Raw genomic sequence first — 44,301 nt, forward strand, 5'->3', positions numbered from 1 at the left:
AAAATTAGCGATGATGAGGTCGTGACTGTGAGTAAATTTGCTGCCAAAGCTATTTCTACCCTGTTTGCTGTAGCACTGGGTTTTCTGGCCACTTCAACGATGGCCAACACTGATAATGATGCAATCATAGAACGTATCCAGAAAGTGGGGTCGGTCTGTGTCGAAGGTGATGACTGTGGTGGCGCTGCCGCCCCTGTTGCCGCAGCCGGAGCACGTTCCGGTACTGATGTCTACAATGCAAGCTGTGCTGCCTGCCACGCTTCCGGGGTTCTACAAGCACCTAAGTTTGGCACCAGTGACTGGACTGACCGTGCGACCAAAGGTCTTGAGACTCTGGTTAGCAACGCCATTAACGGTATCAATGCAATGCCTCCCCGCGGCACGTGTGCAAGCTGTTCTGATGAAGAGATCCATGCGGCTGTTCAATACATGGTTGATAGCGCTAAATAATCTCAGCTAAATTAAAAAAGGCCGCATCAGCGGCCTTTTTTATAACTTACCTTTCTCACAGATCATCCAATAAGCCTCGCAGCCCACTCAGGGTCGCGTTGCCCCGCGCTTTATTAGCGACTTCACACACTTCACCACGCCCCTCATATACCAGATCATCCTCCGGCAGCTCATCGAGGAAACGACTTGGCTGACAATCGATCAACTCACCAAATTGTTTTCGCTTGCGTGCCAGGGTCATAGTAAGTGTCTGCTTTGCCCGGGTAATACCCACATAGGCCAGCCGCCGCTCCTCTTCAATATCACCGTTTTCGATGCTATTTCGGTGGGGCAGAATCTCCTCTTCCATCCCCATCAGGTAGACATGGTTGAACTCCAGCCCTTTGGATGCATGCAGGGTCATCAATTGCACCCGGTCAGAATCATCCTCCTCTTCCTGCCGTTCCATAATATCCATCAGCACCAGCCGGGCAATAGCTTCCCGAATACCCGCTTCAGGATCATCCTCCTGCAAACGTACTAACGTATTACGCAGTGAATCGACCAGAATCCAGACGTTTTGCATCCGCCGTTCGGCAATCGTATCACTGGAACTGTTCTGGGCAATCCAGCCAGCAAAATCGATATCCTCTATCATTTTGCGCACCGCATCGATAGGGTCTCCCCGCTCGCACTGCTGATAGATCCCTTCCAGCCAGTTTTTAAAACGCTGCAACCGTTCAACCTGCGCGGGCTTCAACACCTGTTCCAGCCCTAATTCGCTACAGGCATTGAAGAGACTGGTCTGGCGTTCAGAGGCATACTCACCAAGCCCCTGCAAGGTCGTGTGGCCAATCTCCCGGCGCGGCAGGTTGATAATTCTCAGGAAGGCGTTGTCGTCATCCGGATTTACCAGCACTTTCATATAAGACATGATGTCTTTAATCTCTGCACGGCCAAAAAAGGAGGTACCGCCACTCAGCTTATAGGGCACCTGATAGCTTTGCAGCTTGAGCTCCAGCAGTCGGGCCTGGTGGTTACCCCGGTAGAGAATGGCAAAATCCTTAAACGGATAGCGCTTACGCAGGTGCAGGTCCAGTATTTCGGTGGCGATCCGCTCACACTCAGCATCTTCGTTTCGGGTAAAGACTACCCGAATCGGATCACCAAACCCCATATCACTCCAGAGCGTTTTGTCGAATACGTGGGGGTTATTGGAGATCACCGTGTTGGCCGCTTTAAGAATACGCCCTGTCGAACGATAGTTCTGTTCCAGCTTGACCACTTTCAGCGAGGGGAAATCATGCTGTAACTGCACCAGGTTTTCCGGACGGGCACCGCGCCAGGAGTAGATCGACTGATCATCATCGCCCACCACCGTGAGCATTCCCCGGGTACCCACCAGCATCTTAACCAGCAGGTACTGGGTGATATTGGTATCCTGATACTCATCCACCAACAGATAACGAATTTTATGCTGCCAGCGTTCAAGAATATCCCCATGATTGATGAACAGCTGTACCGGCAGCAAAATCAGATCATCAAAATCCACGGCATTGTAGGCTTTCAGGCTTTTCTGATAGGCCTCATAGGCTCTGGCAGCAAGCACATCCGCCGGGCCCTGGGCTTTTGCCAAAGCCTGATCAGGCCCGAGCATATCGTTCTTCCAGTTTGAGATCGTACTCTGGATAAAATCAAGCTGGTCGGTCTCTTCGTTGTGATGCAACAACAGACTTTTTAACAGCGCCTTACTGTCCTGATCATCAAACAGCGAAAAGCCCGCTTTAAACCCCAGCGTCTTATGCTCTTTACGAATGATGTTTAGCCCGAGGTTGTGAAAGGTAGAGACAGTGAGCCCGCGGGTAGCATTGCCTTTGACCAACGAATTAACACGTTCCTTCATCTCACGGGACGCTTTATTGGTAAATGTCACCGCCGCAATGTTATGCGCTTTAATACCGCAGGTCTCAATCAGATAAGCGATCTTGCGGGTGATTACACTGGTTTTACCAGAGCCAGCGCCGGCCAGAACCAACAGCGGCCCGCTGATATAGTCGACAGCTTCTCGCTGTTTAGGATTAAGTCTCGACATGATAAATACTAACTCTGACGGCTAAAGTTTTGTTTGCATCCGGCCGATAGCGTACGGTTGGCAACCGCACAAAAAATAAAAAAAACGACCTAATCACTTGTTTTAGAAGAAAAAATGATCAAACAAGTGTTTGACTGCTGAGTGCAGCGTGATACTCTTAAAATGCATACAGGACGACAATTATCGCATGGAATGAATTGTCTTATCAGTAGATCAGTGGGAATAAACAGGATCGTTTACTCTCAGGTAGTAGATTCGATATGTTATCTGTAGCTCCTAACAGTCCAACATCTGTTGAGTGCCTGATCATTGATAGCTGCGGCTTTGATACCTCAGGGGTCGTCAAGCACCTGCAACAGCATCAATGCAGCACTCAACAATGCAGTTTTGATCTGGCTACTGACCGTTTAGAACACACCGATTTCAAACTGATTTTCCTGCATACCTGCTTTACAGACACCAATGCGCTCTCTGAGCTGCACTATCTACGCCAGCAGCACCCCCATATTCCAGTCATTCTATTTGATGAAAATCTTGATTATGAGCGCATTGATGAATCTATGCTCTGGCGGGCTAACGACTTTATCTGCCCATCAAAGGTAACCGATGAAACCGTTGAGAGAGTGCTTCGCTACAATCTTAAAATTCATCAGTACCATACTGAAATTGAGCGCCTGAATCAGCTCGACCCCTTAACCGGCATGATTAACCGACAGCAGTTCCACAAAGAGTTATCAGAACAGCTGAAACAGCTTAGAAAAAATGAATCGGCCAGTCACTTCGCCTTAATCAGTATTGATCTGGATGGTTTCCGCCGATTTAATAATATTAACGGCTACTCAGCCGGTGACATGGTCGTCAGGGAGATGAGTAAGCGCTTAGCTGAACTGGCTCCCGGACTGATCTGCCGACAGGGGAATGATGAGTTTATTATGTTGCTGGAAGTTACTGCCAGTGCCAATCTTCTACAACATGTCACGCTAATCTGCAATCAGATTCTCCACAGTCTGACTGAACCCTACAACCATCATGAACTGGAAGTCATCCTGCCCTGCAGTATCGGGGTAGCCCTGGCGCCAGAACACAGTTGTGAGACTGACAACCTTATCAATCAGGCGACCCAGGCCAGAATAAAAGCAAAAGAAAACAGCAGCTGCAGCTATATCGTTTTCGATCAGAAATATCATTTGTCGAATGAGCCCCATGTCGCTATCGAACCTGAGTTGATCAGCGCTATCCGCCGTAACGAGTTTGAGCTGTTCTACCAGCCCCGGGTAGATATTCTGTCGGGCAAGATTATTGGCGCAGAGGGACTGATTCGCTGGCGTCATCCGCAAAAAGGGTTGATCTATCCCGACGTGTTTATCCCCACCGCTGAACGGACAGGTCTGATTGTACCGATCGGCTACTGGGTCATCCAACAGGCTGGGGAAGATATCCAGCGACTATTAGCCAGCAATCTGGAGATTAAACGCCTGAGCATTAACCTCTCTTTCAGGCAATTTCAGGACAGCTATCTGTGCCGCACGATTCAGCGACTGATCGAGAAGTATTCTATCGACACCTCTATTCTGGAGTTTGAATTAACCGAGTCGGCCCTGTTTAATAATGAACTGCATGTCCGGGAGGGCATTGAAGAGCTTCATAAGCTGGGTATCAACTTCTCACTGGACGACTTCGGTACCGGCTACTCCTCATTTTCTCTGTTGCAAAAACTGCCCATCAGCAGCCTGAAAATTGACCGTTCATTTGTCTCCGGCGTGAATAACAGCCCTGATGACCGGGAGATCGTCAAAGCTCTCATCCGCCTCGCTCACAGCCTCAACAAAGAGGTTATCGCGGAAGGCGTCGAGACCCTGCAGCAACTCAATTTCCTCGCCAGTTACGGTTGCCATCAGGCACAGGGCTATCTCTACAGCAAACCGGTCCCCTATGAAGAGTTCAAACACCTGCTGGAAAATGGCTATGAGATCACAGGGGTGAGCGCCGCAAACCTATAGCCTCCAGGAGCGCGGCATTGTTTATGTCCAGCTCGCCTTTCAGATCCGCAATGGTTCTGGAGACCTTCAGCACCCGGTGTGCTGCCCGGGCAGATAAACCCATTTTACTCATCGCCTGCATCAACAGCTGTTCCTGTTCCTGTCCGAGTTTACAATACTGTTCCAGACCTTTTACGTTCAACTGATCGTTGATGCAGCCCTGACGCTGTTGCTGGATTGTCCGGGCACTGACCACCCGCTCTCTGATCTGCAGGCTACTTTCGCTGGTTTCGGCGGGCCCCATGAGTTGTTCAGGTGTCAGCCCCGGCACCCAGCTTTGCAGGTCGATGCGATCCAGCAATGGCCCTGAAATTTTCGCCTGATAACGCTGCACCTGATCCGGGGTACAGCGACACCGGCCACTCTGATCTCCCCGATAACCGCAGGGGCAGGGATTCATCGCGGCAATCAGCTGAAACCGGGCTGGAAAACTGGTTTGCAGCGCCGCACGGGAGATGTTGATCACCCCCGATTCCAGCGGTTCGCGCATCACCTCCAGTACCTGTCGGCTGTATTCAGGCAGCTCATCGAGGAACAACACCCCCTGATGAGCCAGAGATATCTCCCCGGGACGGGGATTACTCCCACCACCCACCAGTGCCACCGCTGATGCGGTGTGATGGGGTGTACGAAAAGGACGAATGCCTGCGAAAAGACTTTTTTCTTTCACCCCGGCAATAGAGTAGATTGCCGCAATATCCAGCAACTCATCGGACTCAAGCGGCGGTAAAATACCCGGCAGGCGGCTGGCAAGCATACTTTTTCCACTTCCCGGCGGGCCACAGAGCAATAGATTGTGTCCGCCTCCGGCAGCAATTTCTAAGGCTCTTTTGGCCTGAAACTGCCCGCGTACATCCGCCATATCTGCATCGGTAAAATTATCTACCCGCCACTCAGATGGGGTTGCCGGTTCCTGCAGGCTGGCACCGGCAAGATGATTACTTACCTCCAACAGCGACCTTGCACCAAAAAAACGCAGTCCGGTGACCAGCCCCGCTTCCCGAACATTGTCAGAGGCAACCCAGAGACTACGGCCGGCGTTGCGGCAACTCAGTGCAACAGGCAACACGCCGGAAACCGGTCGCAGATCCCCTGACAGCGCCAGCTCAGCTAAAAACTCATAATGATCAGCGCTGTTTTGTGGCAACTGTCCACTAGCGATGAGAATGCCAACCGCAATTGCCAGATCATAACGCCCACCCTCTTTAGGCAGATCAGCAGGCGCGAGATTGACGGTGATACGCCGGGCTGGAAACTCAAAACCGCAATTCAGCAGCGAGCTGCGAACCCGTTCACGACTCTCCTTTACACCGGTTTCCGGCATCCCCACGATTGAAAAACTGGGCAGACCGCCCGAAAGATGAACCTCCACCGCGACGGGTGGGGATTGAATACCGAGCTGTGCCCGGGTGTGTACTATTGCCAGTGCCATACGCATCCATCCCTGGATTATAGTTTCAGACTGTTAACACCTCAGTCTGTTCTGTTATTCAATGCTCCAGATCTAATCGCTCAATCAGCTGTTCCAGCGTCAGATCCCGGCCGACATACTTACCACTCATGCGCAAACACCCTTGCTGTGTCAGCCGGGTCATCTGTCCAGTGGTACGTACGCCCTCTGCCATGACGTCAAGATCATTGTCCCGCGCCATCGTGATGAAGTCTTCGACATCACGGACATAGTAATCATCGCGCATTTGTTGCTCAACCAGATGCGCGTTCAGCAGCAACATATCGGGATACAACTGAGTCGGTAGCCGCTCAATTGGATGCTGCTGCGGGTCCAGTAAAATCAGCACACCCTGCGCTTTAAGCTCTTCAATCTCGTCCGGAAACAGCTGCAGCTGGACATAATTTAAAATAATCATCAGCCGCTGCGGCGGTATGCCCGCTTTAACCATCTGCCGAATCAGATGTTCGATAACATCGGCGGCAAACAACTCTTCATCCTGTAGGCGGATACAGAGATTATGAAACTGATCAAAACCACTCCAGAGTTTGATCATCGGTGCCAACTGACGTTCCAGTTGCTGATGGTAATCCTGTAACAGACCATAACGGGACAGCTGAGCGATAAACTGCCCCGGTGATAAAACACCCTGCTGCGGATGATTCAGCGACAAGGACACTTCAGCGGCCGCCAGATGATGCTCAGCGAGTGAGTAAACCGGATTGAACCTTAGCTGCAACCAGCCCTCAGAGACGGCCTGACTGAGGGTATCACGACTTAAAACCGTGCCACTTCCCAATGACGCATCATAAAGACGAAAGCCGTTATGACTATCCGGCGTGCGCAACACCAGCCGCGCCCGGTCGAGCATCAGTTCAGCACTGATTCCGCCGTTTTCGACCAGCACACCACCCATCGCATGAGCGAATGATATCGCCTCGCCCTCGACGTCAACAGGCTCCAGCAGCCCGACCGAAATTCGCTCAGCAAACTGCTCCAGCGTCATCTCATCAGGACAATCTTCCAGCACAAAGACAAAGTTATGTTCCTGATCCACCGCCAGCAGGTCGGTCTCACGCACCTGTGCGCTGAGTCGCGCAGCAAGCGCTGCAGCAATCTGACCGGTCTCCTGACCATCAGTGTCGAGCTGAAGCAATATCAACCCTCGCCCCCGATGCCCCAGGCTATCTTTCAACAGTTGCTGATTTAGCTGATCCAGCAGCATAAATTCATCAGGCAAACCCGTCAGCGCATCATAACTGGCATGGTTATAACGATGCTGATCGCGATAAGAACTGCTGATATCGGAGAACTGGGCGACAAAACCATCGATCTCGCCACTCTCGTCTCGCTGTGCCATCAGGGTGTACCAGGCAGGATAACTATGGCCATCTTTATGCCGGTTCCACAACTCACCTTCCCAGAACCCCCGAAACATCAGTTGTTGCCAAAGATGATCAAACAGTTCAGTGGCGATCTCCCGGTTAGTGACAATGCCGGGCCCCTGACCCACAACATCCTCAAAAGAGAAACCACTGACATCAGAAAAGCCCGGATTCACCCGATAGATGCGATTTTCCTCATCCAGCAACATAACCGCCTGAGGGGTATAGTCAAACAGGCCTTCCTCAGGATGCTGAGCAAACACTCTACCCGCTGCCTGCCCGCTGCGCATCGCATTGACAATATACAGCCCGGCCACCGGATTCCAGAAGATCTCTAACTGCAGCCAGAGGTTATGATCTTCGACAAAAGGTTGCCAGGATAACGTTGCGGTCCCCTTTGAACGCGCCAGCATCATGCCATGTCGCAATTCAAACAGCGCTTCTTCAGAGTGCACCCGGGCCAGCGGAATCCCGGTCACCTCTCCCTGCCAGCCAAGCATGCCGAGATATTCCTGAGTCGCAAACTGATAACTCAGGTCAGGCAGAATGCAGGCGTACATCGGCAGATGCATAGGGTCTCCTTAGTGTGTAATTCAGGCGTTATTGTCAGATTGGCTGAGCATCAGTTCCAAACGCGCTATCTCGGACTGCAACTGCTCCAGTTTAGCCCGACTGCGGGCTAAAACCGCACTCTGCGCATCAAACTCGTCGCGGGTGACCAGATCCATCCGCCGGAACGCGCCCTGCAACAGTGCATTGACCTGCTGCTGCATCTCGGGCTCGGCTGTATTCTGCCGGGCCTGTTCAAACAGTTGTCCGATCTGTTCGCTGATCCCGGCCAGTATTGTGTGATTAATCATATCTCATATTTCCAAATAATATCCGCAGTCTATCTCAGCTAAGACTATACCAATAACCGCACAATAACCCGAATCGCTTTTAGCAAGAATTACACGCGCCACGACCTGCGCACCAAAAAAGTGCCTGCACAACAATTGTGCACCAGCGACTGATCAAGAAACCTCTTCGAATCTATTGAATACCATTAAAAATTCGATCACAAACAAAACAAACCATTGTTTTAATTGAAAAATAATCTTTATGGCATGTGCAATGCTTAGTATGGATCAACCGTTTATCGTTGCGCTGATAACCAGCGTAGCTCTTTAAAACAGTTTTACTTAGTGGAGATCAGATCCCATGAAACTCATCTCAGCAATTATTAAACCATTTAAACTGGATGATGTGCGTGAAGCACTTTCCGAAATCGGCGTACAGGGTATCACTGTCACCGAGGTGAAAGGCTTCGGTCGTCAGAAGGGCCATACAGAACTCTACCGGGGCGCAGAATACGTTGTCGATTTTCTGCCCAAGGTAAAGGTCGACGCTGCTGTGGAGGACGGCATCGTTGATCAGGTAGTCGAAGCGATCAGCAAAACGGCTCAAACCGGCAAGATCGGTGACGGTAAGATTTTCGTGATGCCGCTTGAAGAGGTCATCCGGATTCGTACCGGTGAAACCGGCAATACCGCGCTGTAACACGTACTTACAACCTAAAAAACAACTCTAAGCGTTTGCTTCAGGGGGAAGTGATGGAAAATCAAATTTTTGAATTACAATATGCAATGGACACCTTTTATTTTCTGGTGTGCGGTGCATTAGTTATGTGGATGGCGGCTGGGTTCGCCATGCTGGAAGCAGGTCTGGTACGTTCTAAGAACACCACAGAGATCCTGACGAAAAACGTTGCACTGTTCTCAATTGCCTGTGTCATGTACATGGTGTGCGGTTATCACCTAATGTACGGCGGCGACCTGTTCCTGAGCAGCATCGGTGATCTCGATGTTGACCAGGTGCTGGCTGACTCTAAAGAAGAGGGCTTCGGTGGCGGGTCTGTATACTCAGGTGCCTCTGACTTCTTCTTCCAGGTCGTATTCGTTGCAACCGCAATGTCTATCGTTTCCGGTGCTGTCGCTGAACGCATGAAGCTGTGGGCTTTCCTGGCCTTCGCTGTTGTCATGACCGGTGTTATCTACCCAATGGAAGGTTCATGGACCTGGAACGGCGCTGACGTTTTCGGCATGTACAACCTGGGTGACCTTGGTTTCTCTGACTTCGCCGGTTCTGGTATCGTTCACATGGCAGGTGCTGCTGCAGCGCTGGCGGGTGTTCTGCTGCTGGGTGCCCGTAAAGGCAAATATACGGCTAACGGTGTTAACGCTATCCCGGGTGCTAACCTGCCCCTGGCAACGCTGGGTACGTTCATCCTGTGGATGGGCTGGTTCGGTTTCAACGGTGGTTCCGTACTGAAGCTGGGCGATGTTGCCAGCGCTCACTCTGTCGCAATGGTTTTCCTCAACACTAACGCTGCTGCAGCGGGTGGTTCTATCGCTGCGCTGATCACTGCACGCTTACTGTTCGGTAAAGCCGACCTGACCATGCTGCTGAACGGTGCACTAGCGGGTCTGGTTGCGATCACTGCTGAACCATCAACTCCAACGGCCCTGCAGGCAACTCTGTTTGGTGCGATCGGTGGTGTACTGGTAGTGTTCGCCATTATCACTCTGGACAAACTACGTATCGATGATCCTGTAGGTGCGATCTCTGTACACGGTGTCTGTGGTCTGCTGGGTCTGCTGCTGGTACCGGTTACCAACGGTGATGTTAGCTTCAGCGGCCAGCTGATCGGTGCTGCCACTATCTTCATCTGGGTATTCGGAACCAGTCTGATAGTCTGGGCGCTCATCAAAGCAGTTATGGGCATCCGCGTCAGCGAAGAAGAAGAGTACGAAGGTGTTGATATCGCAGAATGCGGTATGGAAGCTTACCCAGAATTTACTAACGGTAAGTAAGCCTTTCAGTTAAAAACGACAATAACTTACAAAAGGGGGGCTTCGGCTCCCCTTCTGACGTTTTATTAAGTTATTGATTCTGGGTATACTAGACCGAAGTTCGATCTCCAACCGTCTGAGGCCTGCAGGAATCTCCTGTAAGAACAACAGATCCAAGCGAGGATAATAATGATGAAACTGGTAAGCGCGGTAATTAAACCGTTCAAACTGGATGATGTACGTGAAGCTCTGTCAGAAATTGGCATTCAGGGCGTCACTGTTACCGAAGTAAAGGGTTTTGGTCGTCAAAAAGGCCATACCGAACTTTATCGCGGTGCAGAGTACGTTGTAGACTTTCTGCCTAAAGTAAAAATTGAAGCGGCTATTGCTGATGATCTGGTTGATCAGGTGATAGAAGCGATCGCATCAACTGCGAATACCGGCAAAATTGGCGACGGCAAAATATTTGTTACGCCACTGGAGCAGGCTATCCGTATCCGTACCGGCGAAACGGGTACCGACGCGCTATAAGCCACGGAATAAACGAATTTTTAAAGGCACCCGATGGGTGCTTTTTTTTACCCAAAACGGGATAAAAATTACTGTTCTATCCAATCAAGGGTCTAAACTTAGATGAGTTTTCCCAGAATGAAGGATTATGGACAGTATGATCAACCGTACAATGTTTGATGAGGTAATGGTTCCCAACTATGCCCCAAGCCAGATGATACCGGTTCGGGGAGCAGGCTCACGGGTCTGGGATCAGGCAGGTAAAGAGTATATCGACTTCGCGGGCGGCATTGCGGTTAATGCACTGGGACACTGCCACCCGGAGCTGGTAAAAACACTGCAGGAGCAAGGGCAAAAACTTTGGCATCTGAGTAATGTCTGGACTAATGAACCGGCCCTGAAACTGGCAGGTCAGCTCTGTGCTGCCACCTTTGCCGAACGGGTGTTATTTGCCAATTCAGGTGCCGAAGCAAATGAAGCAGCACTGAAACTCGCTCGCACTCACGCAAAAAAGCATTTTAGTAAAGATAAAACTGAGATCATCGCCTTCGAAAACAGTTTTCACGGCCGCACCCTGTTTACCGTTAGTACCGGTGGACAACCAAAATACACTGAAGGGTTTGAACCACTCCCCGGCGATATCACCCATCTGCCTTTTAATGACCTGGCCGCCGTAGAATACCAGATCTCCGATAAAACCTGTGCCGTGATCGTCGAACCGATTCTGGGAGAGGGAGGCATTATCGCCGCTGAACCCGTTTTCCTTGAAGGCCTGCGTGCCCTGTGCAGCAAACATAACGCCCTGCTGATTTTCGATGAGATTCAAACCGGCATGGGTCGTACCGGCAACCTGTTCGCCTATCAGGGCTATAACGTCACCCCTGACATTCTCACCACCGCCAAAGCGCTGGGGTGTGGATTCCCCATCGGGGCCATGCTCACCAGCCACGATATCGCAACAAGTTTCTCAGTAGGTTCTCATGGCAGTACTTACGCAGGCAACCCTCTCGCCTGTGCCGTTGCCTCCAGGGCTTTTGAGTTGATCAATGACCCAACGCTGCTTGCCGGAGTTGCCCAGCGGCAGCAGATGTTTCTCAGCGGCCTGAAACAGCTGAATCAAAAGATCGGCCTGTTTCGTGATATCCGCGTGGAGGGTCTGCTGATCGGGTGTGAACTGAAAGAGATATGGCAGGGTAAAGCCCGGGAGTTACTGACCCATGCTCAGGATCAGGGTGTTCTGGTGCTCACCGCGGGCCCCAATGTGCTGCGGCTGGCACCTTCACTGATCATCCCCTATCCGGAGATGAAAAAAGGGCTGCAGCAACTGGCTCAAGCGATGCTGGCTGTAAAAATGGGTTTTTAAGGCGATGAATTATGAACTCCCTGCTGAATTCGATCAACGAACGTCAGATACCACTAACCGAAACCCTGGTTAAACTGGCAGAGATAAACTCCGGCACACTTAACAGAGCCGGCGTTAATCAGATCGGTGGGCTGTTGAGCGAAATGTTTTGCGCTCGACTCAATTGCCATCATCAGCAACTCAGCTTGCCAGCCTACACGCTTATCCGCACCGATGGCACTGCCGTAGAGCACCCCCTGGGAGATCTGCATATCCTGAGCAAACGTCCAGACGCCCCGTTGCAGGTATTACTCACCGGACACCTCGATACGGTGTTCCCGGAAGACTCCGTATTTCAACAGTGCCAGTGGCTGGATGAACAGACGCTGCAGGGGCCTGGCGTAAGCGACATGAAAGGCGGGCTGCTGGTTATGCTGGAAGCGCTGGCCGCATTTGAACAATCGCCACTGGCACAGCGAATAGGCTGGACCGTTATTCTAAATCCGGACGAGGAGATCGGCTCTCCCAGTTCCGCATCCATCCTGGCGCAGCAAGCGGAGCTGCATGACCTGGGGATGATCTACGAACCGGCGCTGCCTAATGGCCAACTGGCCGGTGAGCGCAAGGGCAGCGGTAATTTCACCGCTATCATCGCCGGAGTGGCCGCTCATGCGGGTCGTGAACACCACCGGGGACGTAATGCAATCTGCGCCATGGCTGAATTCATAACAGCAGTCGATCAACTGAATGGTCTGCGAGACGGTGTCACTATCAATGTCGGTATAGTCGATGGCGGCGTGACCACAAATCAGGTGCCGGATCAGGCCCGTTGCCGCTTCAACATCCGCACCCGGATCAGTGAAGATGAGCGCTGGTGCCAACAGCAACTGCATAGAATCGAAGAGCAAATTAACCGTAAAGAGGGAATATCACTGACTCTCCACGGCGGATTTGGCCGCAGCCCAAAACAGTTAAACCCGGCTCATCTGGCACTTTTTCAACTGGTGGCTAACTGCTCAGCGCAGCTTGGCGTACCGCTCTCATGGGAACCTACCGGCGGCTGCTGTGATGGCAACAACCTGTCGGCGGCAGGGTTACCTAATGTTGATACGCTGGGTGTATTGGGCGGCAATATCCACAGCCACCAGGAATTTATTAAGATATCCAGCCTGGTCGAACGCGCCCGACTAACTACACTGATACTACTGACGTTGGCAGAACAACCTGAAACCTGGAGCAGAGCACGGACGTAATCACGTTTAAACCACCCGGTGGATAAACATCTTATCAGAATAAAACAGAGGAGTTGAGGGATGAACGAGATCAGTTTAATTCGCCCAATCAGATTATCCGATCTGGATCGCCTCTGTGAACTGGCGCAGGATAGCGGCCCGGGTTTCACCTCACTGCCGAGCAATCGCGAACTGCTTGAGACCAAAATTCTCGCCTCAGAAGCCGCTTTTCAGCAGGTGAAAGCGGACCCAAAGGGTGCCAGTTACCTGTTTGTAATGGAATTCCCTCAGGACAATAGAGTGGTCGGGGTCTGCGGTATAGAAGCCGCCGTGGGTCGGCGAGAGCCGTTTTATCACTATCGTCTGGGCACCGTTGTCCATGCCTCCCGCGAGCTGGGGGTGCACAACAGCTTTCAGACCCTCTATCTGTGCAATGATTACACCGGCTGCACCGAGGTCTGTACCCTCTACCTGGACCCGGAATACCGCAAAGACAACAATGGCGGGTTACTGTCCCGCTGCCGCTTTCTGTTTCTGGCACAGTTCAAAGAGCGCTTCCCGGGCAAAGTCATCGCCGAGATGCGCGGCGTCAGCGATGCTCAGGGCCGGTCAGCCTTCTGGGATGGCTTGGGACAGCACTTTTTCAGCATGGAGTTTTCAGAGGCAGACTACCTCACCGGCATCGGTAACAAGGTATTTATTGCCGAACTAATGCCGAAACACTCGATCTATATCCACCTGTTGCCGGAAGCTGCGCGCCAGGTCATAGGCGAGGTTCATGAACAAACAATACCCGCACGCAAACTACTTGAAAGCGAGGGGTTCCGCTATGAGGAGTATATCGATATTTTTGATGCCGGTCCGACCCTCGCCTGCGAACTGAAGGATATCCGCGCTGTCAGAAAAAGCGGTTATGTCAAAGTCCATATCGGCCCCTATCAGCACCACTCTACCTCCTTTCTGATCAGCAATACCTCATTGCAGAATTTCCGCTGTACGGCCGCACAGATAGCCCCGTCAGAGGGCAGAATAACCCTGACCGCAGAGCTCGCCCACCAGTTGATGGTCAATGAGGGCGACAAGGTACGGGTTGTTCCTCTAAAGAGCAGAACCAGGAGTTGAGCCATGAAAGCACATGCATCACTGTTTATAAATGGTCGCTGGGTGCAGGGGAAGGGCACAACCTTCAACTCGGTTAATCCCGCATCGGAGCAACAGATCTGGGAAGGGCACTGTGCCAGTGAGTCACAGGTTGCTCAGGCGGTTGACGCTGCCCGCAATGCTGCCGTTCGCTGGCGCGAAATGACGTTGGAGCAGCGTCAGAGTTACCTCCTGCGCTTTACCCAACTGCTGCATGAATATGCAGAACTACTCGCGGATACGATCGGCCAGGAAACCGGCAAACCACTCTGGGAAAGCCGTACCGAAATCACCGCAATGATTGGTAAAACCGACATATCCATCCGCGCCCACAAAGAGCGCTGTCCCACCCGAATAGAACACAGCCCCCAGGGAGAGCAAGTTCTGCGTCATAAACCCCATGGGGTGGTGGCCATATTCGGCCCTTACAATTTTCCCATGCATCTGCCCAATGGCCATATTCTTCCCGCACTGCTGGCAGGTAATACGGTGGTGTTCAAACCCAGTGAGCTGACGCCCCGCTGTGCGGAACTGATGCTGCACCTGTGGCAGAAAGCAGAACTGCCCGATGGCGTGCTGAATCTGCTGCAGGGTGACAGTGCAACAGGCAAAGCACTGGCATCCAACAGCGGCATTGATGGTTTGTTCTTCACCGGCAGCGCAGTGACCGGACAGTTGTTACATCGTCAGTTTGGCGGCCACCCGGAAAAAATTCTGGCGCTGGAGATGGGTGGCAATAACCCGTTATTGATCACGCCAGTCGAAAACCTCAAAGCAGCCGTTCACGATACGATTATCTCGGCCTTTATCAGCGCAGGACAACGCTGCACCTGCGCCCGTCGTCTTCTGGTGCCCGCCACCAGTTGGGGAGATCATTATATTGATCAACTGGTTCTGGCTTGCCGTAAAATACGCACGGGCAATTATAACGACGACCCGCAACCCTTTATGGGCACCCTGATCAGTAAGCCCGCCGCAGATGCCATTCTGTCGACGCAGCAGCAACTCATTCAGGCCGGCGCCGCGGTACTGCTCGAAGCGCAGGTAAACAACAGCGCCGGCACCCTGCTATCCCCGGCGATCATTGATACCACGGCCGCCGCGGACCTGCCGGATCAGGAATATTTCGGGCCGTTACTTCAGGTTATCCGTTACCGTAATTTTGAATCCGCCATTGCTACGGCTAATGACACAAGATTCGGCCTGTCCGCCGGACTGTTTAGCAATGATCGCGAGCAATATGACCATTTCCAGCGTCATATTCGTACCGGTATCATCAACTGGAACCGCCCACTGACAGGTGCCAGCAGCAGCATGCCGTTTGGCGGCTGCGGCATCAGTGGCAACCACCGGGCGTCAGCTTACTACGCCGCGGATTACTGTGCCTACCCGGTGGCATCCATTGAAAGCAGTTCGCCTGTGTTGCCAGCCAATCTCAGTCCGGGACTCGACTTATAAGCGTACCGATCAGGAAATTAAGGAGGTTATATGCTTTATCAGGAAGTGAACTTTGATGGACTGATCGGCCCCAGCCATAACTATGCAGGCCTGTCGCCGGGAAATATCGCCTCGGATAAACACAAAGGCGAGATCGCTTCGCCCCGGCAGGCAGCCCTGCAGGGGCTGGAAAAGATGTGGCGGTTGGTGCAGTTGGGACAGATTCAAGGGGTGCTGCCTCCAGCGCCCCGGCCTGATATTGCGACACTCCGCAGACTGGGGTTTGGCGGCTCCGTCAGCGATATTATCAGCCAGGCCCATCGCACAGCACCACATCTGCTGGCGGCCTGTTACTCAGCATCAACGATGTGGGCGGCCAATGCAGCAACGGTAACCGCCAGCCGGGACTGCCCGGATGGAAGAATCCATTTCACCCCGGCTAATCTGATCACCACGTTACACCGCTCTATTGAAACGGACTATAGTGCCACACTGTTAACGCGGATCTTCAATGATCCGGCCCATTTTTGCCACCACTCACCACTCCCCGGTCAGGCCAGTTTTGCCGACGAGGGCGCTGCTAACCATACGCGACTTTGCTCCTCTCATAGCCAGCAAGGCATAAGCCTGCTGGTCTACGGGCGTGGCAGCGGCAGGCTTTCGCCGAAGGTTTACCCCGCCCGACAAACCCTGGCCGCCTGCGAAGCTCTGGTGCGGCAGCATCAACTGCCATCGGCAAATGTCGTGCTGGCACAGCAGAATCCCAATGTTATCGATCAGGGGGTGTTTCATCATGATGTTATCGGTGTCGGCCACCGAAATTTTTTAATGTTGCATGAAGATTCATTGGTTAACCAGCAACACATCCTGGACCAGTTGCAGCGGCAGTGGCCGCAATCCGGACGCGCCCCTTGCAACCCATTAGTGATTGCCGAATTCAGCAGCAAACTCCTTAGTGTTAAAGCTGCGGTTACAAGCTATCTATTCAATAGCCAGCTGATCAGTTTGTCAGACCCGGCCTTATCAGGTGATAGACCCGACGCTACAGAAATGCTGTTACTGGCGCCGACAAACTGCCTGGCTTCCGACGAGGCGATGAATGCTATTGACTGGTTAATTACGGCTGATAATCCGGTATCGGCCGTTGAATATATCGACCTGAGCCAAAGCATGAATAACGGTGGAGGCCCGGCCTGCCTACGCCTCAGAGTGCCGATGAGTCAGGCAGAGCTCAATGCGGTACATCCCGGCATTCTGCTGGACGTCACCCTCTATAATCGTTTGAAAAGCTGGATTAACACGCACTACCGGGAGCAACTTAGCGCAGCAGATCTTGCGGACCCAAGCCTGCCGACTGAGATTCAGGTCGCTCTGAACGAACTGGCTGAAATATTGGTTTTGCCAAACCTCTACCCGTTTCAGGTATAAGAGAGCAAACGAGGATTGCAAATAGACCTATAATCCATTTATGACTTTTAAAATGACGGGCAAGGTTTACATCGCTATCCTGGTATATATTGCCTGGGTCGTACTTTATCTTGTGTGGGATTACTCGCAGGAGCAGAGTCGCATCTATCAGCAGATTGACAACGAGCTCACCACCAGCGCTTTGACAGCCCCCCTGATACTACCGGACCACTTTCATCATCAGGGTATGCAACCGGGAGATATCAAACCCGAAGCTGATCTGAACAATACGATCAAGTTATCCGAATATACCCGCAACACCCGTACTATCTATATTTACACGATGGTGCTACGGGATAAGGCGGTCTATTTTACCAGCGCCAGCATCACTGATGAGGATATGAAAGCCGGTAAAGATCTGTACAACTATTTTCTACCCTATACAGATGCTGACCCGAGACTTCATCAGCTAGCTAACAGTGAGGATCAACTGTTTCTTGAAATCAACGATCACTGGGGGCACTTCCGTAGCACCTTTATCCCCCAGACATCTTCCGATGGCACCCGTTTTATTACCGCCGCAGATATGGAAATAAGCCAGATTGAGTCCCCATTGCACCAGCGACTCATTCAGCAAATAGGGTTGGCCATTATATTTTTACTGTTTCTGTTGCCGGTCATGCTCACCTTCTCTGCCGCACAACGCCGCTGGGCCAGAAGTCTTGAAGTCAGCGTCCGTGAGCGCACCCAACAACTGCATGCCAGTGAAAAACGCCTCGCCTCAATTATTGAGCATTCGCCCGTCGGTATTTTTCACTATGACCAGAATGCGGTCATCACTATGATCAACCACCGTTTTGAGAAGATTGTTGGCTCCTCAGATAAAGTGCTGGTTGGCTTCAACATGTTGGAAAAGCTAACAGACGAAAAGCTTCTGACTGCCCTGCGAGATGCATTGCAGGGTCAAGTCGGGCGGTTTGAAGGTCCTTATGTGTCGGTCACAGGCCACCGAAAAATGTATCTGATCGCTGAGTTTGTTCCCCTACGGGATGCTCAGGGTCTGGTCAATGGGGGTGTCGGGGTTTTCAACGATGCAACAGAACAGCAAAACACCACCAACACCCTGAAAAAACTGTCGATGGCAGTAGAACAGAGCCCGAACGTTGTTGTAATAACCGATGTAAGTGGTCAAATAGAATACGTTAACCCCCGTTTCACCGATATTACCGGCTATTACCCTGAAGAAGTCATAGGTAGCAACCCCCGCCTTTTAAACTCCGGGGAAACGGCAACAGAGATCTATAGTGATCTGTGGAAAACCCTGCTGTCCGGCCAGGAATGGCGTGGCGTATTTCATAATAAAAAGAAGAACGGCGATCTTTACTGGGCCGAAGAGGTGATATCGCCCATCACCAATAATTTTGGTGAGATAACTCATTTTATTGCCCTGCAGGAAGATATTACCGAAGTTCGCAGAATCTCCGATGAGATAGACTTTCAAACCACCCACGACTCACTAACCGGTTTGTTAAATCGCCGTCAGTTTGAAAACGAGCTAACCCGAATTGTCTCGCATGCGCATAAGCATCACTCCCACCATGTCCTCTGCTTTATTGATATTGACCAGTTCAAGATTGTTAATGACACCTGTGGCCATCTGGCCGGGGATGATCTATTGCGGCAGATCAGCAACCTTATCAGAGATAAGCTTCGCAACCGCGATACCCTCGCACGTCCCGGAGGGGATGAGTTTCTGATACTGTTAGAAAACGCCAGTCTGGCCCAAGGTGAACGGGTCGTACAGATGATCATGAATGATCTGAAACAGTTTCGTTTCCAGTGGGAAGATCATAACTTCCCGGTTGAGATCAGTGCCGGACTCGCGGTGATAGACCGACACACCAGTAGCGCAATTGGCGCCATGCAGGATGTCGACACCGCTTGCTATACAGCGAAAGACGCTGGCCGCAACCGGATCCACATCTACAATGATAACGATGAACAACAACTGATTCGCAAAGGCTATATTCAGTGGGCCAGCGAGATCCACCGCGCTCTGGATGACAATAGTTTCCTGCTCTATGTTCAGCCCATTGTTCCTCTGCAGAAACAGCAAAACACCGGCTATGAAGTGCTGATCAGGCTGCGCGCTGAATCCGGCGATCTGGTCGCCCCTGGTGCCTTTCTCCCAGCTGCGGAGCGATACAATATTGCGCCGCAGATCGATCGCTGGGTGATCCAGAATACTCTGCAGTGGATGACACAAAATATTGATCAGCTGGGGCATATCGACAGCCTGGCAATTAATTTGTCAGGTCAGTCTCTCGGAGATGACGCACTGCTGGGATATATCATCCGCACAATAGAGCATGGTGTCGTGCCCGCGCGCATGATCAAATTTGAGATCACCGAAACGGCGGCGATCGCCAACCTCAAAGACGCGCAGATATTTATCCGCTCACTGAAAAACCTGGGTTGCCGCTTTGCCCTGGATGACTTTGGCAGCGGCCTCTCCTCCTTTGCTTACCTGAAAAACCTACCCGTTGATCTGCTGAAGATCGACGGCATGTTTGTGCGCAATATCATCGCCGACCCGGTTGACGAAGCGATGGTCCGTTCGATCAATGAGGTCGGGCATATTATGGGCATGGAAACGATCGCAGAGTTCGTTGAAACCGACGAGATTATGGAACGCCTCCGGCAGCTGGGTGTGGATTATGCCCAGGGCTATACCATCAGCCGTCCAGAGCCTATCGATACCATTTTGAACAGCGCTTCAATCGCTCCAACAGCAGCAACCGAAGCCGATTCAGAACAGATCTGACACTGTCAGCTCAGACCTTAGGAAATGACAGTATCAGTTCCAGCCCTTTGCCCGGCTGACTGCTGGCAGTCAGAGTGCCACCCAATAATTGTACCGCACGCTGGGCAATACTGAGGCCGAGGCCATAACCATTTTGCTGTCCGGTAAAGCGTACAAAGGGTTTAAACATTGTCGCTAGCTGCTCAGCACTGAGCCCCGGCCCTGTGTCGGCGACCCGGATCAGGACTTTCCCCGCAACCAGCTCCGCCGAAATAATAATCTCTGTATCTGCCGGTGTATGCTTAACCGCATTCCCGAGAATGTTACTCAACGCTCGTTCAAGCAGGGCTGGATTACCTTTAATCCGGTAGGCGACCGGCGTCCACTGCAGTGGATGATGGGGTGAACTGAAGCGAAAATCCTCCACTAGCGTATCGATCACCTCCGTCAACTCAAAACTCTGATCTGACACCTCCATCTGCTCCAGTCGCGACAAACTGAGAATCTCATCGATCAGCCGGTTGATCCGGTCACACTCCTGATTAATCCTCTCAATAAAGTGCTGATCAGCCTCTGACATTTTTTGCCCGGCTAATCCCGCTGCCATCTGCAGACGCGCCAGCGGCGCACGCAGCTCGTGGGAGACATCCTGCAACAGGTGTGTATTCGACTGCAGCGTCTGCTCCACATATTCAGCCATCCGGTTAAATTCCCGGCTGAGCTCGCCGATCTCATCGCCTCGGCAACTTAACCGGTCATCGGTCCGGGCACTGAGATCTCCGTTATAAAGGTCACGGGTATATTGACGCAAGCGGTTAACCGGGCGCACCACCATCAGACTGATCAACAGCGCGGCGATCCCGGCAACCACCATTAACAATACCACCTGAACAGAGAGAAAGAAGCCAAACACCTTCGCCGCCAGATCAGGTCGGATACGGGTTTCTGCGACGACCTGATACTCCCGGTTAGTGTCAGAAATCACATTCAGAATCATAGGATTACGAAACTTTCTGACATCTTCATGACCAAAAATAACCTGCCCGGATTTAAGCTCTGTAATCTGCACTCTGGAGGGGAAAAAGCGCGGCTCTTTATGATCATCATCGTGATAGCGGCGCCACTCTTTCGGGGACGGGAGATGACCATCACGCTCAAAACGATCAATCAGTAGCTCCGCCTGCCCCAATACCCGGGCATTGAACACATCACGATCACGCTGCTGTTCTGACAGGTGCCCAATCACAAAAGCAGTCAGGGCGATTACCAGAAAACTGGTCAGCCAGACTGTGACAAATATTTTCAGAAAAAGTCGTTTATACCAGCGAATCGCCATCAGTCCTGCCTGTCTTTCCCGTACTTCACACTGAAATCATTCATTTACCAGCATATAGCCGGCACCGCGGACAGTTTTAATCAGTTCACTGTCGGGTATGACCGCTGCCAGCTTCTGCCTCACCCGGCTAACATGGACATCAATCGCCCGGTCGTAGGCGGTCAGTTTGCGATGCAACACCTTCTCTGTGAGATCGTCCTTACTGACAATACTACCTGCCGATCGCATCAACTCGGCCAGCACATTAAATTCGGCACTGGTAAGTTCCAGCTCGATATCCGCCACCCGAACCAGGCGCTTACCAGCATCCAGCTCTATGCCATGAATGCTCAGTTTATCTGAACTCTCTTCTAAAGCTGGTTGCTGCCCACTACGACGTAAAACTGCCCGGATACGGGCGACCAGCTCACGCGGATTACAGGGTTTGCCGAGATAATCATCCGCTCCCATCTCCAGACCGATAATCCGGTCGATATCCTCGCCCCGCCCGGTGAGCATGATTACCGGGGTTTTAATCCGCGGACGCACCTGCTGCAGCAGTTCAAGGCCACTCTGGCCGGGCATCATAATATCAAAGATCAGCAGATCATAGCTGCCCGCTTGCTGCAACAACGGCAAAGCCTGCTCCACACTGTGCGCAAAGCTGACGTCAAAGCCTTCGGACTCAAGATACTGACCCATCAGCTCACAGAGTTCCTGATCATCATCCACTAACAAAAGTTTTACGGTGTCACTCATACTTAATGTCCTTTCCAGATAGCCTCAGAGTAATCAAGCCCATGATGAATTTCACCTGTCTACATCAGCCTTTACCAAACTTTACACCGCCTTTACCCAACTTAGCAGGGGGCAGATGCATACTGTATCCATCGAAACAAGCAATGCTTCAGGAGAATGACCATGCGTAAACAACTCATTATCGGAATTACAGCCGCAGTAATCGGTGCGGGTGCGCTGACTGCGGGCATCGCCTCAGCTAAAGATGGCTGGGACCGTTGTGGTGATCGTCAGGGTGGCGGTCGTTATGAACAGATGGAAGGCAAGCAGAACATGCGAATGTCCAGAATGGCTGAAAAGCTTGGACTAAGTGAAGAGCAGACAAATCAGATGCAGGAACTTTTCCAAAACAAACGCGGTCAGATGAAAGACCAGCGGGGCGGAATGAGAGATATGCATACTGCCTTAAGAGACCTGGATGTCAATGCTGCTGACTACGACCAGCAAGTCGCAGCTTTAGTGGCTAAGGCCCAGGAAGATACAGCACAGATGATCACTATGCGTGCAGAACAGAAAAAGGCAATGTTTGCCATTCTAACCCCTGAACAGCAGCAAAAGTTTATGGAGATGCGCCCTAACAAACCCCGTTCTTAAAGTACCAGGGTCGGCTGAATCAGGCTCCAGCCGACCCGCTTTTTAACGCTTTACCCTCATATATGACTCTCATCATATATTCACCGTCGCCTTTAAACGGGCCACTCGCCCTGCTTTTAGCAGGGCATTTTTTTACCTGTAAGACCATAACAAAGCTGACAAAGGAGCTCAGACAAGAACGTCAGGTTTACAGCTGCTTACGCAGATCGGCTTCCATTTCCTGCAGATAGCGGGTCTCCATTCTCACCGACTGCTGTTGCTGCTTAATTTGCAGATTACGCAAACGGATCTCATGCTCCAGCTCATCAATCTCAGACAGCAAAAAAGAACGGGTATCGGAAGAGATACCATCCATAATCAGCTGTTCACGTTTATCATTACGATCACGCACATCGGAATGTTGCTCAGACGTCAGAATGCTCAGCTCATGCCTTGCGCTCTCTAATCGTGTCAGTTGCTGATGCGTCTGAATCCCTAATTCAAAGCCACGGACAAACTCCGGTTGCAGTTCACCACTACACACAGGGTTAAGCGCTTTTCCCGCTCGCGCTTCATTATACCCATTGATCGCTGTGCAGTAGCGCCGGACACCCCGGTCATAACCCAGCAGATACTGATCCATCAGCGGCACCACACCATAATCAGAACAGGCGTCCCGGTGCTGCTCAAGCCGTCCGGCATCGCGCCCACCGACACCATCATTAAACCCTATTAACTGCCAGTCAGCAGACAGACAATCCTCTTTGTCCAGGGTAGAGCAGCCTGCCATGCCCAGCACTATAGCCAGCCCCGGCAATAGCATCAGATATCGAATATTCATATTTTTGCATCCTTATATGTGCGCTATATCATGCGCTCCTGAAAACGCTGGGCAGAAGTATGACAGATGTAAGCTGAATTCAGATTAAACAATCAAAGCGGCTCTGATTTAGGAATTCAGGGATTCAAAGCATCAATTTTGGCGGCACAAATAAAATCATTTTCCGACAGCCCTCCAATACTATGGGTGCTGTAACGCACCAGACAGCGATTATATCCCACCTCCAGGTCCGGATGATGGTCCTGCTGATGAGCGATCCACGCCAGCGCATTAACAAACGCCATGGTGTGATAGAAGTTTTTAAAGCGAAACTCCTGGCGTATCTCTTTAGCATCGGCATCTAATAACCACCCGCTTGCAAGCTGTGTGAACAACGGCTGCGCTTGCTTTACGGTCAGCGGTTTAGTCGCACTATCAAAAACAGCGCAGTGACGGTTTTCCAATGAAGGCAACCCGGCCATGATGAACTCCCATAAGTGAATACCAGAGAACACAGTATAGCCCTACAGGCAGTGCCGCAGACAATCCTCCACAGCCTTACTTGTTTGCATGGCACTTATTGACTAACGACGGGTCATAATCCGTGGTAGAGTCCTGCCCCGGACTGGATTAAATCGGGAAACGACTATGCCTACTTATGATTACCGTTGCGAAACCACCGGCGAGGTGTTTGAAGTGCGCCATCCAATGGCACTGAAAATATCAACCTGGGCCGACCTGTGTGATATTGGCGGCTTTAAAAACGGTACAACACCCACTGATGCCCCCGTCACCAAGCTACTGACTACCGGTGGCGTCATCAGTAATAAAACCCTTAAAAACCCGGAGTCGCCGCCCTGCATGAGTGGTGGAGGTTGTCCCGGACGCTGTGGAATCTGATATGTTTTTGAAAACGCTGTACAAATTTTCACTGTCTTCTGTTTTTATGAGTCTCTGTTTAGGCCTGTTGCTATCCTCTAGTGCATCCGCCGGACAGTTAAAACCAACCATGAAAGAGATGCGACTGCATTACAAACAAGCCATCGATACTCAAGACCCCGCCGTCTTTAATGAAAAGATCGCGCAATTTTTAACCGAGCTGCAAACCGCACAGGCGTTTAAGTTTTCCCCGGAGCGCAAGGTTTTGTCACTGGAGGGGCTGGATAAAGTAGAAACCCTGGTCAGTGGGCTGCCCACAGCGACGGACACCAACCTTTCGCAGCTTCAGAACCAGTTAAAAGAGGTCGATCAGCTACGGGTTGAATACCATAAAAAAGTGAAACCGGGCGTTTTTGAGTTACTGCTCGATACGCTTAAAGAAGCTATCGGACTCTGATAACACATTATTTATAAAGTCCGCTGTCGGATATTAGTGCAACTATGTTATAGATACAGTTATCGTTAATATCGCAGAGGCGGCGGTTTGTCATTATGGTCCACAAAGCTCATATCCTGTTACTCGGTGCTATCGTTCTCCTATCAGGTTGTGATCAGCAATCGCCGGCTAAAACGCGTCAGCCCAAACCCCATCTGGTAGAGGTTTTATCGGCACAACCTGCGGATATCGAGCTTGAAAGAATCCGTACCGGCACCCTTGAAGCGTTCCAGACCATCAATATCTATAATCAGGAAGAGGGAATCGTTAAACAGATTCTCCCCCGTGAAGGCGACACCGTTCAGCGTGGCGACCTGCTAATCACCCTTGATGATCAACTCCTGAATGCACAGTTACAACGGGCCAGAGCAGTGCGTCAGCAGGCCGATAAAGAACTACAGCGGACCACTGGCCTGATTAAACGCAACCTCACCGCACGTTCAGAACTGACGCAAAAAGAGACCGATCTGGCAGTCGCCAAAGCCGATGAACAGGTGATCGCGACCCGCCTCGGCTATACCCGTATCCAGTCGCCAATTGATGGCGTAGTGACCTCCCGTCATACGGAGCCGGGCAATCTCGCAGAGAGATCTTCACTATTGTTAGCCGTAGCAGACCTGAGCAGCCTGCGCCTTAAAGTGGATGTCTCAGAGCTGCTGATTAACCAGCTGAAGATCGACATGCCGGTGGAAATGGAGATAGATGCTCTGCGTAACGCCAACCAGGGCAACCCCTTTGCGGTATCCGGAAAGGTGAGCAGAATCTACCCGACAATAGACCCGGCAACCCGCAGCGGCACTCTGGAGATCAGCCTCAACCCTGCCCCTCAGGGCGCCCGACCGGGTCAGTTTGTACGGGTAAAGTTCAGAATTGCCCGGCAACAGGTTCTGCTCCTGCCCTACGCCAGCCTGCGTCAGTCTGACACGGGCAGCTATGTATTTATCGCCGACAGTGACAACAAAGTACAGATACGCCCGCTGCAAACGGGTCTCAAAGCTGGCGAGCAGATCGAAGTGCTGGCAGGGCTGAACCCTGGAGACAAAGTGATCACCCGCGGCTTTACTAATCTGAAACCAGGTTTGCAGGTAACGATTGTTAACGAAGCCGTTGAGCAAAAACCTGATGGAGCAGCGGCAGAGTGAACCAAAGATCTATGCGCCACTCCAGGGGGCTTGCCAACTGGTCTATTCATCATCCGGTCGGGGTGATCATGATTGCGCTGGCAGTGATTGTGCTGGGTTCATTTGCCCTTAACCGCCTGGCGGTTGATCTGTTACCCCATATCATCTACCCGGAGATCCGCGTCAGGGTGGTCGATAGTGGCGTGCCTCCTCCGGTCATGGAAGACCGTGTCACCCGCAAGCTGGAAGAGCAGCTGGCGATCACCGAAGACGCGATTCACGTACAGTCCACCACCACTCAGGGCAGCACCAGCGTCGACCTGGCCTTTGAGTATGGCAAAGATATCGATGTTGCCCTGCGGGACGCCAGCACCCGCTTAGACAGAGCAAGACGAACCCTGCCGGATTCGGTCGATTCACCGGTGATCTACAAGCTCGACCCCGCGCAAATTCCAGTGATGGAGTTTGTTATCAGCTCACAGATTCGTGACAGTGCCGCGCTACGCCAGTGGGCTGATGATGTAATCGCGAAATGGCTGCTCAACCTGCCGGGGGTCGCCGCCGCAGAGGTCGGTGGGGGTGTTATACGTGAAGTACATGTTATACCGGATCAGCAGCGCATGGCCGCGTACGATATCAGTTACAAAACCCTTATCGCGGCAGTCAAAGAGGGCAACGGTGATCAGGCCGCCGGGCGGATTACCATGCCCGGCAATGAAATTAACAGCCGCATCAGTGGCCGCCTCATCTCATTAGATCAGCTACGCCAGTTGCCCGTCGCCCGCAGAGGCGATGCCACCCTGACCCTCGCCGATCTGGCGCAGGTTGAGCTGAGCACCGAAGATGAACGAATTCTGATCCGTGCGGATGGTATCCGCGGAATCAAGCTATCGATTCAGAAACAGCCCACCGCCAACACCACTTATGTGGCTGATCAGGTGAAACAGCGATTGGAGTGGTTAGCACAACAAAAAATCATTCCTGAGGATATCAGCGTAACGCAGGTCTCGGATCAGTCGATCTATGTCGCGCAGGCCCTTAATAATGCCGCTACCGCGGCGATCAGCGGCGCGCTGCTGGCGATGGCGGTGGTGTATCTGTTCCTCGGCAACCTGCGACATACCCTGATTATTGGTAGCGCCATCCCGATTGCGATCATGTTTACCTGCGTTCTCATGGGGCTCGGCGGCCTGACCCTGAATATCATGACACTGGGAGGCCTGGCCCTGGGGATCGGCATGCTGGTGGATAACACCATCGTGATGCTGGAAAATATCAACCGCCACCAGCAAAACCATGAACACCCGCTGGCCGCAGCCAATAACGCTGCGACTGAGGTCAACAGTGCGATCATCGCCTCAACCTCAACCAACCTCTGCGCTGTACTACCCTTTCTGTTTATCGGCGGACTCACCGGGTTGCTGTTTCAGGAGCTGATTATCACTATCTCAGCGGCGATTTTTGCCTCCATGGTGATCGCCCTGACACTGGTACCGGCCCTTGCCGCCGCGACCAAAAGAGCAACCCATAGTGGTGGGATACGCCATCTGACCGACCGTTTTATTCGCGCTTTACAGCGCAACTATGCGGCTATTCTCAGCAGAATTTTACATTACCGGGTCTTAGCGCTGCTGAGTTTTATTGTCGCCCTGGCAGTGTCTGCGCCGATATTTGTCAGTGGTAAGCAGATCTTTCTCCCTCCGATGGATGATGGCCGGGTGACCGTCAGAATTACGGCGGACACCGGTATCGCCCTGACTGAAATGAACAGCCGGGTAGAACAGCTGGAAGCGCTGTTTGCCAGCCAGCCGGAAACCGAAACAGTGTTTACGCTGGTAGGCGGTTCGGTGTTCGGTCGTTCACAGCGGGAACAATCCAACCGCTCGACGGTGATTGTACAGTTAAAGTCTGTGGCCCAACGGGACCTGTCCAGCAATGAATGGATCGAACGGCTGCAAAAACAGATCGCTAAACTGCAGTTAGCCGGTTTCACCATCCGTATGACTCAGCGAGGCATCCGCGGTATTCGCACCAACAGTGGCAGTGAAGATATCAGTCTGCGGCTGCAGGGGCCGGATAATAAAACCCTGACTCTTTTGGCGGAACAGCTGACCACCGACCTGAAAAAACTGCCGCAGCTACGCAACCTGAGCCACTCAGCGGAAGACCAGCTCACTGAGCTTTCAATCAGCCTCGATCGGGTGCGCGCCAGCCAGCTGGGGATAGAACTGGCAGACCTGATCGAAGCCACGCAGATTGCGTTACAGGGAAAAGTGATCAGCGAGTTTATTACTGACGACCACGCCTACGATATCCGCCTCAGACTGGCGGAGCAGCGCTTTAACACCCCGGAATCGATGGAAACACTACTGCTGTTTCCCGGCACCGGGGCATCGCCACCGGTACATCTGTCCGATGTTGCCACCCTCGAGCTGATCGAATCACCGGCCAGTATCCAGCGGGATAACCAGATGCGCATCGTTGAGATCAGCGCCTCACTAACGCCGGATATCACCCTTGGAGAAGCGCTGGCAGCGATCAATCAGGTACGGGAAAACTTTGCTATGCCCTCAGGCTATACCGCCTACGACGGTGGCTCTGAGAAAGTCCTGGCCGAACAGAGCAAACTCACCAGCCTGTTACTCGGCCTGGCGCTATTCCTGGTATTCGTGGTGATGGCGATCCAGTATGAATCCCTGCGCAACCCGCTGATCATCATGTTTGGTGTGCCTTTCGCTGCGATAGGTGTAGCCGCAGGAATCTGGTTGCTCGCCCTGCCACTGTCGATGCCAGTGTGGCTGGGGATGATCATGCTCACCGGGATTGTGGTCAACAACGCTATTTTGCTGATTGAGTATGTCGAACTATCCAGAGATCAGGGCAACAGCATCACCGAGGCGATTCTGGAAGCGGCCAGACTGCGTCTGCGACCCATTATTATGACCACCCTCAGTACCGTTGCCGGCATGCTGCCACTGGCACTGGGCTGGGGCGACGGCGCGGAGATGCTGCAGCCGCTCGCCGTTACCGTCATCTGGGGGTTGAGTTTCTCTATGCTGGTCAGTCTGGTGCTGATCCCGGTGACTTATCATTTGGTGAATGAGCGGGGCTCGCAGAGCCCAAAAGCCCGTTAGACTCTCCTTAGTGCTCTTTTAGAGCACTAAGTCATTAACCTGCTGGAATTCAGTTAGCACCTGTAGCCAGAGTAGTTTTAGCCTTTTTCGATGACTGCCCGAATAATACTCTTCTCCTCCTGTTCAATCTGGCGCAGAGAGTCACTGACATGCTTTACATGGGCCATCGCCGCTTTCTGAGCCCATTCCCCCTGACGGCTGATGACCGCATGATAGATCTGACGATGGTGCTTATCGATCTGTTGCTTAAATGCCTGACGATGACTCAGATTCAATACGGAAGCCTGTACCGAATGCAACATCAACTCTTTCAGGCTATTCAACACATGAACCAGCACCGGATTGTGTGACGCTTTAGCGATCGCCTGATGAAAAGCATGATCAAGCGAGGCGTTGGTTAGCGGATCCGCAACCTCCATCGCATTGAAGGCTTTAGTGATTTCATACTGATCTTTCTCATTGGCTCGCTGTGCGGCCAGGCTGGCAGCCTGCCCCTCAAGCTGAGCACGCACTTCAAACAGATCGTACAGAGTTCTTGAGTGGCCAAAAAAGAGCTGCAGTAACGGGCTGCTCTCTTCTGGCTCAGCAATAATCCTGGCGACAAAAGACCCCTTGCCGTGACGTGTTTCAACAACACCTCGCCCCTGCAACTCATGCAACGCTTCCCGAATGATGGACCGTGAGACACCCAACTTGACGGAAAGCTGCCGTTCCGATGGCATCTTTTGCTCAGGCGCCAGACTGCCATCAAGAATTAACTGCTCAAGATGATGCGCAATCGAATGGGCAATAGAGGGGGCAGTCGTTGTCATAATAGATACATATCGCTCATTTTTTACTGGTTGGACCAGTTTTATTATTCTCTTCGGACATCAATTAAAACCGCTCATCCGTCTCAAATAATATGAACTATTGGCGGAAATAGATCCATTAAAGCACCTTAAAAACTGGTAGGACCAGTAGTAAAAGCCTTGGACGGCTGAGATGCCAATCTCCAGTATCTCTACTTTGCTACGCCTGGCGGGACGGATCTGCTTTCAAGCACCGCCTGATGCGTGAGCAAAAAGCCTAACTAAAAAAATAACAAGGTACTGGAGAAGAACTTATGAAGTTCAATAAGACTCAATCACTCTCAGCAAGCAAGAGTGCGCGTCGTGGCTTTATTAAATCCATCGCATTCACCACCGCCGCGATAGCCGGCACAGCGATGATTGCAAGCCCTCAGCTGATGGCCGCAGGCCAGACCTGGAAGATTCAGTCCACCTGGGATGCTGGCACCGTTGGATACTCAATGTTTGAGGAGTGGTGTCAGGGCATGGAGGAGAAAACCGGAGGTGAGCTGGCGTTTAAACCGTTCCCTGCCAAGTCTGTTGCTGCTGACAATAACGCGCTGTTTGATTCGGTACGCAGCGGTGTTCTACAAGGCATGAACCCATTCACGCTGTACTGGTCTGGTAAAATTCCGGCATCGGTCTTCCTCTCTTCTTATCCCGCAGGGCCTGACCAGCCTGCTCAGTGGGACACGATGTTCTACAGCCTGGGCATGTTAGAAAAAACCCGTGAAATCTATAAGAAACTCGGACTGTTTTATGTTGGTCCGATCCAGCACGATGCCAATATTATTCACTCCAAAAAACCGGTCAACTCTCTGGATGACCTGAAAGGCATGAAAATTCGCCTCCCTGGCGGAATGGTTGCTGAAGTCTTCCAGCAATTCGGCGTATCCACTGTGAGCTTACCTGGTTCTGATATTTTCCCCGCGCTGGAAAAAGGCACTATCGATGCTGCCGATTATGTTGGACCGGCGGTGAATTATGAACTCGGCTTCAGCCAGGTAACCGACAACATTTTGTTCGGTCCACCGGGGGTGATGTCGGTTTACCAGCCGGTTGATTTGATGGACTTGACGGTCAACCTGCGGTCATGGAATAAGCTGACGCCAAAAATTCAGCAGATTGTCGAAGATGAGGTGCGCAACTATTCCCAACGCCACTACCAGACCATCCAGAAACGCAACATCGAAGCGATGGAGAAGTTTAAGGCTGATGGCAGCAAGGTATCCCGTCTGAGTCAGGCCGATATGGTGCGCTTCCGTAAAGCGGCAATTCCGGTTTGGTACAAGTGGGCTAATAAAAACCCGGATGCCAGAGAGATCTTTGATATCCAGCTGAAGTACATGATGAACGATACGGTTGGTTACATCACCCCGGAAGACATCAAGGGTATGGAATAACCGTTACTCAAGGGGGACGTCTGTTTGCTCCCCCATTTTTACAGAGGTAGTAAATCATGTCCGATTTAGAAGGGTTTGGCTTTGTCATGCCCCATTGGTTGTATTGGGGCTGGTTGGCGGTAATGCCGCTGATAATGATCACGCTGGAACGTTTAAGTAAGAAAAAAGCAGAAAAAGATCCACATAACCATCCATATCTGGGTGAAGTACTCGCAGATGAAGACCCTGTTATCCACCACCAGGAGAAAGGCAACCTGTTTTGTCGTGCAGTGGACTGGATAACCGAGAATTCCGGCATATTCATATCCTTCTGGACAGTCAACGCCGTGTGTTTTTATTTCTTCGAAGTGGTGATGCGTTACCTGTTCAATATGCCCACTATCTGGGTCCATGAAGCGAGCTTCCTGCTACTGGGCATGCAGTACTTGCTGGCCGGTGGGTTTGCACTGTTGCATGGAGCCCACGTGCGGGTAGACGTGATGTATAACTTTCTCCCCGAGCGAGGCCGTGTCGGGATGGATATCTTCACCTCAATGTTCTTCTTCATCTTTGCAATCGCGCTAATGCTGACCTCCTGGACCTTCTTTCAGGATTCGCTGGCGATGGGAGAGACGACCGTTGAGACATGGGGTATTCAATACTGGCCGGTTAAGGCGCTGATGTTTTTAGGCTCTTTATTGCTACTACTGGCCGGAATATCCAAGTTAATTAAGGATATCGCATTGTATATCCGGATGGGTCGGGGAGCAGCGCAATGAACGCTAATACTATGAATAATTCTATCGCTACACCCGCATCGCAGTCATTCATTGGCCATATCGGCCATTGGCTGATGATCATATCAACACTGGCATTTGGCTTCGTACTAGCCGTTGAAGTGATCAATATTGTTTTTTATGACGCCTACAGCGAAGACTTCTTCCTGTTCCGCTTTGCCGGTAGTTTAAGTGATCTGGAGATTGGACCACTGACCTACTTAATGTTTGGTTCACTTCTCGTTGCGCTGATGATGGGCCTACCTCTGGCCTTTGTAACCGGAGGTCTGGGTGTCATGTTCGTCTACCTGGTGGGTGACAGCGCCATGCTGAATATCATCCCGGGGCGTATCTTCCCGATGATGACCAATTCAGATCTGGCGGCCATTCCTCTGTTCATCTTTATGGCTTCAATGCTTGAACGCGCCGGACTGATCGAAGAGATGTTTAATGTCGTCTATAAATGGATGGGAGGACTGGACGGCGGGCTGGCAACCGCAACCATTCTGGCTTCAACAATTCTGGCGGCAATGGTCGGTGTCATCGGTGCAGCCGTTGTCACCATGGGCATTATCGCCCTGCCAGCAATGCTGAAGCGCGGTTATGATCCGCAAATTGCCCTGGGTTCAATCATGGCAGGCGGCACGCTGGGTATCCTTATTCCACCATCGATTCTGGCAATTCTATATGCGGTTGTGGCACAACAATCGGTAGGCGAGCTTTATCTGGGGGCCATTATTCCAGGCTTGATGCTATCCGGGATGTACATCATGTATGTCCTCATCCGTACCAAGATAAACCCTTCGCTGGGGCCTGCGGTTCCGCCTGAAGAACGGATCACATTCAGGGAAAAAGTGCTGCTACTGAAAGACCTGATCGCACCACTGTTTCTGGTCATGCTCGTTTTAGGGCTGTTATTTGGCGGTATTGCAACGCCGGTAGAGGCCGCCGGTATCGGTTCATTTGGCGCAATTCTGGTTGCCTGGAAACATAAAGTGTTCTCGGTTGAGGCGCTCAAAGATGCATCGATAACCACGGCCCGCGCATCGGCAATGGTACTGTGGATAATGTTTGGCGCATCAGTCTTCGTGGGCTTCTATATCTTGCAGGGCGGTCAGGAGTTTATTACCGCATCCATTCTCGGTACCGGAATGTCGGCTTATGGAATTCTGTTCCTGCTGATGGCTTTGCTGGTGGTACTGGGGATGTTCCTCGACTGGGTGGGTATTCTGCTGCTGGCGGTGCCAATTTTCATCCCGATCGTTAAAGCACTTCAATTTGATGGCTTATTCGGCATGCCCGCAGTTTCCAACGATGATGTCATCTTATGGTTCGGGGTGCTGTATCTGGTCAACATGCAGATGTCTTTCCTCAGCCCACCGTTTGGCTATGCCCTGTTTTATATCAAAGGGGTATGCCCCCCGGAAATATCCATGGGCACTATTTTCAAATCATCTCTGGTTTTCCTCGCATTACAGTGCCTGGGTCTGCTCCTTTGCATCGTATTTCCAGGAATTGTCACCTGGCTGCCCTCAATGGTGTATGGCTGACCATCACCATAGAAACCCATAGGGGAAGGGATTCCCCTCTTTCGACATAAACACCCTCTTAATAAAAAGGACAGGCAACAATGAATAGCCGAGCAAATATTGAAGGTCTGCAAATTTCTCAGGTTCTTTATGACCTGGTGGCAGATGAGATCTGCCCCGGTTCAGGGGTTAGCCCACAGGATTTTTGGCAGGGTTATGCAAACATAATCGCGGATATGGCCCCGGTTAACAGCGCACTGCTGAAAAAACGTGATCGCCTCCAGCTACAACTGGACGAATACCATAGTGAGCGACGCGGTCAGAAGCTCAATATGAGCGAATATACCCACTTTCTGCAAAGTATTGGTTACCTGGTTGCGGAGGGAGGTTCATTCGCGATTGAAACAACCAATATCGACCCGGAGCTGGCATCTATCGCCGGGCCACAACTGGTTGTTCCCGTCAACAATGCCCGCTTTGCCTTGAATGCAGCCAATGCCCGCTGGGGTAGTTTATATGATGCCCTCTATGGCTCTGATGCAATCGGCCCTCTTGAACCTGACGCAACAGGCTTTAATTTTGCCCGAGCGCAGCAGGTGATTCGCTGGTCAACCGTTTTTCTGGATCAGGCAACCCCTTTAGCAAGCGGCAGCCATGAAGCGGTCATTGAGTATTCTCTGGAAGAGTCTGCTTCAGGAACACGCCTCATCATGCAATTACAGGATGGTAGTTCCACCACCCTTGCTAATACCAGTCAGTTCGTGGGCCTGCGCCGCACCGACAGTGAATACGCTCTGTTATTAGAAAATCATGGTTTGCATATCGAGCTGCAGATTGATCCCGCGGACAAAATCGGTGAGCTCTCCAGAGCGGGCGTTAAAGATATTGTTCTTGAGTCCGCACTGAGTACGATCATGGATTGCGAAGACTCGGTAACGGCGGTCGATGCAGACGATAAAGTTGTCGTGTATCGCAACTGGCTGGGCCTGATGAAAGGCGATTTGCAAGAAACCTTTATCAAACAGGGTCAGGCGATACAGCGAAACCTGATGGCTGATCGCAGTTATCAGAGTCCGCAGGGCGATGCATTTACACTTTCCGGTCGCAGCATCTTGCTGGTGCGTAATGTCGGCCATTTGATGACCACCGATGCCGTACTGGATGCCGATGGCAATGAAACACCTGAGGGCATACTGGACGCAATGGTGACCGCCCTGTGTGCGCTGCATGACAGAGCCGACGGAAAAACTTCCCGTAACAGTCGCTATGGCAGCATCTATATCGTCAAACCCAAGATGCATGGCCCGGAGGAAGTTGCGTTTACGGATCAGTTGTTCGGCCGGGTAGAAGAGGTGTTGGGTCTGGCACCCAATACCATAAAAGTAGGCGTCATGGATGAAGAGCGTCGCACATCCGCCAACCTGAAAGAATCGATACGGGCAGTCAAAAATCGTTTGTTCTTTATCAATACCGGTTTTCTTGACCGTACCGGCGATGAGATTCACACGTCAATGCTGGCGGGGGCGGTATACCCTAAAGACACGATCAAAACCCAGCCATGGATCGGCGCTTATGAAGACCGCAATATGGACACCGGTTTGCAGTGCGGCCTGCAGGGCAAAGCGCAGATAGGTAAAGGGATGTGGCCCATGCCCGATGAGATGAACAAGATGCTGGAGGCAAAACAGGCGCATCCTCAGGCCGGAGCCAGCTGCGCCTGGGTGCCATCACCTACCGCAGCGACACTGCACGCGGTTCACTATCATCAGATCGACGTATCGGCGCAACAGGACAGCCTGATGGCGCGGGCAGAAACGCCATTAGAGCAACTATTAACGCCACCGCTGTTAGGTGATGAATGGTTACAGCCAGAATTAATCCAGGCTGAGCTGGATAACAATGCTCAGAGCATTCTGGGCTATGTGGTGCGCTGGGTTGAACAGGGCGTTGGCTGTTCTAAAGTCCCCGATATTAATAATGTCGGACTGATGGAAGACCGTGCCACGCTGCGTATATCCAGTCAGCTATTGGCAAACTGGTTGCTACATGGCATCTGTACTGATGATCAGGTAATCGACACCCTCAAACGGATGGCGGCAGTGGTGGATACACAAAACGCGGAAGACCCTGCGTATCGCAACATGGCCCCCGATTTTGATGACAGTGTGGCATTTCAGGCAGCCTGTGATCTGATTTTCAAAGGCTGTGAACAACCGAATGGATATACCGAACCGGTCTTACACAAACGCCGTCGGGAGTTCAAAGCCAGCCACCCGGGCAGAGGCTGATCCCAGAGATATTTATACGGATCACCAGGGTTGACCCGTAACCCGCTTTATATCAGTTTAAAATTCAGGAGCTATAAAAAATGCTATCCATTAAACGTCTGTGTCAGTCTGAAGCCCGGGTATTAATCGCCGGTGCCGTCCAAAAAGCGGAACAGATCGGTGTGCCCATGTGTATCGCCATTACCGATGAATCCGGCAACCTGATCGCTTTTGAGCGTATGGATGGCGGTAAGGTTCATAGTATTACCATCTCTCAGGACAAAGCCTTTACCGCAGCATCGGCACGCAAAGGAACTCATGAGTATAACCAGGCCTGCATCCCCGGCAGTGATAATCATCTGTTTGGCATCCATACTGCATTGGGTGGTCGTCTGTGTATTGTCGGTGGTGGACTGCCCATCATTGTAGAGGGTGAAGTCATCGGTGGAATTGGCCTGAGTTCTGGCTCACCGGCTCAGGATATGAGTTGTGCACAGGCAGGTATTGATCACTTCATGCAGGCTTACATGTAAGCGATGGGTAATACGTCACTATGATCGGCGGAGCAACACTATGAGTAATCACAACCAACCTGATAAAGCGGAACTCTGCAGCTTATTTCGCCGCTTCATCGCTCCGGAGTTTGTCATTTCTGATGCGGAAACACTGAAGCCATACGAATGTGATGGCCTGTCCATGTATTGTGAAATGCCATTAATCGTCGTTCTGCCTGAAACGGTGGATCAGGTACAGGAGGTGCTCCGCATCTGTCACCGCTATCAGATCCCCGTGGTCGCACGCGGCGCAGGTACCGGCTTATGCGCCGGAGCGATGCCAAATGCAACCGGTGTGGTGCTCTCGCTGGCCAAGTTTAACCACATCCTGGAAATAAACTCGCAGACCCGTACAGCCCGCTTACAGCCCGGCGTCAGAAACCTGGCAATCAGTGAAGCCGCTGCCGAGTATGGCCTCTACTATGGGCCTGACCCGTCCTCACAGATTGCCTGTACGATCGGCGGCAATGTCGCTGAAAACTCGGGGGGAGTTCATTGCCTGAAATACGGCCTGACAGTACACAATATCCTCAGCGTCGAAATGATTACGGTCGAGGGAGATAAGATCTTGCTTGGCAGTGATGGACTGGATAGCTGCGGTCTCGATCTGATGGCGCTGATTACCGGGTCAGAGGGTCTGTTAGGTGTCATTACAGAGATCCAGGTTAAGTTGTTGCCGATCCCTGAAAAAGCTCAGGTCGTGATGGCTGCATTTGATACGGTACAACAGGCTGGCGATGCGGTAGGCGGCATTATATCTAACGGTATTATTCCTGCGGGGCTGGAGATGATGGATACCCATGCTATCCAGGCAGCCGAAGATTTTGCCCGGGCAGGCTATCCGAAAGGAGCGCAGGCACTATTACTCTGCGAACTCGACGGCACAACAGAAGAGGTTCAGGAATATATTGAGCAGGTTGAAAAGCTGTTCCTCACCTATGGCGCGACCTCCATCCGGACTTCGCAGACTGAAGCCGAGCGCGCGTTGCTGTGGAAAGGACGCAAGTCAGCATTCCCTGCGGTGGGGCGGATATCGCCGGACTACTACTGTATGGACGGTACCATTCCCCGCAGCCAGTTAGCCCATGTTCTGACTGAGATGCAGACGATGTCAGAGCACTACCAACTGCGGGTTGCCAACGTCTTTCATGCGGGTGACGGCAACCTTCACCCGTTAATTCTGTTTGATGCAAACGTACCGGGAGAGTTTGAAAAAACAGAGGAGTTCGGCGGCAAAATTCTGGAACTTTGTGTTGCCGTCGGCGGCTGTATAACCGGCGAGCACGGGGTTGGAATTGAAAAGATACGCCAGATGCCGGTGCAATTTAATCAACAGGAGCTGCAACAGTTTAATGCCATTAAAGAGGCATTCGACCCCAAAGGCACCCTCAATCCTGGTAAAGGCATTCCAACCCTGCGACGCTGTCAGGAATACCGGTCAATAGAGCCGTCGGAGGAAGTCAATCATGGCTGATATTTCACCACAGATACAGCAACAGATACTCGATGCGCGTCGGGATAAGCGTCAGTTGAACATCGTTGCCGGAAACAGCAAACCCTTTATGGGACGCCAGACTCATGCTGACACGCTCAACGTTTCACAGCACCGCGGAATTATCAGTTATCAACCGGTAGAGCTGGTATTAACCGCCCGCTCAGGCACACCGCTGACAGAGATTGAAGCATTGCTGGATGAGCATAATCAGATGCTGGCGTTTGAGCCCCCCCGTTTTTCTGCGCACTCAACCATTGGCGGGACTCTGGCCTGCAACCTGTCAGGGCCTGGCAGACCATGGTCGGGCTCGATACGGGACCATATATTGGGTGTGCGCCTGATTAACGGTTTGGGTGAACATCTTAAGTTTGGTGGACAGGTGATGAAGAACGTCGCGGGATACGACGTTTCACGACTGCAGGCGGGTGCCATGGGAACCCTGGGAGTGCTGACCGAAGTGAGCTTAAAAGTTCTGCCAAAACCCGCGGCGGTGAGCACACTGAGTTGGGAGCTAGAGGCAAAACAAGCGATCCGCATGATGAACGAACTGGCGGGAAAACCTAAACCGATATCTGCCGCCTGCTGGATTGAAGGCCGGTTGTATATCCGGTTGTCAGGTGCTCAGTCTGCAGTCGATGCGACCATCAAAGAGTGGCATGGCAGTGAGGAGCCCGATGCCGATAATCTTTGGCTGGCACTGCGTGATCAGCAGTTAAGTGCTTTTCAAAGCACTGACCCGTTATGGCGTCTCTCAATCAATGCCGCGGCTGACGTTGCACCACTGGATCACCTCTCGATTATAGACTGGGGCGGGGCGCAACGCTGGTATCGCGGTCATCAGGATAAATATGAGATGGAAACACTGGCGGAACGCGCAGGCGGACAAGTTTCGCTGTACACCGGTGGTGACCGGACAGCGGATGTGTTTCACCAACCGGTACCGGCCTTGCAGGAAATTCAGAAGCGGATTAAAGCCTCTTTCGACCCTGACGGAATCCTCAATAGTGGTCGCTTATATAGTTGGATGTAATGGCAGATAGTCTATGAAAACAAATTTAATATCTTACTATCAGGAAAGCCCGGAAGGACGTGAAGCTGAAGCGATTCTGCGTAGCTGTGTGCACTGTGGTTTTTGTACTGCAACCTGTCCGACATATCAGGAACTGAACGACGAGCGGGACGGCCCCAGGGGTCGGATCTACCTGATAAAGCAGTTGCTGGAAGGCGGTGAAGTGACGGAGAAAACCAGAACACACCTGGACCGCTGCCTGACGTGCCGTAGCTGTGAAACCACCTGCCCTTCAGGGGTTCAGTATGGCCGACTGGTGGATTTTGGCCGGGCAGAACTGGAGAAAAAGCTGGACCGGCCGCTGACTGAGAAAAGTCTTCGCTGGACGTTACGCAAAGTATTACCCAGGCCTGCTCTGTTTGGTTTCCTGCTGAAAACAGGACAACTGTTCAGGCCACTATTGCCACAGGCAGTGAAAACTAAACTACCGCCAAAACGTCAGGCCATCAATCCGTGGCCAGCACAGCATCATTCACGCATTATGCTGGCACTGGCGGGGTGTGCTCAACCCAGTGCGACACCGGCGACCAACGTGGCCGCAGCCCGGGTGCTGGACAAATTAGGGATAACTCTGGTAGAGCAACGGGATGCAGGCTGCTGTGGCGCAGTGAGCTATCACCTTGGCGCTCATGCTGAGGGGAAGGACTTCATGCGACGTAATATTGATGCCTGGTGGCCGGCTATTGAAGCGGGAGCTGAAGCCCTGGTGATGACAGCGTCTGGCTGCGGCGCCATGGTGCAGGAATATGGCCATGCCTTACGCAACGATCCTGAATATGCGGAAAAAGCGCATCGTATCAGTGCGATGACAAAGGATATTAGCGAAATATTGTTAGCCGAGGACCTCTCAAAACTGAATCTGCAACCCGCTGACGAAAGAGTTGCTGTTCACTGCCCCTGTACGTTGCAGCATGCAATGCAACAAGGTGAAGCGGTAGAGCAGATTCTCAAAGCCACTGGATTTAATCTGGCGAAGACCAAAGAAAAACATCTCTGCTGCGGCTCCGCAGGCACCTACTCTATTTTACAGCCGCAGCTCAGCCAAAAGCTTTTGAGCAATAAGATTAAAGCGCTAACCGGCGACAATCCGGACAAGATAGTGACATCGAACGTGGGTTGTCAGTTACATCTGGAGAGCAAAGCAGCCGTGCCGGTAAAACACTGGATAGAGTTATTAGATCAATGATACAGACGCGGGGCTGCCTGCCCCGCCGGAGCAGAAACATGAAATTCTATAGCTGTTCTGAATTGAGTCATAATGCTGGCGATAATCCGCAGGAAAACCACAAATTAAACTCAGATCTGCATAAGTTTGACCTGCTACTTTTATCATCAGGGCTGGCTAACGATGTGGTCAACGGTGCCGCATGTTGTTTCACCCGGCAGGGGCTGAGAGTTCGATCACTCTCCTATGCAGAAGAGGTTGAACTCAACAACCCCGGTTTGCTACTCGATAACGTGAAATCATCAAGAATGCTGGTCCACCTGCTCCCCAACAAGATCACCATTCCAGGCTGGCTATGGTTACATATGGGAATTCATGAGGGACGCTCCCCCGGTTCTGTCGCCATCATGCCCGTTGTAACAACGCAGCTGGAAGCGGTTAATGGGGCACTCTTAGCGGGCCTGACCCTGATAGCCCATACAGACGCGGGAGAACAGCATAACCCCTGTCTGACTGAAGCATTGCAAACCGTCGTCACGCCTGAAATATTCGCTTTGCAAAAAAGCTGCTGGGGGCTGGCGACCTGAGTATTTTATTAGAAACTCATACCTCTTAATGTCCCCCTTTTGCGCAGGTGGGACAGTATAATAATTCGTTTTCCCCCTTCGCGGCTAACGACTGCTAGCCATAGCAACTGACACTATCCGACCGTTAATCTTCTGGTGAGTTGCTTGAAATTACTAGATTGAATACTATTGGAATCGTGTTCACCTGAGCTGATTTCATTGTTTTAGAGACTCGGTTAACGTCCAACTCCGCGGTTTTAACCCGTACCATAAACTGGAGTAATCAATTGATCAAAGATCACCAGGATCGGATCGAAGAAGCCCTCCAGCTATCTGAGAGGCAGCGCATTGAGACTCAACGTTTGTCCGGTGTCGGGTTTTGGGAACTCAATCATAAAGCGAACACGTTGTACTGGTCCGAAGAGATATTCTCCATCTACGGCATCGATCCGCACAACTTTGAACCCGACTACACTATTTTTGCCAATCTTATTTTCGATGATGATCGTGAGATGGTCGAAAGTGCGTTTCACGCCTCAGTAGCCGATGGAACCGAATACAGTATCCGCTACAGAGTCAAATGCGACGCAGATGTTAAATGGATCGAGGCAAAAGGACTGACCTACTACGATGAGTCCAACAATCCAGAACGCTCGATCGGTACTGCACAAGATATATCCGAGATTATTAAGGTGCAGCAAGAAAACGAATTTCTTGCGAAACATGACGCCCTCACCGGCCTGCCGAATCGCAGCTTATTCTCAGACCGTTTTGAAATGGCATTGAACTATGCTGAGCGGCATAACAACCGTTTAGCCGTACTATTTATTGATCTCGACAATTTCAAGGAAATCAACGACCGTCACGGACATGAAATTGGCGATCAAATTTTAAAAGCGGTGGCCAACCAGCTCGCGTCAAGTGCGCGTAAGTACGATACGTTTGCGAGAATGGGAGGCGACGAATTCGTTGGACTCCTTGCTATTGAGCAACGCATCGACGTCGAAAAAACGGTGCATCGGGTTAAGAAATCTATTGAACGTAGCTATCTGACTGATGTCGGCCCTTTAGAAATCGAGGCGAGTATTGGCGTCACACTTTTCCCCGACGATCATGAGGAAGCCGATGCTCTTTTGCGCCATGCTGATCATGCTATGTACACCGCAAAGGAAGAAGGGCGATCGCGTATTCGATTTTTTGATAGCAAGATTCATCACACTAACGTATCCAGACATGAGCTGCTTGGTAAGATCAAGCAAGCAATTGCTGATAATCAGTTTCAGTTGTACTACCAACCCAAAATATCTCTGAAAACAGGTCAAATCGAAGGCGTAGAAACCCTTCTACGCTGGTTTCCAAATAACAAACCTTTCCCTCCGGCCAAGATTATCGAGGCGATTAGTGGCACATCTTTAGAGTGGCAGCTAGATATCTGGGTGTTTACAAGACTACTATCGGAGTTAACCTCTCTTCGCAAAACAAGCCCACACCTTTCCGTCAGTATAAACTTCAATCAGAGTACCATTGAGAATGACGCTCTTCCGGAGCGATTAGCAGCGATACTCGCAGCCCATGGTCAACAGGCAGAGGGGCTGGAAATCGAAATTCTCGAAGTCGCGTCTATCAGAGAATTCGAAAAGACAAACCATATTCTGGAGCGGTGTAAGCAGCTCGGATTTACAACGTCCCTTGACGACTTCGGGACGGGGTACTCCTCACTCACTTATTTTCATGCATTACCCGTGGACACGCTCAAGATAGACCAGCGCTTCATAAAGAATTTATTACTCGATAGCAGGAGTCTTGCACTGACAAAGAGCATACTGGCGCTGGCTAAGGCAAATGAGCGAGAAGTCGTCGCTGAAGGTGTTGAATCCTATGCGATTGCAAGCAAACTTTTGGATTTAGGTTGCGATTACGCACAAGGCTTTGGAATCGCCCGCCCGATGTCGCGATTAGATTGGAGGTCATGGTCAAACAATTGGGACCCTCAACGATTTCTTAGCGCTATATCGCCTAGTCAGACACGCCACTCTGGCTGAGGTGAATACTGGTCTTCTCCGGCGAGATTATTACAAACAGGGCTGGTAACCTGAGTATGTTATGCAAACAGCCTTGGGGAGTTGAGAATTCAACTCCCCAATGACTGATTGGATAACCACTAAAAAGGGATAATAAATGGGGGAGAAAATGTGGCAAGTGATGCCGAATCAGAAATGCCACTTCAGCAGTAACGATGGATTTCGCTCATCCGCCCCGTCAATACCATATTTGTTGGTCCAGTGTGAGTACTCAATGCCAACATAAACGGGAGCTGCAGTACCAATCAGTTTACCTGCGTTCCACTTCAGCTGAGAGGTAAAATTAGTTTCTGCTGCGTGGTCATCCTCTTTGCTGGACCAATCGATAAAACCATCATAGAGAAACTCTGCATCACTGATACTGAAAGGCACACCCCAGGTTAATGTCATCATGACATCGTCGGATGTGTTGTCATTACTCACCTGATAAATGTTAGCGTTAGCATATTGAAAACCCGGAAGATCAAGACTCACGCCGACACCTCCCATATAGTTGTCAAAACCGTCGCCACTCTCCCAGGTGCCCGCCAGGAAAACATCCTTCACCAGACCGAAAGAGAGATCGGCTCCTGTCACATAACCCAAGCTCAGACGCGGCGAAAACTCAAAATAGGTAGAGGTATCACCAACATCGGACTCCTGGCGATCTACAAAGAAGAACGTATCCCCCCAGTCATGACCGCTGGCATGCTCTACAGTGATAGTCTGCTGGTCGGGGTCAACCACCTCAAAGTGACTTCCTTTCACGTAGCTAAGACTAAAATCGCTCCACAACTGTTTAGCGGATGCCCCGGTTGATACCAAGGCACAACAAAGAGTACACATTAGTTTTATTTTCATTTTTAACCTCTCTAATTATTTTTATTCGAGTCAATCTATGCATCGACTAAAAGATATTAGATTCTTTTTTACCACCTGGTAAACACATCTTTATAACCAAATACCGATATGATTACTTAACTAGATTAAGTAAATACTTAACAAAAAAAATGCCTGGATAGTCCCAGGCATAAAGGTCAGTGAAGAACACTTAAAACGTTAAAAACTATGCGGCGGTGTCAATATCATCAACCCGACATGCAATGGCGTGTGACAGATATTTTTCCGGAAGGTTTTTATACGGTGAGTAGATTGCCAGACGCTCTTTGAGCCTGAACCCACACTCTGATGATTTAAATTCCAGCGATTTGATATTGGGCCATGCCCTCTCTGGATTAATATGGTCAACCGTCACCGGCGACACACCACCCCAGTCGTTAATTCCGGAGTGCAGATAATCTCTATAATGTTCCTGCAGGTTGGGCGGCGCCTGAATACTGATAGTCGGATCAAGAATCAACCGGGCCACAGCCAG

At 51.4% G+C, this 44,301-nt stretch carries 36 protein-coding genes and 1 pseudogene; 26 read left to right on the forward strand and 11 right to left on the reverse strand.

Going from position 1 to position 44,301, the window contains the following annotated elements; translation table 11 throughout:
- Nucleotides 1-450 (forward strand): c-type cytochrome (locus Q0499_RS06725; RefSeq protein WP_363317777.1); only part of this gene is annotated, 450 nt, incomplete at its 5' end.
- 55 nt (nucleotides 451-505) lie between these two features.
- Here the strand turns inward: Q0499_RS06725 and rep are convergent.
- Nucleotides 506-2,521, reverse strand: a complete 2,016-nt coding sequence (gene rep, locus Q0499_RS06730) for a DNA helicase Rep (protein ID WP_299197538.1) — start codon at nucleotides 2,519-2,521, stop codon at nucleotides 506-508.
- Nucleotides 2,522-2,781: 260 nt separating this feature from the next.
- Here rep and Q0499_RS06735 point away from each other — a divergent pair, with 260 nt between their 5' ends.
- Nucleotides 2,782-4,521, forward strand: a complete 1,740-nt coding sequence (locus Q0499_RS06735) for a bifunctional diguanylate cyclase/phosphodiesterase (RefSeq protein ID WP_299197540.1) — start codon at nucleotides 2,782-2,784, stop codon at nucleotides 4,519-4,521.
- Here the strand turns inward: Q0499_RS06735 and Q0499_RS06740 are convergent.
- Genes Q0499_RS06740 through Q0499_RS06750 form a run of 3 tightly spaced genes read right to left on the reverse strand, consistent with a single transcriptional unit; the run spans nucleotide 4,493 to nucleotide 8,255 of the window.
- Nucleotides 4,493-5,992 (reverse strand): YifB family Mg chelatase-like AAA ATPase, encoded by a 1,500-nt coding sequence (locus Q0499_RS06740; RefSeq protein WP_299197542.1) that lies wholly within the window; start codon nucleotides 5,990-5,992, stop codon nucleotides 4,493-4,495. The genes Q0499_RS06735 and Q0499_RS06740 overlap by 29 nt on opposite strands.
- A gap of 58 nt (nucleotides 5,993-6,050) precedes the next feature.
- Nucleotides 6,051-7,967: an EAL domain-containing protein gene (locus Q0499_RS06745; protein ID WP_299197545.1), complete on the reverse strand. Its 1,917-nt coding sequence runs from the start codon at nucleotides 7,965-7,967 to the stop codon at nucleotides 6,051-6,053.
- 21 nt (nucleotides 7,968-7,988) lie between these two features.
- Nucleotides 7,989-8,255 carry an accessory factor UbiK family protein gene (locus Q0499_RS06750; protein WP_299197547.1) on the reverse strand — a complete coding sequence of 89 codons (267 nt, stop codon included), beginning with the start codon at nucleotides 8,253-8,255 and terminating at the stop codon, nucleotides 7,989-7,991.
- Nucleotides 8,256-8,595: 340 nt separating this feature from the next.
- Here Q0499_RS06750 and glnK (Q0499_RS06755) point away from each other — a divergent pair, with 340 nt between their 5' ends.
- From glnK (Q0499_RS06755) to Q0499_RS06795, 9 genes are all read left to right on the forward strand, one after another.
- Nucleotides 8,596-8,934 (forward strand): P-II family nitrogen regulator, encoded by a 339-nt coding sequence (gene glnK / locus Q0499_RS06755; protein WP_299197549.1) that lies wholly within the window; start codon nucleotides 8,596-8,598, stop codon nucleotides 8,932-8,934.
- 53 nt (nucleotides 8,935-8,987) lie between these two features.
- A complete protein-coding gene (locus Q0499_RS06760; RefSeq protein ID WP_299197552.1) occupies nucleotides 8,988-10,247 on the forward strand; it encodes an ammonium transporter in 1,260 nt (419 codons plus the stop codon).
- A 171-nt stretch (nucleotides 10,248-10,418) separates the two neighbouring features.
- Entirely contained in the window at nucleotides 10,419-10,757 is a 339-nt protein-coding gene (gene glnK, locus Q0499_RS06765; RefSeq protein ID WP_299197554.1) for a P-II family nitrogen regulator, read from the forward strand.
- A 127-nt stretch (nucleotides 10,758-10,884) separates the two neighbouring features.
- Nucleotides 10,885-12,099, forward strand: a complete 1,215-nt coding sequence (locus Q0499_RS06770; RefSeq protein WP_299197556.1) for an aspartate aminotransferase family protein — start codon at nucleotides 10,885-10,887, stop codon at nucleotides 12,097-12,099.
- Between the two features lie 11 nt (nucleotides 12,100-12,110).
- Complete coding sequence (locus Q0499_RS06775) at nucleotides 12,111-13,331, forward strand: hydrolase (RefSeq protein WP_299197558.1); 1,221 nt, start codon at nucleotides 12,111-12,113, stop codon at nucleotides 13,329-13,331.
- A 60-nt stretch (nucleotides 13,332-13,391) separates the two neighbouring features.
- A complete protein-coding gene (gene astA, locus Q0499_RS06780) occupies nucleotides 13,392-14,432 on the forward strand; it encodes an arginine N-succinyltransferase (protein WP_299197561.1) in 1,041 nt (346 codons plus the stop codon).
- 3 nt (nucleotides 14,433-14,435) lie between these two features.
- Nucleotides 14,436-15,908 (forward strand): succinylglutamate-semialdehyde dehydrogenase, encoded by a 1,473-nt coding sequence (astD, locus tag Q0499_RS06785; RefSeq protein ID WP_299197563.1) that lies wholly within the window; start codon nucleotides 14,436-14,438, stop codon nucleotides 15,906-15,908.
- A 30-nt stretch (nucleotides 15,909-15,938) separates the two neighbouring features.
- A complete protein-coding gene (gene astB / locus Q0499_RS06790) occupies nucleotides 15,939-17,315 on the forward strand; it encodes an N-succinylarginine dihydrolase (protein WP_299197566.1) in 1,377 nt (458 codons plus the stop codon).
- Between the two features lie 52 nt (nucleotides 17,316-17,367).
- On the forward strand, nucleotides 17,368-20,118 hold the full coding sequence (locus tag Q0499_RS06795; protein ID WP_299197568.1) for an EAL domain-containing protein: 2,751 nt from the start codon (nucleotides 17,368-17,370) through the stop codon (nucleotides 20,116-20,118).
- Nucleotides 20,119-20,128: 10 nt separating this feature from the next.
- On the opposite strand, the gene Q0499_RS06800 is transcribed toward Q0499_RS06795, so the two are convergent.
- Both Q0499_RS06800 and Q0499_RS06805 read right to left on the reverse strand, forming a co-directional pair.
- On the reverse strand, nucleotides 20,129-21,433 hold the full coding sequence (locus Q0499_RS06800) for a HAMP domain-containing sensor histidine kinase (protein ID WP_299197570.1): 1,305 nt from the start codon (nucleotides 21,431-21,433) through the stop codon (nucleotides 20,129-20,131).
- Nucleotides 21,434-21,469: 36 nt separating this feature from the next.
- Entirely contained in the window at nucleotides 21,470-22,171 is a 702-nt protein-coding gene (locus Q0499_RS06805) for a response regulator transcription factor (protein ID WP_299197572.1), read from the reverse strand.
- A 162-nt stretch (nucleotides 22,172-22,333) separates the two neighbouring features.
- Between Q0499_RS06805 and Q0499_RS06810 the strand changes: the two genes are divergently transcribed.
- Nucleotides 22,334-22,804, forward strand: coding sequence for a Spy/CpxP family protein refolding chaperone (locus Q0499_RS06810; RefSeq protein WP_299197574.1), 471 nt, complete (start codon nucleotides 22,334-22,336; stop codon nucleotides 22,802-22,804).
- A 187-nt stretch (nucleotides 22,805-22,991) separates the two neighbouring features.
- Here the strand turns inward: Q0499_RS06810 and Q0499_RS06815 are convergent, their stop codons facing one another.
- Together Q0499_RS06815 and Q0499_RS06820 are read right to left on the reverse strand one after the other, a co-directional pair.
- Nucleotides 22,992-23,624 (reverse strand): DUF2799 domain-containing protein, encoded by a 633-nt coding sequence (locus Q0499_RS06815; RefSeq protein WP_299197575.1) that lies wholly within the window; start codon nucleotides 23,622-23,624, stop codon nucleotides 22,992-22,994.
- A 116-nt stretch (nucleotides 23,625-23,740) separates the two neighbouring features.
- Entirely contained in the window at nucleotides 23,741-24,118 is a 378-nt protein-coding gene (locus Q0499_RS06820; protein WP_299197577.1) for a 4a-hydroxytetrahydrobiopterin dehydratase, read from the reverse strand.
- Between the two features lie 133 nt (nucleotides 24,119-24,251).
- Here Q0499_RS06820 and Q0499_RS06825 point away from each other — a divergent pair, with 133 nt between their 5' ends.
- The 4 genes from Q0499_RS06825 to Q0499_RS06840 all read left to right on the forward strand — a co-directional run bounded on the left by Q0499_RS06825 (nucleotide 24,252) and on the right by Q0499_RS06840 (nucleotide 29,233).
- Nucleotides 24,252-24,503 carry a zinc ribbon domain-containing protein gene (locus Q0499_RS06825; protein WP_299197580.1) on the forward strand — a complete coding sequence of 84 codons (252 nt, stop codon included), beginning with the start codon at nucleotides 24,252-24,254 and terminating at the stop codon, nucleotides 24,501-24,503.
- Nucleotide 24,504: 1 nt separating this feature from the next.
- Nucleotides 24,505-24,939, forward strand: a complete 435-nt coding sequence (locus tag Q0499_RS06830; protein ID WP_299197582.1) for a cytochrome b562 — start codon at nucleotides 24,505-24,507, stop codon at nucleotides 24,937-24,939.
- Nucleotides 24,940-25,034: 95 nt separating this feature from the next.
- Nucleotides 25,035-26,120: an efflux RND transporter periplasmic adaptor subunit gene (locus tag Q0499_RS06835; protein WP_299197584.1), complete on the forward strand. Its 1,086-nt coding sequence runs from the start codon at nucleotides 25,035-25,037 to the stop codon at nucleotides 26,118-26,120.
- Nucleotides 26,117-29,233 (forward strand): efflux RND transporter permease subunit, encoded by a 3,117-nt coding sequence (locus Q0499_RS06840; RefSeq protein ID WP_299197586.1) that lies wholly within the window; start codon nucleotides 26,117-26,119, stop codon nucleotides 29,231-29,233. Before Q0499_RS06835 ends, Q0499_RS06840 begins: the two co-directional genes overlap by 4 nt.
- 77 nt (nucleotides 29,234-29,310) lie before the next feature.
- On the opposite strand, the gene Q0499_RS06845 is transcribed toward Q0499_RS06840, so the two are convergent.
- A complete protein-coding gene (locus Q0499_RS06845) occupies nucleotides 29,311-30,045 on the reverse strand; it encodes an FCD domain-containing protein (protein ID WP_299197588.1) in 735 nt (244 codons plus the stop codon).
- 293 nt (nucleotides 30,046-30,338) lie between these two features.
- Between Q0499_RS06845 and dctP the strand changes: the two genes are divergently transcribed.
- The 10 genes from dctP (at nucleotide 30,339) to Q0499_RS06895 (ending at nucleotide 42,908) form a co-directional block, all read left to right on the forward strand.
- Nucleotides 30,339-31,466, forward strand: a complete 1,128-nt coding sequence (gene dctP, locus Q0499_RS06850) for a TRAP transporter substrate-binding protein DctP (RefSeq protein ID WP_299197590.1) — start codon at nucleotides 30,339-30,341, stop codon at nucleotides 31,464-31,466.
- Between the two features lie 56 nt (nucleotides 31,467-31,522).
- A complete protein-coding gene (locus Q0499_RS06855) occupies nucleotides 31,523-32,224 on the forward strand; it encodes a TRAP transporter small permease subunit (protein ID WP_299197592.1) in 702 nt (233 codons plus the stop codon).
- On the forward strand, nucleotides 32,221-33,771 hold the full coding sequence (locus Q0499_RS06860; RefSeq protein ID WP_299197594.1) for a TRAP transporter large permease subunit: 1,551 nt from the start codon (nucleotides 32,221-32,223) through the stop codon (nucleotides 33,769-33,771). Before Q0499_RS06855 ends, Q0499_RS06860 begins: the two co-directional genes overlap by 4 nt.
- Before the next feature lie 80 nt (nucleotides 33,772-33,851).
- Entirely contained in the window at nucleotides 33,852-36,038 is a 2,187-nt protein-coding gene (locus tag Q0499_RS06865) for a malate synthase G (RefSeq protein WP_299197597.1), read from the forward strand.
- 80 nt (nucleotides 36,039-36,118) lie between these two features.
- The gene (locus Q0499_RS06870) at nucleotides 36,119-36,550 is read left to right on the forward strand and encodes a heme-binding protein (protein WP_299197599.1); all 432 of its coding nucleotides are present in this window, start codon (nucleotides 36,119-36,121) and stop codon (nucleotides 36,548-36,550) included.
- Between the two features lie 40 nt (nucleotides 36,551-36,590).
- Nucleotides 36,591-38,045, forward strand: a complete 1,455-nt coding sequence (locus tag Q0499_RS06875) for an FAD-linked oxidase C-terminal domain-containing protein (RefSeq protein WP_299197600.1) — start codon at nucleotides 36,591-36,593, stop codon at nucleotides 38,043-38,045.
- Nucleotides 38,038-39,096 (forward strand): glycolate oxidase subunit GlcE, encoded by a 1,059-nt coding sequence (glcE, locus tag Q0499_RS06880; protein WP_299197601.1) that lies wholly within the window; start codon nucleotides 38,038-38,040, stop codon nucleotides 39,094-39,096. Before Q0499_RS06875 ends, glcE begins: the two co-directional genes overlap by 8 nt.
- Before the next feature lie 13 nt (nucleotides 39,097-39,109).
- Nucleotides 39,110-40,321: a glycolate oxidase subunit GlcF gene (gene glcF / locus Q0499_RS06885; protein WP_299197603.1), complete on the forward strand. Its 1,212-nt coding sequence runs from the start codon at nucleotides 39,110-39,112 to the stop codon at nucleotides 40,319-40,321.
- 38 nt (nucleotides 40,322-40,359) lie between these two features.
- Nucleotides 40,360-40,887 carry a hypothetical protein gene (locus Q0499_RS06890; protein WP_299197605.1) on the forward strand — a complete coding sequence of 176 codons (528 nt, stop codon included), beginning with the start codon at nucleotides 40,360-40,362 and terminating at the stop codon, nucleotides 40,885-40,887.
- A gap of 266 nt (nucleotides 40,888-41,153) precedes the next feature.
- Nucleotides 41,154-42,908 carry a GGDEF domain-containing phosphodiesterase gene (locus Q0499_RS06895; protein WP_299197607.1) on the forward strand — a complete coding sequence of 585 codons (1,755 nt, stop codon included), beginning with the start codon at nucleotides 41,154-41,156 and terminating at the stop codon, nucleotides 42,906-42,908.
- 168 nt (nucleotides 42,909-43,076) lie between these two features.
- On the opposite strand, the gene Q0499_RS06900 is transcribed toward Q0499_RS06895, so the two are convergent.
- Nucleotides 43,077-43,787 (reverse strand): outer membrane protein OmpK, encoded by a 711-nt coding sequence (locus tag Q0499_RS06900; protein WP_299197610.1) that lies wholly within the window; start codon nucleotides 43,785-43,787, stop codon nucleotides 43,077-43,079.
- Nucleotides 43,788-43,992: 205 nt separating this feature from the next.
- Nucleotides 43,993-44,301, reverse strand: a pseudogene (locus tag Q0499_RS06905) (7,8-didemethyl-8-hydroxy-5-deazariboflavin synthase subunit CofG); the annotation flags it as partial.

It is taken from the genome of uncultured Amphritea sp., from assembly GCF_937127095.1.
GTDB lineage: Bacteria > Pseudomonadota > Gammaproteobacteria > Pseudomonadales > Balneatricaceae > Amphritea.

Bases quoted from the DNA above. Each gene is read 5' to 3' on its own strand.
- Q0499_RS06770 (WP_299197556.1), top strand. From the start codon at position 10,885: ATGGACAGTATGATCAACCGTACAATGTTTGATGAGGTAATGGTTCCC.
- astD (WP_299197563.1), top strand. From the start codon at position 14,436: ATGAAAGCACATGCATCACTGTTTATAAATGGTCGCTGGGTGCAGGGG.
- Q0499_RS06835 (WP_299197584.1), top strand. From the start codon at position 25,035: ATGGTCCACAAAGCTCATATCCTGTTACTCGGTGCTATCGTTCTCCTA.
- Q0499_RS06735 (WP_299197540.1), top strand. From the start codon at position 2,782: ATGTTATCTGTAGCTCCTAACAGTCCAACATCTGTTGAGTGCCTGATC.
- Q0499_RS06810 (WP_299197574.1), top strand. From the start codon at position 22,334: ATGCGTAAACAACTCATTATCGGAATTACAGCCGCAGTAATCGGTGCG.
- Q0499_RS06890 (WP_299197605.1), top strand. From the start codon at position 40,360: ATGAAATTCTATAGCTGTTCTGAATTGAGTCATAATGCTGGCGATAAT.
- glcE (WP_299197601.1), top strand. From the start codon at position 38,038: ATGGCTGATATTTCACCACAGATACAGCAACAGATACTCGATGCGCGT.
- Q0499_RS06805 (WP_299197572.1), bottom strand. From the start codon at position 22,171: ATGAGTGACACCGTAAAACTTTTGTTAGTGGATGATGATCAGGAACTC.
- glnK (WP_299197554.1), top strand. From the start codon at position 10,419: ATGAAACTGGTAAGCGCGGTAATTAAACCGTTCAAACTGGATGATGTA.
- glcF (WP_299197603.1), top strand. From the start codon at position 39,110: ATGAAAACAAATTTAATATCTTACTATCAGGAAAGCCCGGAAGGACGT.
- Q0499_RS06740 (WP_299197542.1), bottom strand. From the start codon at position 5,992: ATGGCACTGGCAATAGTACACACCCGGGCACAGCTCGGTATTCAATCC.
- Q0499_RS06795 (WP_299197568.1), top strand. From the start codon at position 17,368: ATGACGGGCAAGGTTTACATCGCTATCCTGGTATATATTGCCTGGGTC.
- Q0499_RS06865 (WP_299197597.1), top strand. From the start codon at position 33,852: ATGAATAGCCGAGCAAATATTGAAGGTCTGCAAATTTCTCAGGTTCTT.
- dctP (WP_299197590.1), top strand. From the start codon at position 30,339: ATGAAGTTCAATAAGACTCAATCACTCTCAGCAAGCAAGAGTGCGCGT.
- Q0499_RS06775 (WP_299197558.1), top strand. From the start codon at position 12,111: ATGAACTCCCTGCTGAATTCGATCAACGAACGTCAGATACCACTAACC.
- astA (WP_299197561.1), top strand. From the start codon at position 13,392: ATGAACGAGATCAGTTTAATTCGCCCAATCAGATTATCCGATCTGGAT.
- Q0499_RS06875 (WP_299197600.1), top strand. From the start codon at position 36,591: ATGAGTAATCACAACCAACCTGATAAAGCGGAACTCTGCAGCTTATTT.
- astB (WP_299197566.1), top strand. From the start codon at position 15,939: ATGCTTTATCAGGAAGTGAACTTTGATGGACTGATCGGCCCCAGCCAT.
- Q0499_RS06750 (WP_299197547.1), bottom strand. From the start codon at position 8,255: ATGATTAATCACACAATACTGGCCGGGATCAGCGAACAGATCGGACAA.
- Q0499_RS06800 (WP_299197570.1), bottom strand. From the start codon at position 21,433: ATGGCGATTCGCTGGTATAAACGACTTTTTCTGAAAATATTTGTCACA.
- rep (WP_299197538.1), bottom strand. From the start codon at position 2,521: ATGTCGAGACTTAATCCTAAACAGCGAGAAGCTGTCGACTATATCAGC.
- Q0499_RS06815 (WP_299197575.1), bottom strand. From the start codon at position 23,624: ATGAATATTCGATATCTGATGCTATTGCCGGGGCTGGCTATAGTGCTG.
- Q0499_RS06745 (WP_299197545.1), bottom strand. From the start codon at position 7,967: ATGCATCTGCCGATGTACGCCTGCATTCTGCCTGACCTGAGTTATCAG.
- Q0499_RS06830 (WP_299197582.1), top strand. From the start codon at position 24,505: ATGTTTTTGAAAACGCTGTACAAATTTTCACTGTCTTCTGTTTTTATG.
- Q0499_RS06760 (WP_299197552.1), top strand. From the start codon at position 8,988: ATGGAAAATCAAATTTTTGAATTACAATATGCAATGGACACCTTTTAT.
- Q0499_RS06900 (WP_299197610.1), bottom strand. From the start codon at position 43,787: ATGAAAATAAAACTAATGTGTACTCTTTGTTGTGCCTTGGTATCAACC.
- Q0499_RS06825 (WP_299197580.1), top strand. From the start codon at position 24,252: ATGCCTACTTATGATTACCGTTGCGAAACCACCGGCGAGGTGTTTGAA.
- Q0499_RS06845 (WP_299197588.1), bottom strand. From the start codon at position 30,045: ATGACAACGACTGCCCCCTCTATTGCCCATTCGATTGCGCATCATCTT.
- glnK (WP_299197549.1), top strand. From the start codon at position 8,596: ATGAAACTCATCTCAGCAATTATTAAACCATTTAAACTGGATGATGTG.
- Q0499_RS06870 (WP_299197599.1), top strand. From the start codon at position 36,119: ATGCTATCCATTAAACGTCTGTGTCAGTCTGAAGCCCGGGTATTAATC.
- Q0499_RS06860 (WP_299197594.1), top strand. From the start codon at position 32,221: ATGAACGCTAATACTATGAATAATTCTATCGCTACACCCGCATCGCAG.
- Q0499_RS06855 (WP_299197592.1), top strand. From the start codon at position 31,523: ATGTCCGATTTAGAAGGGTTTGGCTTTGTCATGCCCCATTGGTTGTAT.